This is a genomic window from Ruegeria sp. CE9 (genome assembly GCF_056537425.1).
In genome coordinates this window covers 1-57,671 of record NZ_JBQFRO010000017.1, presented here as the reverse complement: position 1 = coordinate 57,671, position 57,671 = coordinate 1, and the positions used below count along the sequence as shown (strand labels likewise).

51 protein-coding genes and 2 pseudogenes (1 of these 53 running past the window's edge) are annotated in these 57,671 nt (G+C 56.0%); 35 read left to right on the top strand and 18 right to left on the bottom strand.

Translation table 11 applies throughout. The features are described from left to right. The 3 genes from ACR0B3_RS22550 to ACR0B3_RS22540 form a co-directional block, all read left to right on the top strand. Window positions 1-505: the 3' portion of a PhzF family phenazine biosynthesis protein gene (locus ACR0B3_RS22550; protein ID WP_480811038.1), read on the top strand. The gene continues 335 nt to the left of window position 1, outside the view; 505 of the gene's 840 nt are visible here — the last part of the coding sequence; its start codon lies off the left edge, out of view; its stop codon occupies window positions 503-505. Continuing rightward, a complete protein-coding gene (locus tag ACR0B3_RS22545; RefSeq protein ID WP_480811037.1) occupies window positions 502-879 on the top strand; it encodes a nuclear transport factor 2 family protein in 378 nt (125 codons plus the stop codon). The genes ACR0B3_RS22550 and ACR0B3_RS22545 overlap by 4 nt, the downstream gene beginning before the upstream one ends. A gap of 108 nt (window positions 880-987) precedes the next feature. Further along, window positions 988-1,215, top strand: a complete 228-nt coding sequence (locus tag ACR0B3_RS22540; protein ID WP_480811036.1) for a RidA family protein — start codon at window positions 988-990, stop codon at window positions 1,213-1,215. 181 nt (window positions 1,216-1,396) lie between these two features. On the opposite strand, the gene gcvA (ACR0B3_RS22535) is transcribed toward ACR0B3_RS22540, so the two are convergent. From gcvA (ACR0B3_RS22535) to ACR0B3_RS22520, 4 genes are all read right to left on the bottom strand, one after another. Further along, a complete protein-coding gene (gcvA, locus tag ACR0B3_RS22535) occupies window positions 1,397-2,320 on the bottom strand; it encodes a transcriptional regulator GcvA (RefSeq protein ID WP_480811035.1) in 924 nt (307 codons plus the stop codon). A 37-nt stretch (window positions 2,321-2,357) separates the two neighbouring features. After that, the gene (locus ACR0B3_RS22530; protein ID WP_480811034.1) at window positions 2,358-3,134 is read right to left on the bottom strand and encodes an SDR family NAD(P)-dependent oxidoreductase; all 777 of its coding nucleotides are present in this window, start codon (window positions 3,132-3,134) and stop codon (window positions 2,358-2,360) included. A 67-nt stretch (window positions 3,135-3,201) separates the two neighbouring features. Beyond that, entirely contained in the window at window positions 3,202-3,780 is a 579-nt protein-coding gene (locus ACR0B3_RS22525; RefSeq protein WP_480811033.1) for a VOC family protein, read from the bottom strand. 21 nt (window positions 3,781-3,801) lie between these two features. Beyond that, window positions 3,802-4,266 carry an ester cyclase gene (locus tag ACR0B3_RS22520; protein ID WP_480811032.1) on the bottom strand — a complete coding sequence of 155 codons (465 nt, stop codon included), beginning with the start codon at window positions 4,264-4,266 and terminating at the stop codon, window positions 3,802-3,804. 248 nt (window positions 4,267-4,514) lie between these two features. Between ACR0B3_RS22520 and ACR0B3_RS22515 the strand changes: the two genes are divergently transcribed. From ACR0B3_RS22515 to ACR0B3_RS22415, 21 genes are all read left to right on the top strand, one after another. Continuing rightward, complete coding sequence (locus tag ACR0B3_RS22515) at window positions 4,515-5,204, top strand: DUF1989 domain-containing protein (protein ID WP_480811031.1); 690 nt, start codon at window positions 4,515-4,517, stop codon at window positions 5,202-5,204. 11 nt (window positions 5,205-5,215) lie between these two features. After that, window positions 5,216-6,754, top strand: coding sequence for an amidohydrolase family protein (locus tag ACR0B3_RS22510; RefSeq protein WP_480811030.1), 1,539 nt, complete (start codon window positions 5,216-5,218; stop codon window positions 6,752-6,754). A 16-nt stretch (window positions 6,755-6,770) separates the two neighbouring features. Continuing rightward, the gene (locus ACR0B3_RS22505) at window positions 6,771-7,658 is read left to right on the top strand and encodes a polysaccharide deacetylase family protein (RefSeq protein ID WP_480811029.1); all 888 of its coding nucleotides are present in this window, start codon (window positions 6,771-6,773) and stop codon (window positions 7,656-7,658) included. Further along, a complete protein-coding gene (locus tag ACR0B3_RS22500; protein WP_480811028.1) occupies window positions 7,658-8,947 on the top strand; it encodes an amidase family protein in 1,290 nt (429 codons plus the stop codon). Before ACR0B3_RS22505 ends, ACR0B3_RS22500 begins: the two co-directional genes overlap by 1 nt. Further along, window positions 8,944-9,411, top strand: coding sequence for a hypothetical protein (locus tag ACR0B3_RS22495; protein ID WP_480811027.1), 468 nt, complete (start codon window positions 8,944-8,946; stop codon window positions 9,409-9,411). Before ACR0B3_RS22500 ends, ACR0B3_RS22495 begins: the two co-directional genes overlap by 4 nt. Before the next feature lie 31 nt (window positions 9,412-9,442). Next, window positions 9,443-10,090, top strand: a complete 648-nt coding sequence (locus tag ACR0B3_RS22490; protein ID WP_480811026.1) for an FMN-dependent NADH-azoreductase — start codon at window positions 9,443-9,445, stop codon at window positions 10,088-10,090. A 184-nt stretch (window positions 10,091-10,274) separates the two neighbouring features. Beyond that, window positions 10,275-11,372: an ABC transporter substrate-binding protein gene (locus ACR0B3_RS22485; protein WP_480811025.1), complete on the top strand. Its 1,098-nt coding sequence runs from the start codon at window positions 10,275-10,277 to the stop codon at window positions 11,370-11,372. 20 nt (window positions 11,373-11,392) lie between these two features. Further along, window positions 11,393-12,445 carry an ABC transporter ATP-binding protein gene (locus tag ACR0B3_RS22480; RefSeq protein WP_480811024.1) on the top strand — a complete coding sequence of 351 codons (1,053 nt, stop codon included), beginning with the start codon at window positions 11,393-11,395 and terminating at the stop codon, window positions 12,443-12,445. A 4-nt stretch (window positions 12,446-12,449) separates the two neighbouring features. Beyond that, window positions 12,450-13,331 carry an ABC transporter permease gene (locus tag ACR0B3_RS22475; RefSeq protein ID WP_480811023.1) on the top strand — a complete coding sequence of 294 codons (882 nt, stop codon included), beginning with the start codon at window positions 12,450-12,452 and terminating at the stop codon, window positions 13,329-13,331. Window positions 13,332-13,334: 3 nt separating this feature from the next. Further along, window positions 13,335-14,132 (top strand): ABC transporter permease, encoded by a 798-nt coding sequence (locus ACR0B3_RS22470; RefSeq protein WP_480811022.1) that lies wholly within the window; start codon window positions 13,335-13,337, stop codon window positions 14,130-14,132. Window positions 14,133-14,168: 36 nt separating this feature from the next. Continuing rightward, window positions 14,169-14,720, top strand: coding sequence for a redoxin family protein (locus tag ACR0B3_RS22465; protein WP_480811021.1), 552 nt, complete (start codon window positions 14,169-14,171; stop codon window positions 14,718-14,720). Between the two features lie 124 nt (window positions 14,721-14,844). Next, window positions 14,845-15,864 carry a transcriptional regulator GcvA gene (gcvA, locus tag ACR0B3_RS22460; protein ID WP_480811020.1) on the top strand — a complete coding sequence of 340 codons (1,020 nt, stop codon included), beginning with the start codon at window positions 14,845-14,847 and terminating at the stop codon, window positions 15,862-15,864. Window positions 15,865-16,078: 214 nt separating this feature from the next. Continuing rightward, entirely contained in the window at window positions 16,079-16,897 is an 819-nt protein-coding gene (locus ACR0B3_RS22455) for a glycine betaine ABC transporter substrate-binding protein (RefSeq protein WP_480811019.1), read from the top strand. Between the two features lies 1 nt (window position 16,898). Then, window positions 16,899-18,026 carry an ABC transporter ATP-binding protein gene (locus ACR0B3_RS22450; protein ID WP_480811045.1) on the top strand — a complete coding sequence of 376 codons (1,128 nt, stop codon included), beginning with the start codon at window positions 16,899-16,901 and terminating at the stop codon, window positions 18,024-18,026. 38 nt (window positions 18,027-18,064) lie between these two features. Next, on the top strand, window positions 18,065-19,150 hold the full coding sequence (locus tag ACR0B3_RS22445) for an ABC transporter substrate-binding protein (RefSeq protein WP_480811044.1): 1,086 nt from the start codon (window positions 18,065-18,067) through the stop codon (window positions 19,148-19,150). A gap of 89 nt (window positions 19,151-19,239) precedes the next feature. Continuing rightward, entirely contained in the window at window positions 19,240-20,505 is a 1,266-nt protein-coding gene (locus ACR0B3_RS22440; RefSeq protein ID WP_480811018.1) for an ABC transporter permease, read from the top strand. 6 nt (window positions 20,506-20,511) lie between these two features. Continuing rightward, window positions 20,512-21,420 carry an ABC transporter permease gene (locus ACR0B3_RS22435; RefSeq protein WP_480811017.1) on the top strand — a complete coding sequence of 303 codons (909 nt, stop codon included), beginning with the start codon at window positions 20,512-20,514 and terminating at the stop codon, window positions 21,418-21,420. Window positions 21,421-21,447: 27 nt separating this feature from the next. Continuing rightward, on the top strand, window positions 21,448-22,263 hold the full coding sequence (locus tag ACR0B3_RS22430) for a glycine betaine ABC transporter substrate-binding protein (protein WP_480811016.1): 816 nt from the start codon (window positions 21,448-21,450) through the stop codon (window positions 22,261-22,263). A 175-nt stretch (window positions 22,264-22,438) separates the two neighbouring features. Further along, window positions 22,439-23,959 carry an ABC transporter ATP-binding protein gene (locus ACR0B3_RS22425; protein WP_480811015.1) on the top strand — a complete coding sequence of 507 codons (1,521 nt, stop codon included), beginning with the start codon at window positions 22,439-22,441 and terminating at the stop codon, window positions 23,957-23,959. Between the two features lies 1 nt (window position 23,960). Further along, the gene (locus ACR0B3_RS22420; protein ID WP_480811014.1) at window positions 23,961-25,031 is read left to right on the top strand and encodes an ABC transporter permease; all 1,071 of its coding nucleotides are present in this window, start codon (window positions 23,961-23,963) and stop codon (window positions 25,029-25,031) included. Beyond that, window positions 25,031-25,969, top strand: coding sequence for an ABC transporter permease (locus ACR0B3_RS22415; protein ID WP_480811013.1), 939 nt, complete (start codon window positions 25,031-25,033; stop codon window positions 25,967-25,969). The genes ACR0B3_RS22420 and ACR0B3_RS22415 overlap by 1 nt, the downstream gene beginning before the upstream one ends. Window positions 25,970-25,986: 17 nt before the next feature. Here the strand turns inward: ACR0B3_RS22415 and ACR0B3_RS22410 are convergent, their stop codons facing one another. Next, a complete protein-coding gene (locus tag ACR0B3_RS22410; RefSeq protein ID WP_480811012.1) occupies window positions 25,987-26,697 on the bottom strand; it encodes a hypothetical protein in 711 nt (236 codons plus the stop codon). Window positions 26,698-26,990: 293 nt separating this feature from the next. On the opposite strand from ACR0B3_RS22410, the gene ACR0B3_RS22405 reads away from it, so the two are divergent. The 4 genes from ACR0B3_RS22405 to ACR0B3_RS22390 all read left to right on the top strand — a co-directional run bounded on the left by ACR0B3_RS22405 (window position 26,991) and on the right by ACR0B3_RS22390 (window position 30,500). After that, window positions 26,991-27,947, top strand: coding sequence for a BMP family protein (locus ACR0B3_RS22405; protein ID WP_480811011.1), 957 nt, complete (start codon window positions 26,991-26,993; stop codon window positions 27,945-27,947). 197 nt (window positions 27,948-28,144) lie between these two features. Continuing rightward, a complete protein-coding gene (locus ACR0B3_RS22400) occupies window positions 28,145-29,158 on the top strand; it encodes a hypothetical protein (RefSeq protein ID WP_480811010.1) in 1,014 nt (337 codons plus the stop codon). A gap of 118 nt (window positions 29,159-29,276) precedes the next feature. After that, entirely contained in the window at window positions 29,277-29,675 is a 399-nt protein-coding gene (locus tag ACR0B3_RS22395) for a hypothetical protein (RefSeq protein ID WP_480811009.1), read from the top strand. Between the two features lie 285 nt (window positions 29,676-29,960). Then, window positions 29,961-30,500: an AraC-like ligand-binding domain-containing protein gene (locus ACR0B3_RS22390; RefSeq protein WP_480811043.1), complete on the top strand. Its 540-nt coding sequence runs from the start codon at window positions 29,961-29,963 to the stop codon at window positions 30,498-30,500. Between the two features lie 20 nt (window positions 30,501-30,520). Here ACR0B3_RS22390 and ACR0B3_RS22385 read toward each other — a convergent pair whose 3' ends face one another. From ACR0B3_RS22385 to ACR0B3_RS22375, 3 genes and pseudogenes are all read right to left on the bottom strand, one after another. Beyond that, window positions 30,521-31,120 carry a UvrD-helicase domain-containing protein gene (locus ACR0B3_RS22385; RefSeq protein ID WP_480811042.1) on the bottom strand — a complete coding sequence of 200 codons (600 nt, stop codon included), beginning with the start codon at window positions 31,118-31,120 and terminating at the stop codon, window positions 30,521-30,523. A gap of 25 nt (window positions 31,121-31,145) precedes the next feature. Then, window positions 31,146-31,829 (bottom strand): annotated as a pseudogene (locus tag ACR0B3_RS22380) (IS6 family transposase). Window positions 31,830-32,116: 287 nt separating this feature from the next. Beyond that, window positions 32,117-32,806 carry a mannitol dehydrogenase family protein gene (locus ACR0B3_RS22375; RefSeq protein ID WP_480811008.1) on the bottom strand — a complete coding sequence of 230 codons (690 nt, stop codon included), beginning with the start codon at window positions 32,804-32,806 and terminating at the stop codon, window positions 32,117-32,119. On the opposite strand from ACR0B3_RS22375, the gene ACR0B3_RS22370 reads away from it, so the two are divergent. The 4 genes from ACR0B3_RS22370 (at window position 32,697) to ACR0B3_RS22355 (ending at window position 36,276) form a co-directional block, all read left to right on the top strand. Beyond that, window positions 32,697-33,008 (top strand): TOBE domain-containing protein, encoded by a 312-nt coding sequence (locus ACR0B3_RS22370; RefSeq protein ID WP_480811007.1) that lies wholly within the window; start codon window positions 32,697-32,699, stop codon window positions 33,006-33,008. The genes ACR0B3_RS22375 and ACR0B3_RS22370 overlap by 110 nt on opposite strands. A gap of 9 nt (window positions 33,009-33,017) precedes the next feature. After that, the gene (locus ACR0B3_RS22365; RefSeq protein ID WP_480811006.1) at window positions 33,018-33,824 is read left to right on the top strand and encodes an inositol monophosphatase family protein; all 807 of its coding nucleotides are present in this window, start codon (window positions 33,018-33,020) and stop codon (window positions 33,822-33,824) included. A gap of 257 nt (window positions 33,825-34,081) precedes the next feature. Beyond that, window positions 34,082-35,329, top strand: a complete 1,248-nt coding sequence (locus tag ACR0B3_RS22360) for an MGH1-like glycoside hydrolase domain-containing protein (RefSeq protein ID WP_480811005.1) — start codon at window positions 34,082-34,084, stop codon at window positions 35,327-35,329. A gap of 119 nt (window positions 35,330-35,448) precedes the next feature. Beyond that, on the top strand, window positions 35,449-36,276 hold the full coding sequence (locus tag ACR0B3_RS22355; RefSeq protein WP_480811004.1) for an ROK family protein: 828 nt from the start codon (window positions 35,449-35,451) through the stop codon (window positions 36,274-36,276). Window positions 36,277-36,489: 213 nt separating this feature from the next. Here the strand turns inward: ACR0B3_RS22355 and sstT are convergent, their stop codons facing one another. Beyond that, window positions 36,490-37,719: a serine/threonine transporter SstT gene (gene sstT / locus ACR0B3_RS22350; RefSeq protein ID WP_480811003.1), complete on the bottom strand. Its 1,230-nt coding sequence runs from the start codon at window positions 37,717-37,719 to the stop codon at window positions 36,490-36,492. Window positions 37,720-38,305: 586 nt separating this feature from the next. On the opposite strand from sstT, the gene ACR0B3_RS22345 reads away from it, so the two are divergent. Both ACR0B3_RS22345 and ACR0B3_RS22340 read left to right on the top strand, forming a co-directional pair. After that, a complete protein-coding gene (locus ACR0B3_RS22345) occupies window positions 38,306-38,737 on the top strand; it encodes a VOC family protein (RefSeq protein ID WP_480811002.1) in 432 nt (143 codons plus the stop codon). 288 nt (window positions 38,738-39,025) lie between these two features. Continuing rightward, window positions 39,026-40,552 (top strand): DUF1963 domain-containing protein, encoded by a 1,527-nt coding sequence (locus ACR0B3_RS22340; RefSeq protein ID WP_480811001.1) that lies wholly within the window; start codon window positions 39,026-39,028, stop codon window positions 40,550-40,552. A 360-nt stretch (window positions 40,553-40,912) separates the two neighbouring features. Here the strand turns inward: ACR0B3_RS22340 and arsB are convergent, their stop codons facing one another. The 5 genes from arsB to ACR0B3_RS22315 form a co-directional block, all read right to left on the bottom strand. After that, window positions 40,913-41,926 (bottom strand): ACR3 family arsenite efflux transporter, encoded by a 1,014-nt coding sequence (gene arsB / locus ACR0B3_RS22335; protein WP_480811000.1) that lies wholly within the window; start codon window positions 41,924-41,926, stop codon window positions 40,913-40,915. Beyond that, entirely contained in the window at window positions 41,923-43,188 is a 1,266-nt protein-coding gene (gene arsJ, locus ACR0B3_RS22330; RefSeq protein WP_480810999.1) for an organoarsenical effux MFS transporter ArsJ, read from the bottom strand. The genes arsB and arsJ overlap by 4 nt, the downstream gene beginning before the upstream one ends. Next, window positions 43,185-44,183 carry an ArsJ-associated glyceraldehyde-3-phosphate dehydrogenase gene (locus ACR0B3_RS22325; protein WP_480810998.1) on the bottom strand — a complete coding sequence of 333 codons (999 nt, stop codon included), beginning with the start codon at window positions 44,181-44,183 and terminating at the stop codon, window positions 43,185-43,187. Before ACR0B3_RS22325 ends, arsJ begins: the two co-directional genes overlap by 4 nt. Further along, window positions 44,180-45,013 carry an arsenate reductase/protein-tyrosine-phosphatase family protein gene (locus tag ACR0B3_RS22320; RefSeq protein WP_480811041.1) on the bottom strand — a complete coding sequence of 278 codons (834 nt, stop codon included), beginning with the start codon at window positions 45,011-45,013 and terminating at the stop codon, window positions 44,180-44,182. Before ACR0B3_RS22320 ends, ACR0B3_RS22325 begins: the two co-directional genes overlap by 4 nt. Before the next feature lie 672 nt (window positions 45,014-45,685). Beyond that, the gene (locus ACR0B3_RS22315) at window positions 45,686-46,855 is read right to left on the bottom strand and encodes a helix-turn-helix transcriptional regulator (protein WP_480810997.1); all 1,170 of its coding nucleotides are present in this window, start codon (window positions 46,853-46,855) and stop codon (window positions 45,686-45,688) included. A gap of 129 nt (window positions 46,856-46,984) precedes the next feature. Between ACR0B3_RS22315 and ACR0B3_RS22310 the strand changes: the two genes are divergently transcribed. Beyond that, complete coding sequence (locus ACR0B3_RS22310; protein ID WP_480810996.1) at window positions 46,985-52,678, top strand: VWD domain-containing protein; 5,694 nt, start codon at window positions 46,985-46,987, stop codon at window positions 52,676-52,678. Window positions 52,679-52,785: 107 nt separating this feature from the next. Here ACR0B3_RS22310 and ACR0B3_RS22305 read toward each other — a convergent pair whose 3' ends face one another. The 4 genes and pseudogenes from ACR0B3_RS22305 to ACR0B3_RS22290 all read right to left on the bottom strand — a co-directional run. Then, on the bottom strand, window positions 52,786-54,171 hold the full coding sequence (locus tag ACR0B3_RS22305) for an aldehyde dehydrogenase family protein (RefSeq protein ID WP_480810995.1): 1,386 nt from the start codon (window positions 54,169-54,171) through the stop codon (window positions 52,786-52,788). Then, window positions 54,168-55,841 carry an acetolactate synthase large subunit gene (locus ACR0B3_RS22300; protein ID WP_170727982.1) on the bottom strand — a complete coding sequence of 558 codons (1,674 nt, stop codon included), beginning with the start codon at window positions 55,839-55,841 and terminating at the stop codon, window positions 54,168-54,170. Before ACR0B3_RS22300 ends, ACR0B3_RS22305 begins: the two co-directional genes overlap by 4 nt. 90 nt (window positions 55,842-55,931) lie before the next feature. After that, window positions 55,932-57,440 carry an FMN-binding glutamate synthase family protein gene (locus ACR0B3_RS22295; RefSeq protein WP_480810994.1) on the bottom strand — a complete coding sequence of 503 codons (1,509 nt, stop codon included), beginning with the start codon at window positions 57,438-57,440 and terminating at the stop codon, window positions 55,932-55,934. Between the two features lie 55 nt (window positions 57,441-57,495). After that, window positions 57,496-57,671 (bottom strand): annotated as a pseudogene (locus tag ACR0B3_RS22290) (5-aminolevulinate synthase); the annotation flags it as partial.

Below are 57,671 nucleotides of genomic sequence, written 5' to 3'. Positions count from 1 at the left end.
AGTTGCCACCCTGTCATCACCCCCAACCAAAAGCCGCGCACTGGCAGACGCAGAAACGAGCGATATCCTGACGCTCTTCAATCTGACGGTGGATGACCTCGATCCGCGCCTAGCCCCGGCTCATATCCATGGTGGTGCTGATCATGTCGTACTGCCGCTAAAGAGTCGAACCCGACTGGCTGGAATGACATATGATCTCGACAAGGGGCGGCAGGTGATGCGCGATCATAATTTGGTCACTGCGATGCTTGTCTTCATAGAAACCGATCAGACATTCATTGCGCGCAATGCATTCGCTTCGGGAGGTGTTCTGGAAGACCCGGCAACGGGCGCGGCAGCTGCAGCCTTTGCAGGGTATTTGCGTGATAGCAACTGGCCACACGGGGGTGAATTCACGATCCGCCAGGGTGAAGACATGGGCAGCCCATCCTTGATCCATGTGTCGTTGGATGATGTAAAAGGTAACTCGGTACGGGTATCCGGCGCTGCGCGAGACATAGTATGAGTGACCTTCCCGAAGTAATTGCAGCCTACATCGAGGCCTATAACAAGATGGATGTGGCCGGCATGATCACCTACCTTTATGATGACGTGGTGTTTCGAAACATCGTCGACGGAGACGTCACGGTTGAAACGTCAGGGAAACAAGCCTTTTCCGATTTGGCCGCTACCGGCGTGCAAGCGTTTAAAAGCCGTCAGCAAACGGTGACAAACATGATAACGGTCGAAGCTGTTACCTTGGTTGAGATCGACTATTCAGCGGTGGTTTCAGCTGATTTGCCAAATGGGTGGACAGCAGGGCAGCAGCTTCGATTCCGAGGTGCATCTGCCTTTCGTGTTGAAGCCGGTCGGATCGTCAGTATTACCGATCAGAGCTGAGCGAGCCAAAACAAACATTGATGCCTGGCCCTGATGTTTTGTTGTTGCTGATGTTCGATTTCGCCCAAGTTTTCGGCGGCAAATTTGCGAACACGCAAAGGAATTCAGATGATTAACCGTTTGGCTCTGGCCTCGCTGCGCGCTGTACCGGAACAGTATCAAGGTATCTATGCGCACGGCACCCAGATCACTGCTCCGCAGTCGTTTTTATTTTTGTCAGGGCAAATCGGCGTCTCTCCGGATGGCAAAACCCATACGGGATTCGAGCAGCAATGCCATCAGGCGATGGACAACGTTGAAGCACTTCTCAAAGACGGCGACCGGACGAGGTGCTGATCGCCATTGGCGTCGCCACCGGCGGGCGCCCGCATCACCGGATTGGCGACCGCTATTCCGACATGGAAGAGTTGCAGCACGACCAGTCGGTGCGCCCGGCGATGGCCTGATCCCAGGTTCCTCAGCATGTTCCGCGTGCCCTCATGAGGGCACGCACAGGGCGGCCCCCACCCCGGATGTTTCAGGAGAAATATTCCCTGCCAAATTCGCCTTCCCGGAACAGGTCCGCCTGATCCAGCAGCCAGTCCTGGAAGGCCTTGATTTTCGATTTCCGCGCGACCGAATGGGGGCAGACCAGGTAATAGCTCTTGTTCTTGATTTTGTGATTGTAAGGAACCACCAGCCTGCCGTCCCGGACATAGCGTTCGGCCGCGATAAGGCTGACCAGGCCAACCCCGTGCCCGTCACTTGCGGTCAGCAGGCACATGTGTTCCTCGGAGTAGGTGACAAAAGGGCGAAAGCTTTCGACCTGGGTGTCGTTTTCCTTGAGCCATTTGTCCCAGCTGGGGTCGGTTTCGGAAAAACCGGACCATTCGTACTGAATCAGCCGAGCGGTTGAAAGGTCTTCGGCGGTCTTGAGGTCGTTGGCCAACACCGGGTTACAGACCGGTGCGACGTAGTCGTCCAGGACCCAGGCGCAGTGCATGTCGGGATAGTCGCCATATCCATAGCGTATCGCGATGTCGATCGGTTCGGATTTGAAATCTGTCACCTCGTCACAGCCCAATATCCTGACGGACAGATTGGGGTAAAGCTCGGCAAACTGAGCAAGACGCGGGCTGAGCCAGTTAGAGGCAAAAGACGTGGTCGCCGTTATCGTGAGGTCTCCTGAAATTTCGTCCTTGGCCAGCGCGTCCGTGCCGGCGGTGAGATGTTCAAAGGCCTTTGAAACATGCTCAGCATAGATAATCCCATCGGGCGTCAGCGAAACAAAGCGGTTGGATCGGTTGAGAAGTTGAAGCCCCAGGTGCGTTTCCAGGGATTTCACCTGATGGGACACTGCCGTTGGCGTGACGCAGAGTTCATCGGCCGCATGTTTGAAGCTCAGGTGGCGGGCGACGGCCTCGAACGCCTGGATACTTTTGAGATTTGGCAGGCGGCTCATATTTCTTGCTTCCTTTGAACGGGAGGTCCGGGACAGTCTAGCCCTGAATCGAGCCCCGGTCTGCGTTAATCTTTTGCCCCGTGATGTTGCGTGCCAGCGGGGAGGCGAGGTACAGATAGCTGAGCGCCACATCCTCTGGCGACTGAATGCCGGGCAGGGATTGCCCTTCATTGATCTGTTCGGCCACCTGGTCCTCGGAAAGGTTCTTGTCCTGCGCCATCTGGCGAAGGGTTTCGCGGGCCGGGCCGGTCAGCACCCAGCCCGGGCAGACCGCATTGACGCGGATGCCGCGCGGCCCCAGCTCTTTCGCCAGAACCCGCATGAACCCGATATTCGCGTGTTTCGATGCGACATAGGCGTTCAGTTCCGCCGCGGCTGTCGTACCCCAGATAGACGAAGTGATGAAGATGTTTCCGCCCTCTTTCTTCAACGGCACGGCGGCGCGGGTGCTGAGGTAGGTGCCGATCACGTTGATGTCGATTATCTCGCGGAACCGGGCTTCGCCCTTGGCAGAGGTGTCGGTGATCGGGGTGACCAGTTCCAGGCCTGCGTTGGCGACGAATGTGTCCAGTTTCGGCAGCTGGGAAAACACGCTGTCGATGTTCTGGCTATCGGTAATGTCACAGACCCAGCCAGCCACCTTGCGACCTACCTGTTCAGACAGATGCGCGGCGGCGTCCAGCGTGTCCGGTCCCCGTGCCAGGATATGCACATCCGCCCCGCTTTCAGCAAACAGCCGGGCCACACCATGGCCGATCCCCTTGCTGGCGCCGGTGACAAGGACGGTCTGATCTGAAAAGTCTAATGTCCGCAAGCTGCGATCCTTGGAAAAAAGCGCGGCACCGGTCAGACCGGCGCCGCGTCAGTTCAGGGAGTGTGCCTTACCAGGTCACTTCTCCCGGGGGAGGTGACGGGAACCAGCTTTCCGGTTCCGGGTAATCCCAGTCCTCGGGAAAGTGGTATGTTTCGAATGTGGTGCCGGTGGCGTCTTCGGTTTCAAAGAAGGCAAATGCATTCTTGCCCTTCCATTTGCCCGATTGCACAATCTTGAACCCCCGCGCTTCGAGCTCGGCAAGGCGTTCCTCCCACGGGGCATCGTTGCAGTCATAGGCGACGTGGTGAAAGGCGGTGCCGTTCTTGTCCAGAAAATCCCGAAAGATCGACGGCCCCCATAGCGGCTCCATCAGTTCCCAGATCATGTTGCCGGATTTGGCGAAACAGACCTTGAGCGCGAAGTCGCAGGGTTCGCCGCGATAGGTCTGGTCGGTCACGTTTTCGGGCGAAAACGTATAGACCGCCCAGGGCCCGATGCCCAGCCGGCACAGGCCTGCCATGGTTTTTACGTGATCGTCGGTGACGATGGCTAGTTCGACCACGTTGCCAAGATAGGTGTTTGACAGGGTTTCGTCGCTGGTGACTCCGGGCAGTTTGTCCAGCAGGTCCTTGGGCAAGGCAGTCATGTTGTTCTCCAATGCTGGAAATTACTGTTTTTCGGCGCCGTCAACGCCGGCAATGTTCAGATGGGGCAGAGGCATCACGCCCAGCTGGAAAAACAGGCCCAGCGTGTCTTCGTGATAGAGGTAATCGGTGACCTTGCCGTTCTCGTTGAACTTGAAACACTCGGCGCCGTAGATGTCGACTTTGCGGCCCGTGCCCGGGATGCCGTAGAAATCTCCGGTATGGGTGCCGCGCAGGCGGAAACGGGACATGACGGTGTTGCCGTCTGCCACCAGGTCGATCGCGTCTTCGTGGATGTCAGGGAAGGCTTCGCGCCAGAAGGCCACCAGCTTTTTGAACCCATCACGACCCGACGGCCAGCCATCCAGCAAAAGGCCGTGACGAACGTTTTCGTCAAAGATCTCATCCACACGATGTATGTCATTCTTGTTCCAGCAGGTGGCGTAGATGTCGGCGACGGTCGCCTTGTTTCGTTCCTGGTTGCTCATTGGTGTCCTCCTGCACGCTTCTCGCAAGCTAAGCCGCAGGGAAAGCAACTTGTCACACGATGAATCGTCAGCCCGAAGTTGAGTGAAATTCATCTACCCATAGGCTCGAGTCCCGACGTCCCAAAGTTCAGTTCGATTTGGCCCTCAGCGCAATTAAACTTCAGCATGACCTGAGATTTCCTCAGTTTCCGCCGCCGTTGGGATGGTGTGTCATTAGGGGCAGCAAGTTATTTAGCAAGGATTGCTCCATGAAGGATTCCTCCTTTGACCCCGGACAGCCCGATGGCACCAATCAAAGTCTTGAAATCGGTTTGCCGGATGGCGGAACGCCCAAGTTGGGCAGGACCTATGAAATCCCCGCAAGATGCGGCAGGGCCGTGCGGGTTTCCAAGGGACAGAGCCTGACGGTAACCAACCCCGTTGGGTATCAGGTTTGCGACTTCTGGATATTCAATGCTGATGATCTGGACGAATACAGCTCGATGGAGCATTTGCATACCTCGATCCTGTCGATCATGCCAAAGGTTGGAGACGGAATAGTGTCGAACCTTCGCCGGTCGCTGATGACGATCACCGAGGATACTTCGCCCGGGGTTCATGATACGGTGATTGCGGCCTGTGACCACGCGCGCTACCGTCAACTCGGAGTCGGGGAATACCACGATAATTGCGCCGACAACCTGCGGCAGGCTCTGATTGCCATAGGGTTGCGTGCCCCGGCCATTCCGGCGCCCTTTAATCTTTGGATGAACGTCCCGATTCAGCCGGACGGGCGCACGTACTTTGCTCCGCCTGTCTCGAAACCCGGCGATTACATGCGCTTTCGGGCCGAAATGGATGTGATCGCGGTCATGTCGGCCTGTCCGCAGGATGTAACCCCGGTGAACGGCGAGGGTACGGTCCCTGATCGCCTTGAATTTCGGGTTGATCTAGTCTGAGGATTGGTGCCATGGCGGACATGCTCCTGACCGGTCGATGGGTCATCCCCGATCCGACCGAAGTGCTGCACCACCACGCGGTCGCCGTGTCAAAGGGGCGGGTGATCGAGGTTGGCCCTGTCGATGACATGCGCGCCCGCCATGTCGGTGTGCCTGAGTTCGGGGGCGACACCAGCGCGGTGATTCCGGGTCTGATCAACGCCCATCACCATTGCTACGGAGTCGAGCTGGCCAATCAGGGCATTGCGGATGACTTTCTGGAGTCCTGGATGTTTGCGGCCCCGTCCATGGTGGGGTTGTCACCCTATGTTTCAACAGCCCATGCCGCACAGCGTTTGATCAAAACCGGCGTAACGTCAGTGGTCGACATGTGTTCGGCTGGGACAAGCCTGTCGCAGAGTCTAGCCCGACTGGAGGAAAAGGCCCAGGCTTATCGCGATGTGGGTATCCGCGCCGCGATTGCACCAGGCGAACGCTGGCAGAACCGCATTGTCCACGGTGCAGGCGAAGAGGCAGCATTTTTGCAAAGCCTGCCGCAGGATGTCTTTGCCGCGCTCATGGAATGCGAGGCCGAGCGCAAGCGACTGTCCGAACAGGACTATCTGGAGCTGATGCAGGCGCTGGTGCCGTCAGGCGACGCTATGCAGCAGTTTTGGTTCGGACCGACCGGGCCGCAATGGACGCCCGAGTCGCTTCTGGCGCAGATCGCCAAAGAGGCCGAACGACTGGACACACGCATCCAGACCCACGCGCTGGAAAGCTACTACGAGGGGTTGGAAAGCCAGAAGATCCACGGCAAGCGACTGATGACGCGGTTTGCAGATATCGGGTTTTTGGGCGAACGGCTGTCGATGGCGCATGTGGTCTGGGCCGTTCAGGACGACATCGCGGAAATCGCGGCAAGCGGCGCGCAGGTCAGTCACAATCCCGGCTCGAACCTGCGTCTGCGCTCGGGGGTTGCGCCGGCGGCCGAGATGCAGGCCCGGGGCGTTGCATTGGCTCTGGGGATGGATGGTACCACGCTGGGCGGGGCCGAAGACATCTTTGCCGAAATGCGCCTAGGACTGGCACTCAACACGCCACCGCATTCCACGGCGGCGACCCTGTCGACACGAGATGTCTTTGCTATGGCGACGCTGGGCGGCGCGCGCCTGATGGGACGCGCGGATGATCTGGGCCAGCTGAGGCCTGGGTTCTGTGCCGACGCGGTTGTGATCGACATGGCGCGCCCGATGGCGCCATGGTGCGCGCCGGGTGTTGACCCGATTGAGCTGATTGTGGCGCGGGCGCGGGCCGAGGACGTGCGCACCGTGATTGTGGACGGGAAGCTTGCAGTCGCGGATGGCCGGCCTGCCCAGGTGGACGAAGAACTGGTGCTGGAGCGGCTTCGGCAGGAGCTGTCGGCAGCCCCTCCGGGTGGAAGCGCGCGGGCGCTGGCGGCCCAGCTGAGACCGCATCTTTTGCGATGGTACGCGCGCTGGGAAGGCGCTGCGATGCGGAGGCCTGCGACGCCCGCTCCCGTGCTGCGCTACAGCGCCGGCGGCAACTGACAGGAAAGGAAACATCATGATCCGCAATCCGATCAAATGGCCCAACGGCGCACGCTGCGCCTGTGCGATCAGCTTTGATATCGATGCTGACAGCCTGATTCATATCTCGCGCCCCATTGATGGGCATGATCGGCTGTACCCGATCTCGATGGGGCGTTACGGCCCAACCGTTGCGATCCCTCGTATTCTTGAGACCTATCGGAAGTTTGGCCTGAAACAATCGTTCTTTGTCCCTGGCTGGGTGGTCGAGCAATACCCGGACGCGATGGAAATGATCCTGAAGGATGGTCATGAAATTGGCCATCACGGCTATCTGCACGAAGACCCGACCAGCCATGGCCCAGCCGAGCAGCGCGAGTGGTTCGAGCGCACACTTGAGAGCCACAAACGTGTCATCGGCAACACGCCCAAGGGCTATCGAGCGCCGGTCTACAACGTAAACCAGATTGTGATCGATCTGATGATCGAGCATGGGTTCGAGTACGAAAGCTCGCTGATGGCGGACGACATCCCGTATCTGATGAAGACAGATCAGGGTTCATTGGTGGAACTGCCGGTGCATTGGGGCACGGATGACTGGCCGCCTTTCGCCCATTACGATGAAATCGGATACATGATGCCTGTTGCCGGACCCAGTCAGGGTTTGGAGGGGTTTTGGGAAGAATTCGAAGCGCAATATGAGGCGGGAGGTTTCTGGCTGGCCATTTGGCACCCCTTCCTGACCGGTCGTCTGGCGCGGTGGCGTCAGGTCGAGCAGTGGCTGGAAGCCATTCTGGAACGTGGCGACGTCTGGTTTGCGCCAATGCATGAGATTGCCGCGCATGTTCGTTCCGAAGCGGCAAAAGATCCAGCTGCAGTTCGAGTGGAAGACCTGCCCTATTATACCAAACCCGTCTTGTTCTGATGTCTGTTGTCACTGGCCTGGCACATGCGCTTGGATGCGCCGATCATCCGTCGGCTGCGCATGTTTTTTGTGCGCGCAATGATGCGTGGCTGCACAAGCTTGCCCACAGTTTTGACGCCCGTGTCAGCCAAGGCCAGGACATCGGTCCCTTGCAAGGAGCCGTGGTGGCTATCAAGGGTAATATCGACATAATCGGCATGCCAACAACGGCAGGTACACGGAGCTTCATACCTGAACCCGCAGCCCGGAACGCCCCTCTGGTTCAGCGGCTGGTCGATGCAGGCGGTTTGCCGATGGGCCATGCCAACATGTCTGAATTCGCCTTTAGCGGGCTTGGCTTGAACCCGCATTTCGGAACTCCGCTGAACGCATGGGATGCGTCGCTGGTTCCGGGTGGGTCCTCCAGCGGTTGCGCCACGGCGATTGCACTGGGAATTGCCGATCTGGGCGTTGGAACGGATACGTCAGGGTCAACCCGGGTTCCGGCAGCCTATCAGGGGATCTACGGGTTTCGCCCAACGATGGGGCGGTATGAGGATGATGGGATCCTGCCGCTGTCGCGCTCTTTGGATACGCCCGGGCCAATGGCGCGTGATCTGGCGGGACTACGGCTATTAGACACAGTGCTGCGTCGCAGCACAGACCAGAATGCCCGGCGGATTGACCGGATCGTCGTCCCTGACGCCGTAAGCCTCGGCCCCGTTGATCCCGAAATCAAGACCCTGATGGATGAGGCCAAATCTGCGCTGCGCTTGCAGGGCTGGCAGGTTGACGTCCGCCCCGTCGCGGCCCTGGCGAACGTCCGCGACCTGTTTGCGCGCTTGGGCACATTGGTGGCGTCCGAAGCCCCCGAAACCCTGTCGGCCTACACACGATTGGACAATCCGGCACTGGACCCGAACATCCGGCGTAGATTGCAACAGGGCCTGCTGTTGGACCCTGAAAGCCGCACAACGCTGAGGGCGGCGCGCAAAGACCTGATTGTGCAGATCGATGCCGAATTGGAGGGGGCGCTGATGATGTTGCCAACCGTGCCCGCGCTGCCTGTTCAATTGGCTATGGTTGCCACTGATGCAGATCGCTTTGCCAAGGAAAACGCGCGCGCGCTGAGTCTGACCATGATGGGGGCGTTTCTGGATATGCCGTCCTTGGCAATGCCCGCAAAGGGGCGCAGGCCGGGCCACTCGATAACACTGTGTGGTGTGCCAAAGGATGACGACACTGTTCTGGTCTGTGCAGAACGTATCGCTCCGGTTCTATTTTCATTGAAATCAAAGGTGTTCGCATGACCGCAGAAGATCACGTTACCCGCGACAAAGCGGAAATCGCCGCTTTGATCGCCCGCCAATTCCGCGCCCTGTGCTGGGATGAAACAACTCCACCGGACACCGAGGCGTTGGCGGCAGCCTATTTGCCGGACGCTCGACTGTTTGCATCCGCACGGCCGGCAAAAGCCCAATCCGCCGAGGATTTCGGGAACCGTATGGCAAGCCTGCGCGACAGCGGACGCATCCCGGTGTTCCAGGAAAAAGGCGTCGGTCTGCACATCTGGGTGACCGGGAATGTGGCCGTGGCGATGGCGGGGTGCGAGATGCACGAAAACCGCAGCGAAGTGACCGAAGATATCAGTGCCTTTCTGCTGGTCAAAAACCCCGATGGCTGGGCTATCGCGGCGCAGGCTTGGGATATTCTTCCATCTATCCCAGAAGCATTCGCCGCAACCGGCCTGAGCGCCGACCGATTTGAAATCTGACACCCCCTGACACCAATTGGAGACCCTTGACATGTCAAAAAAACTGCTAGTCGTGCATTCCAGTGCACGCGAAAATCGATCCCTCACACGTGAGCTGGCGCAGACCTTTGAGGAAAGCTGGACCACCTCAGGTGGCGGCACCGTGACCCATCGTGACGTGGGCCTGAACCCGCCCGCAATCATCAACGAAGACTGGATCGCGGCTGCCTTTACCGACCCGGGTGAGCTGACCGGGGCGCAAAAGCGGGCACTGGCCGAGTCCGACGCCATGATCGAAGAAATCAAGGCCGCCGACGTGATCGCGCTGTGCGCGCCTATGTACAACTATTCCATGCCCGCATCGCTCAAGGCATGGTTCGATCTGATCGCCCGTGTGGGAGTCACCTTCAGCTTTGATCTCGCGCGCGGCGACACCCCCATCGAACCGATCCTGACCGGCAAAAAGCTGGTGGTACTGTCCTCACGCGGGGAATTCGGCTTTGCCGAAGGCGGAGAGCGCGCGCATCTGAACGGGCTGGACCCCGCCATCCTTGCAAGCGCGCACTACCTTGGCGCTGACGCGAAAGAGATGGAAACCATTGCGATCGAATATCAGGAATTCGGAGACAAACGCTTTGAAGACTCAGTCGCGGCCGCACAGAAGCGCACAAAGCAGGCGGCCAGCGAATTGGTTGCGTAACGTACAGAAAAATATCAAATTTCAGGGGCACGCCAATCGGTGTGCCCCTTTTCTGTGGGAGATTATGACGGCGCAGCCCTCGGTTTTTAAGCGCAAGAATACCTCATCCCCGGACTGAGTTCTTATCAATTGAGCGTAAAGCCCCCCCTGTTTCATGCTTTGGGCAACGACAAGGGAGGAAAAAATGCCAAGCGGAAAAAACCGGTTCAATCGTCGTCAATTCCTGAAGACCTCGGCAGCGACAGGAGTGCTGGCTGGCGCGTCCGGCCTCTACGCGCCAGCTGTCCATGCCGCCGCCGAGCCGCTCAAGATCGGTTCCTGGGGCGGGTTTTTCGAAGAGGTTCTGGCCGACAAGCTGTACCCCGAATTCACTGCCGCCACGGGGATCGAGGTGCAATCCATCGGTACCCCCAATGGTGACGCGCAGGTGGTGCAGCTGGCGCAGGCGATCCGGGCGGGCAACGTACCGCTGGATGTCTCGGCCCTGATCCCGATCCCGATGGTGCGCGCCACCAATGCCGGCATCATCGAAGAGCTGGACATGTCCCGCATCCCCAACGCCAAATACCTGCCCGAAGTGCAGGGCCTGAGCCAAAGCAAGGATGGCAATCCCAATGGCGTGGCGTGGTTCTTCTACTTCAACATCCTGGTCACCCTGCAAGAGGATTTCCCCGAAGCCCCCACCAGCTGGACCGAGCTGTGGAACCCGGCCAATGCGGGTCTGGCGGGCGTGATGGCCCAGCCCGAGATATCGAACATCATCGACATCACCGCGGCGACCTATTTTGGCGGACCCGATATCCTGCAAACCAAGGAAGGCGTGCTGGAAGTGCTGGCCAAAGTGAGCGAGCTGAAAGACACCGTCGCCCTGTGGTATCGCGACGAGGCGCAGTTCCAGAACGGTCTGGAAACCGGCGAGCTGCCGATTGGCATCTATTACAACGACGTGGCCACCGTGGCCCAGGCCGAAGGGATCGAGATTGATCGCATCTTCCCCAAGGAAGGCGCCGTCAAGAACCCGGCCTATTGGGGCATTTCCAAAGGCACCGCCCTGCGCGATCAGGCGCATGAGTTCCTGAACTATACGCTGGATCCACCTGTACAGGCGCTGCTGGCGCGTAATCTGGGCGGTGGCCCGGTTGTGCCCAAGGACACCACCGACCTGACCGATGAGGAATGGGATCAGGTCTCGACCAGCAAGGACACGATTGCGCCTGCCTATCACCTCTATACCGATTGGGGCGATTGGACCGCGACCGAGTTTTCGCGCGCGATATCCTGATCTGACGAAGGCCCAAGACTATGACCACTCTGACCCTGGAAAATGTCTGGAAACGGTTTGGCAATTTCGAAGCGCTTAAAGACATCAACCTCAATCTGCCTTCGGGTAAGATGATCACCTTTCTTGGGCCCTCGGGCAGTGGCAAAAGCACTATGTTCAGGTTGGTGGCCGGCCTGGACGACACCACCGAAGGCACCGTTCGGTTCGACGGCGAGGATGTTACCAGACTGCCCGCCTATAAACGCAACGTGGGCATGGTGTTTCAGAATTATGCCCTGTTTCCGCATCTGAACGTGTGGGAAAACATCTCGTACGGTTTGAAATTGCAAAGACGACCCAAGGCCGAACGTCGCGCTCGCGCCGAAGAGCTGTTGGAACTGATCAAACTGCCCCATATCGCGAACCGGTCGATCAAACAGCTGTCGGGCGGGCAGCAACAACGCGTGTCCATCGCCCGCGCGCTGGCAATGGAGCCGCGTCTGTTTCTGCTGGACGAACCACTATCGGCACTGGATGCCAAGCTGCGCGAACATATGCAGACAGAACTGTGCGACCTGCAGCAGACCCTGGGCATCACCACCATCGTCGTCACCCATGATCAGCGCGAGGCGATGACTATGTCGGATGTGGTTGTGGTGATTGATCACGGTGAGATTCAGCAGGTGGGATCCCCACTGGAGATCTATCGCAAACCGGCCACGCCCTTTGTGGCGGATTTTGTCGGCAGTTCGACCCTGGTTGAGGGGATCGCCTGCAGTGATGGGACGTTTGAATTCAACGGCCAGAGCCTGAAGGTGACCGCGCCCGACTGGATCAGCCGGGATCTGACGCCGAGCCTGTTGTGCCTGCGTCCCGAACAGTTGCGACTGGCGACGCATTCGGACCAGACACCCAATGCGATTGACGTAGATGTCAGCCTGATCCGCGATCTGGGATCCGAGATCGAAGTGCAGGCAAGGGCAGGGGCCCATGAGTTTCTGGTCAAGGAGTCATCGGGCCAGCCGCTGGGCTATAGCGTCGGTGATAAGATGCGGCTGCATATCCCCGAAACCGCGCATCTGATCCGGGCTTAGGTTGATGGCAACGCAAGACGCCACCGTTCCCCGCCCCATGCCCTGGTTCCGCGGCGTGGATCACAAGACCCTGATCCTCATACCGCCGGGGATCATGCTGCTGGTCTTCTTCCTCTACCCGTTCCTGATCATGGGGGCGGTCAGCTTTTATTACCGGGTGCCGGACGGGTTTTATGAGCCCGATTTCGTGTTTACCAACTATGCCGCCTTTTTTGATCCGGTCTTCCTGACAGCGCTGGCGCGGTCGCTGACCTTATGTGCCGTGATTTCAGTGGTCTGCGTCAGCCTTGCGGTGCCGTTCACCTATCTGACGTCGCGGATGCGGCGGGGCATTCAGGTGCCTATCGTCATCCTGCTTTTGTGCATCCTGACCCTGTCCGAGGTCATTTTGGGCTTTAGCTGGACCATCCTTCTGTCGCGCACGGCAGGGGTGTCGAATGTGCTGGTGTGGCTGGGCGTTCTGGACCGGCCCATATCCTACTACCCCAGCCGCATCGCCATCATGATCGCCATGCTGCATTTCTGTTTCCCCTTTGCGGTACTGACAATCTACCCACCAATCTCGCGCTTTGACCGCAGCTTGCCCGAGGCTGCCGCGACTCTGGGCGCAGGCCCGATCCGCGCCTTTTTCACCGTAGTGATCCCGGCGCTGCGCGGCACGATCATTTCGGCGCTGGTTTTGGTCTTTGTGTTTGCGCTGGGAGCCTACCTGTTTCCGCAGATGTTGGGCCGACCAGCGGATTGGACCCTGTCGGTGCTGATCACCGATCAGGCGATTTACAAATCCAACATCCCCTTTGCCGCCGCCATGTCCGTGTTCCTGTGCATCATCTGCTTTGCCCTGATCATCGGCGTCGGCAAGCTGACCAAAAAGACCGAGGTCTGATCCATGCATACCCGACTTGGCAAACTCTATGTCTTTGTGATTGCGCTGTTTTTGATGCTGCCCTTCATCGTGGTCGCGGGCGTGTCGTTCAACGAAAAGAAACGGCTGTACTTCCCGCCACGCGGTCTCACGCTGGATTGGTACAAAGATGTCCTTGGCAGTTCTGAATGGCTCGACCCCATTGGCATCAGCCTGATGGTGGCCGCAATCGCCACAATCGTGGCGGTCGCCATTGCCCTGCCGATCAGCTTTATGCTGTGGCGGCATGGGGTGCTGTTTGCCAAGGCGTTGTTTGGCCTTGGGCTGGTGCCCTTTATGCTGCCGCCCGTGACGTCGGCGCTGGGGTTCCTGATCTTCTGGTCCGAGATCGGCGGCTATGGGTCGTTCTGGGCCACCACAATCTCACATTCGGTGTTTCTGGTGACCATCCCGCTGATGATGATCTCACTGGGGCTGGAAACCATCGACGATGCCTATCTGGACGCGGCCTCTTCCTTCGGGGCAAGCGAAGGCGCGATTTTCCGCACGGTGATCCTGCCACTGATCCTGCCGTTCCTCTTTGGCGCCTCGGCCTTTTGCTTTGTGCTCAGCATGAATGAATACATCATCGCCTTCATGGTGGCTGGGTTCACGGTCGAAACGCTGCCGATCAAAGTGGTGAACTCGCTACGCTATGGCTATTCGCCCGCGATGGCGGCGGTGTCGGTCTTTGCGGTTCTGGCAGCGGTGGGGCTGTTCCTGACCGTCGCCCGGTTCGGCGACCTTTTGAAAATGGTTGGCGCGCTCGACAAATCGGACTGAGCGGCCAGCAAACCCCTTTCCTACAGGAGCCCCAAGATGCGCGCAGATCTTCCACCCGCAACGTTTCAGACGCGGGTCCGCGTTGACAACCCCAGACTGGAAAACCCGTTTGAATGGCGCAATATCACGGCGCAGGAGCTGTGCGCGGGCCGCCGGATCGTGATCTTTGCTGTCCCGGCGGCGTTTTCGCCCATCTGTTCCGATGAACACCTGCCGGGGTTCGAGGCGCTTTATGATGACATCCGCGCACAAGGCATTGATGAAGTCTATTGCCTGTCAGTAAATGACGCCTTTGTCATGTTCCGATGGGGCAAGGCGCTGGGGATCGAAAAGGTTCAGTTCATCCCAGACGGCAACGCGGATTTCACCCGCAAGATGGGCATGTTGGTGGAATACACCGCCGACGGCATGGGATTGCGTAGCTGGCGGTATGCCATGGTTGTGAATGACGATCAGATCGAATGCCTTTTGCCCGAGCCCGGTTTCGACGACAATGCCCCGGACGCGCCCATGATGGCGTCGAACGCGGAGTCGCTGTTGGCTTGGCTTATGGGCAATGGGGACGGGACGGACGGGGTTGTTGGATAAAGTGTCTTTGTGTCGGAAAAAAGCAAAGGTAAGATTGTCGGGCAGGCGGTGTGATCTGGCGACCCCTGATCTCGGAAACCCGCAGAACTGCAATTTCTGAAGGATACAACTCAGGCTATTAACCGTGACCCGTCTTCCTCCGCTGAACAGCCTCAGGGCGTTTGACGCCGCAGCACGACACTTGAGCTTCAAGCTGGCCGCCGAAGAGCTTTGCGTGACGCCGACCGCGATCAGCCATCACGTCAAGGCGCTGGAGGACCAGTTTGGCGTCAAGCTGTTTCACCGGCTGACGCGGTCGCTGACGCTGACCGCCGAAGGTGCGGTCTATGCGCCGTTCGTGCACGAGGCCTTTGACAGGCTGACGGCGGGGTCCGTCGCGCTGGGGCTGGATGATCTGGAGGGCGAACTGGTGGTGTCGACCACCAGATCCTTTGCAAACACTTGGCTCAGCCCGCGACTGCCTGGGTTCAAAAAGGCAAACCCGAATCTGTCCGTTCGCCTCTACAGCTCGGATGATCCGGTGGATTTCCAGCGGTTGCAAATTGATGTGGCCATTCGCTATGGGTTCGGGGACTACCCGGATCTGCATTCGGCCTGGGTTCTCGACGATTTCGTGGCACCCGTTTGCGCGCCGGATTTCCCGCTGGCCCCCGGCGATCCGGGAGGCCTGATCGACCAGCCTCTGATCAGCTATGAATGGGGCGGTTTTTCCGAGATCGACCCCGACTGGAACGGATGGCTTGCGGGGGTTGGCGTCACATCCTCTCCTAACAACATTGTAGCGACCTACAGCGACGAACAGATGTGCCTGCAGGCTGCCCTTGACGGACACGGGGTTGCCCTGGTCAGCATGATTTCGGCGGCGCGCAACATCGAAGAAGGATCATTGGTGGTACCCTTCGGTAGCCCTATGAAAAACAAGAGCTACTATCTGGTCTGTCCGAAACTGAATGCCGAACGCAAGAAGGTGCAGGTGTTCCAGGACTGGTTGCTGGATGAGGTCGATGAGTTCCGCGAAAGCCCTGTTGGGCGGCGTTTTTCGAAGGCCCCCAGGACACGCCCGACATCCGGGATTGAGTGTGATTCCGACACGGCCCAATTGACTGTGCAAGGGACAGGCCCCCTACATTCGGTTTTACCGTGAGTTCCAATTAACACCCCCGGCTGGGTACCTGCCGAAATCTTGCCCACCCGCACCGTCACGCTGCTGGTTTGTCAAATAACCATTATGTGACAATGCCTTGCTGGCTACTTATCCATCAGGTGAGCGAAGCTAATTTGTCGATGCGGCAAGCCTCTCGATAGAGTTTCTCCAACGCGGCACGCCAGGAGCAGTGGGCCGGTTCGGAGGACATATTGTGAAAAAAACCAACGTCGTGATCGGTTCGCCGCCCCTTTCGTTCTATGCGGTGCAAGGCGCTGTTGTTGGGGCCATCTTGAAGCGGGCTGGCGCAGACATCTCATTCGTTCGCGAATTTCACGAGACAATTTATCCCAAGCTCGGCTCTGGCGAGATTGACGTGTTCGTTGCCAGCTGGCAGCCAAGCGGGCACGCCGAGTTCTGGGAGACCGTGCAGCACAGCGCGCGCCGGATGGGCGCTATCTTTGAGGGCGGTGCGTTCTTTCTGGCGGTGCCCGACTATGTGTCCGAGTATGAGGTGGCTGCGATCACCGACCTGCGCGATGCCGGGTTCGAACAGAAGATCGTCTCTGTCGGCCCCGGCGGTGCAGTCTTGACCAATCGCGCGCTTGCAGCGTTGGAGGCCTATGGCCTGAGTGAGGCCGGGTTCGAGATCGACGCGCGTGAGGAAGCGGATTGGGTGGCACATACGCTAAGCGCGTATGAGGCGCGTCGGAAGTTCGCGATTGCCATTTGGCAACCCTGTTTCCTGAACGATCAGGTCTCGCTTCGGCGGCTTGCCGATCCAAAACAAAGCATGGGTCCGAACGACACCGGCTGGATCACGGCCAATACCGATTTTCTGGACCACACCCCGATCTGGGCTCACCGGCTGCTGGGGCAGATCAACCTGGGCATTGCGACCATCACCAAACTTGACCGCCGCGTGGTCACGGATGGCCTGACCCCAGATCACGCCGCGCAGGAATGGGTCGATCAGAACGCCGCGCGGGTGAATGCGTGGATCGCTGCCGCGCTGGAAGAGGAGCATGCCTGAGATGTTGGAATCCCTCGCGCAAACCCGCTCCGTCGACCCCTCGGGGACCGAGCAGGGCTTTGTTCAGTTTGACCGGGTGCAAAAGACCTATGACGGCGAAACGCTGGTTGTGAAAAACCTGAACCTGGACATCGTCAGGGGTGAGTTCCTGACGATGCTGGGGCCGTCCGGCTCGGGCAAGACTACCAGCCTGATGATGCTGGCGGGGTTTGAATCAACGACCTCGGGCAACATCCTGATCGACGGCCGGTCGATCAACCTGATCCCGCCGCACAAACGCGGGATTGGCATGGTGTTCCAGAACTATGCGCTGTTTCCGCATATGACGATCTTTGAAAACCTGGCCTTTCCGCTGGCGGTGCGCAAATTCACCAAGGACGAGATCACGGCCAAGGTCCGCAGGGCGCTGGATCTGGTAGAACTCTCGGCATTCGGCGAACGGCGGCCCGCCCAGCTGTCGGGTGGCCAGCAACAGCGTGTCGCCGTGGCCCGGGCACTGGTGTTCGAACCTGAACTGGTGCTGATGGACGAACCCCTGGGCGCCCTGGACAAGCAGCTGCGAGAGCAGATGCAATACGAGATCAAACACATTCACGAACGGCTTGGCGTGATCATTGTTTATGTCACCCACGATCAGTCCGAAGCGTTGACCATGTCTGACCGAATTGCCGTGTTCAACAACGGCATCGTTCAGCAACTGTCCACCCCGACTGAACTGTACGAACGCCCGCAGACCAGCTTTGTCGCGCAGTTCATCGGGGAAAACAACAAGCTGTCCGGGACTCTGAGGGAAGTCGGCGATACGCAATGTGCTGTGGCGCTGGATGGCGGGGCAACGGTGCAGGCCGTGCCAGTCAATGTCGGGGTCAAAGGGTCCGGAACCTTGCTGTCGATCCGTCCCGAACGGGTTGTCGTGAACCCTCCGCATAATCCCGAATTCAACGTGGTCGCCGCCCGTGTGGAAGAGCTGATCTATCTCGGCGATCACCTGCGCTTGCGGCTGAGCACCTGCGGATCGGACGACTTCATCCTGAAGATCCCGAATGCCGAGGAACACCCGACTTTTGGCACCGGAACAACCATCGAAATCGGCTGGCGCGTAGGAGACTGCCACGCACTTGACGCCTGACTAAATCCAACAACCAAAAGGGAGAGAGAAACATGAAAATGAACCTGAAAAAATCGCTGCTGGCCAGCGCCGTGGGCGTTTTGCTATCGACCGGCGCGTCTGCAGAAGGCGAGTTGACTGTCGTGTCCTGGGGCGGGGCCTACACCAAAAGCCAGGTCGAAGCGCATCACAAGTCCTTTGCCGCCAAGACTGACGTCACGATCCGCTCGGAAGATTATGACGGCAACATCGGTGTCATCCGCTCGCAGGTGGAATCCGGCAAGGTGACCTGGGATCTGGTGGATACCGAACTGGCCGAAGCGCTGTTGCTGTGCGACGAGGGCCTGACCGAAATCATCGACCATTCGCAATTGCCCGCTGCGCCGGATGGCACCCCCGCAACCGAGGATTTTCTGCCAGGCACGTTACATGAATGCGCTGTCGCGTCAGTCATCTGGACCAATATCTATTCCTACGACCGGACCCGGTTCCCGCATCAGGCGCCTTCGACGGCCGAGGATTTCTTTGACCTCGAAAAATTCCCCGGTAAGCGTGGTCTGCGCAAGATCGCCAAGGCGACACTGGAATTCGCCCTGATCGCCGATGGTGTCGAGCCCGAGCAGGTTTACGAGGTGCTAGCCACGAAGGACGGGCAGGATCGTGCCTTTGCCAAGCTGGATACAATCAAGGATGATATCATCTGGTGGGAAACCGGCGCGCAACCGCTCCAGTTGCTGGCCGATGGTGAAGTTGTGATGTCGATGGCTTGGAACGGGCGCATTTTCAACGCTCAGGTAGTTGAAAACAAACCCTTCGAAATCGTTTGGGATGGTCAGATCTGGGATCTGGACCTCTGGGTCATTCCAAAAGGTGCACCTAACAAAGAGCTTGCGCTTGAGTTTCTGAAATATGCCACCAGCACCGAACAACTGGCCGAACAGGCGCGCTGGATTTCCTATGGCCCGGCCCGGAAATCGTCGAACCCGCTGATCACGACCCATGCGGAAACGGGAATCGCGATGGCGTCGCACATGCCGACAGCGCCGGATAACCTGACGCGCGCCCGTCAGACAGACGCAGCGTTCTGGGCCGATCATGTGGTGGAACTGACCGAGCGGTTCAACACCTGGCTCGCAGCACAATAAGCGCCACCACCACAACCAAATCATCAGACCGGACATCAGCCCGTTTCGGGCCCCCGGTCTGATGCCATCTTCTAACAAGACGTTGTGCAATGACGACACTCGCCCAGAACCAAGACACTATTGCGGTGCCAACTGAAGACTCCGAGACGTTAAAGGCCGGTCTGGCCAAAGCGATGCGGCGCAAGCGGATCAATGCGTTTTTATACGTCTTGCCCCTGTTTCTGTTCGTTTTCGTCGCCTTTGCTCTGCCGATGATGCAAATGGCGCGCCTGAGCGTTCAGAATGGAGACGGTGCCAACATCCTGCCCCGCTCAGCTCAGGCCATGGCCGATTGGAGCGGATCCGAGCTGCCCCCTGAAGAACTCGCAGCAGCGCTGGTTGCCGATATGGTCGAAGCGCGGGCGAACCGCACCATCGGCAAGGTTGCCACACGGGTGAACTACTCGCTGCCCGGATCGCGCAGCGTGATCACCGGAACAGCCCGCAAGGCCAAATCGTTTCAGGCACCGTATCTTGAGGCGCTGGCCGACGCCAATCCGGCCTGGCAGGACCCCGTGATCTGGGTCTCGATCCGCCGCGCTGTCGCACCTGTGACGCCTGATTTCTACCTTGCCGCACTGGATCTGGAACGGGACGTCGAAGGTAACATCGTGCCCGTCGAACCCGAACGACAGATCTATGTGACACTGTTTGTGCGAACGCTGATCCTGAGCGTGCTGATCACCTCACTATGCTTGCTGCTTGGGTTTCCGGTTGCTTATCTGCTGGCCTCGATCCCGGCGAAATACGCCAACCTTTTGATGATCCTGGTGCTGTTGCCCTTTTGGACGGCGCTGCTGGTGCGCACAACCGCGTGGCTGGCGCTGTTGCAAAGCCAAGGTGTGATCAATGACATCTTTGTCTTTCTTGGCCTGATCGGAAACGAACAACGATTGCAGCTGATCTACAACGCGACCGGCACGGTCATCGCGATGACTCACATACTGCTGCCGTTCTCGATCTTGCCGCTTTACAGCGTGATGAAGATGATTTCGCCAACCTATGTGCGGGCGGCTGAATCGCTTGGGGCATCACCTAGCATCGCATTCTTCAAGGTGTATCTGCCTCAAACCAAACCCGGTATAGCGGCGGGGTGCCTATTGGTGTTCATCCTGTCGATCGGTTTCTACATCACGCCAGCGTTGGTTGGCGGATCTGACGGGCAGTTGATTTCGAATTTCATCGCGCTGCATGTGCAACGTAGCCTGAACTGGGGGCTTGCCGCGGCGTTGTCGACGAACCTGCTGTCAATCATCCTGATCCTTTATTGGCTGTTCAACAAGCTTGTCGGTGTCGACAAGCTCAAACTGGGGTGATCTTTGATGGCGCTTCCTCCTTACAAAACACCTTTGCAACGGGCCTGGCATTATGGCTTTAGGGGCATCTGCGGGCTGATCTTTGTCTTTCTGATTGCCCCGCTGCTGATCGTCGCTCCGCTGTCGTTCAATGTTGAACCTTACTTCTCGTTCACTCCGGGAATGCTGGCGCTGGAGCCTGAGGCATTTTCCACGCGGTGGTACGAAAACATCGTGACCCTTGGCATGAGCGATCCAGAGGCCACTTATGCCGAAGGGTGGCTGTGGGACATGTGGAACAACGCCCAATGGATCCGCGCGATCAAGAACAGCTTTTACATCGGCATCGTCTCGGCCTTGATTGCGACGGCCCTGGGGACGCTGGCGGCACTAGGACTAAGCAAGCCCGAGATGCCGTTTCGTGCGGCCATCACAGGCTTTCTAATTTCGCCGATGATCGTACCGATCATTGTTACGGCGACGGGAATGTATTTCTTCTACGCCAGCATCGGGATCGCCAAATCCTACGTTGGCGTGATCGTGGCCCACGCCACCCTTGGCGTACCCTTTGTGGTCATCACTGTGACCGCGACGCTGTCTGGCTTCGATCACAACCTGACCCGTGCGGCGCTGAGCCTGGGGGCGACGCCGTGGACGGCATTTCGCAAGGTGATCATGCCGTTGATTATGCCGGGTATGATTTCCGGCGGGCTGTTCGCCTTTGTCACCTCCTTCGACGATGTGGTGGCCATGTTGTTCATCGGCGACATCGAGCAGCGCACTGTTCCGCGTCAGATGTGGTCGGGCATTCGTGAGCAGATCAGTCCGACAATTCTGGCCGTGGCCACAATCCTCGTACTGTTTTCAGTTGCGCTGTTGACTGTGGCCGAACTGCTGAGGCGGCGTTCGGAACGCCTGCAGGGCATCGCAAAGTAAAACACCAATTCAATACCGGAGTAGTCTATGAACTCGCAAAAACAAAAAATCACCCTGGGCCAGTTGAATCTCAGTTTTTACGCCGTGCAGGCGGCGCTAGTAAAAGAGGTGCTGGTGCGGAAAGGGCACGAGATCGAGTTGCGTCAGGGTGCACACCAGGATGTGTATCCTGAACTGGGAGCAGGCAAGATTGACGTATTCGTGGCAACATGGATTCCTTACTCGCACAGCGTCTTCTGGGAAAAATACAAAGACGTCATCACACCGCTGGGAACCGGGTTCGAAGGCGGTGAATCCTTCTGGGCGGTGCCTGATTACATCCCGCAGGATGTGGTTTCATCTGTCAAAGATCTGAAAAAACCAGAGGTGAAGGCCAAAATGCGACAGGTGGTCCGCGGCATTGGTGCGGCCACGGGCGTCACGCAGCGGTCGCAGAATGTGATTGCAGAATATGATCTGGACAAACATGGCTATCATGTCGAACCGGGAACGGATGCTGAATGGATCGCCAGCATCTCGGGCGCTTATGATGCGGGCGAGTGGTTTGTCTGCCCGTTGTGGCAGCCACAGTTCCTGAACAAGAAGTACAAATTACGCAAGATTGACGAACCCAGCCTGTGCATGGGTGGGATTGATACCGGTCGGATCACTGCACACAATGATTTCGTGGCGCGCGCGCCGGCTGATACCATCGAGACGATCGAGCGCATTTCCATCGGCGTCGATGCGATCACCGAGATGGATTACTTTGTCAATGTGGACGGGATGAGCGCCGACGAGGCGGCCCGGCATTGGCTGGCACAGAATTCAGCCAAGCTGAACCACTGGCTGAATGGCGGCTGAGGCCCAATGCCCCTGTCCGCGAACATGGCTCTCTCGTCCCGCAGTCGCCCGAGGCGGAAGGCCTGTGTCGGACTGAACCTGCCCGGACCGACAGCTCATCTTTAGCCTGAGGTTATCTCATTTGATTGAGAGAAACCGCCGCTGCATTTTGCCGCAAAACAGAAGGGAGGGTGTTTTGGCTTCTGTACTGAGTGTCACGGACGTCTCGAAGTCATTCGGGGCCGTGCAGGCATTGAACAAGGTTACGTTCGAGGCCAGCCGGGGCGAATGCATTGCGATCCTGGGTGAAAACGGTGCAGGCAAGACTAGCCTCGCCAGCGTTCTGATGGGGCTTTATCAACCCGATCAAGGTGGCGTCGCGTTGAACGGGGTGCCTTGCGAGTTGACGAACCCATCGATCGCCCTGGACAACGGCATTGGCATGATCCATCAGCATTTCAGTCTGGTGGAAAACATGACGGCGCTGGAAAACATCCAGATCGGGCTGCCTGCCGCGAAACGCACCGAGCAGGCGCTGCGCGACGTGCGGGCCATCTGCGACGATTTCGGGTTCGAGGTCGATTTCCGCGCCCACGTCGAGGACATGCCCGTGGGCATGAAGCAGCGGGTCGAGATCATCAAGGCGTTATATCGCAATGTCTCGATCCTGATCTTGGACGAACCCACCAGTGTCTTGGCCCCGACCGAGGTGCAGCCCTTTCTGGATGAGATCAGGGTCATGGTGTCAAAAGGTCTGACGGTGCTTTTGATTACGCACAAGCTGGAAGAGATCGTGCAGGCCGCCGACCGGGTTCTGATCATGCGTCATGGGCGGATCGAGGGTGATCTGCTGGTGGCCGAAACCGATATCGGTGAAATGTCCGCATTGATGATGGGTGAAGGTGAGGGTGGAGCGGATTTGTCGCAAAAAGTGGTCCGGAAACAGGCCAGAGAGTTGGGCAACTCGGTGGCCCTGTCGCTGACCAATGTGTCAGTGGTGACAGAGGATGACGTGCGCATCCTGGACGACATTAGTCTCGATATCACAAAGGGCGAGGTATTGGGTGTGGCTGGGATCGACGGCAACGGGCAACGCGAGTTGTCCGAAGTGGTCGCTGGCCTTTTGCAAACATCCAGTGGCGCAATTGTTCTGGATGGGGTGAACATCACCGGCCAGTCTATTTCCGAACGTATTGAAACCGGTATTGGTTTTGTCCCCGAAGATCGCCATGCCGAAGGTCTGGTTCTGTCGCTCAGCGTAGCCGAGAACACAGCCATTCGTACCATTCAGGACGCCAGGTTCCGCAATGGTGGTTTCGTGGACCGGCGCGCTATCCAGGCACATGCGGATGCCCTAGTCCGGGAATATGACATCCGCCCGGATGACCCGGCGCTCGCGGCTTCGGCGCTGTCGGGCGGGAACCAGCAAAAGGTGGTTCTGGGCCGTGAGATCGAAACAGCCTCGCGTCTTTTGGTGGTCGTTCAGCCCACCAAAGGGTTGGACGTGGGCGCGACCCGCTTTGTGCAGGAGAAGATCCTAGAAGCCGCCGGGCGCGGAGTTGCCGTTCTGTATATCTCGACCGAGCTGGAACATGTGCTTGAGGTGTCGGACCGCGTTGCGGTGATCGCCTTTGGTCGGATTTCCGGAGTCGTGGACCCGACTACGACCACTTCTCAGGAAATTGGGATGTTGATGACCGCGAGCAAGGGAGCGTGACATGAACGCCAGACAAATTCAGTTTCGTGTCTTTGTGGCGATTGCGATTGCGCTGTGTCTTGGGGCAGTGCTGATCTTGATCGATGGTCACAACCCCCTAGCGGCCTACAGCGCGCTGCTAAATGAATCCTTCCTTGATTACTGGGGGCTGTCCAACACGCTGGTCAAGGCTTCGCCGATGCTGCTGGCCGGGCTGGCGGTGATCCTGCCGCTGCGGGCAGGTGTGTTCAACATAGGCGGCGAGGGCCAGATCTACATGGGTGGTCTGTTCGGCGCGTTGATTGGGTTGAACATTCCCGACACTCCCGGCGTGCTTGGCTTTCTCGCGATATTTGGCGCGGCGGCGGTGGGGGGCGGTCTGTGGGCGGCCTTTCCAGCCTATCTGCGCGCCTACAGGGGCACGAACGAGGTAATCGTTACCCTGCTGATGAACTTTGTCGCGATCCATATTGTCAGCTACGCAGTGTCCGGCCCTCTGATGGCCGAAGGCGCGCCTTATCCCTATTCCGAGGAAATTGCGGATCAGTTCAAACTGCCGATCCTGATGCCGCGGTCCGATGCGCATCTGGGGGTGCTGATTGGTGTGACGGCCTCGATCCTGCTGTATTTCTGGATCCGCTCGACGCCGTCGGGCTTTCGACTTGACCTAGTTGGGCGTAATGCGCGCGCGGCGACCTATGCGGGTGTGAACGCGAAACGCAACATCATGATGTCAATGATTGTGGGCGGCGCATTGGCCGGTCTCGCTGGCGCGATCGAGGTTGTCGGGCTGAAGTACCGGTTATTCCACCTGTTCAGCGATGGCTACGGCTATGACGGGATCGTGGTCGCCTTTCTCGCAGCGCTGAACCCGATTGTGGCCCCGGCGGCGGCGTTCTTCCTGGCGGGATTATCAGCAGGCGCGGGGACCATGCAACGGTCTATTGGTGTCGAGGGATCGGTGGTCGAGGCGATAGAAGGGATCATCGTCATCTGCGTTGCCGCTGCCCTGGTCGTGCGCAAGCCTTCAACGGACGGGGGCTGGCTGAAGCGCCTGCTGCCACATAAAAACAACCCCGCAGGAGGCGTGTGATGATTGGTCTTGATGCAGCTTTGATCTCGGATGTTCTGGCCTCAAGCGTCAGATTGGGAACGCCGATTGCATTTGCCGCCCTAGGTGGCGTGTTTGCGGAACGCAGCGGCACCTACAACGTCGCGCTTGAAGGCGGGATGCTGTCGGGCGCGCTGGGCGCGGCGTCGGGGGTCTTTGTCACGGGCAGTGTGGCGGTTGGCTTGCTCTGCGGTTTGGTCTGCGGGATACTAACCGGCCTGTTGCTGGGCGGACTGGTCATCCGGTTGCGTGTCAACCAACTGGTCGCAGGGCTGGCCATCAACATCCTGGTGGCCGGTCTGACCGCCTTTGGCGCGCGTCTGGTGTTTGGCGACATGGCTGGCGGTGCTCGGGTTGCGGGTTTCTCGACGGTTGAAATCCCAGGGTTGAGCAGCCTACCGATCATTGGCAGCGCGTTCTTCGCGCAGGATCCGCTGTTCTATCTGTTGATCATCGTCGGTGGGTTCAGCTGGTGGTGGCTGTTCCGGTCCAACGTCGGGCTGGATTTCCGCGCCGTGGGGGAAAATCCGCGCGCCGCCGATGTCGCTGGCGTGCCGGTGTTCAGGTTCAAATACTTGGCGTTGGCGATAAGTGGGGCAATGGCCGCTCTGGGAGGTATGCACCTCGTACTGTCGCAGGTCTATGTCTTCACCGAAGGCATGAGCGCGGGCAAAGGCTTCATCGCACTGGCTGCGATCATCCTGGGGCGCTGGTCCCCTGCCGGAGCGATTGCCGCAGCGCTTCTGTTCGGGTTCTTTGATGCGGTGCAGTTCAAGTTGCAGTTCAGCAATCCCGACGTGCCCTATCAGCTGTTCCTGATCCTGCCCTATGTCGCCTCGCTAGCTGCGCTGATCTTCCTTGTCGGGAAAACGCGGCCCCCGGCTTCGGTCGGCTTGCCATATGTGCGGGAGCAACGGTAGATTGCTACTGAAAGCCGTTATCGAAGCAATGCTTGCAGCTTAGCACGGCTTGCTTCGATACAACGCCCTAACCTCAGACCCGCATCCAAAACAATTAGGTCTGCAAGCTCGTATACTCCGGCCCGGCGCAAAGGGTCCTGCTTGGCTTCAGCTATTGAAGGACCAAGACGGATCTGTACTTTGGTTCCATCTTCGTTCACCTCTAATCCAAATACTTCACGAAGGCGCATGTTTGTGGGATCACGTTGAACAGCGCCGGGATCAAAATGAGCGCCCCCTAACTTGTTCGCATGGAAATTGATGACCTCTTTGCGTGTGAAGGTTTTTCCTAAGATTCGGCAAACCGGCTGTTTAGTGAATTCATGGACAGATCTAATTACAACCTTTGTCCCTCCGCCTTTGCGTATATTCTCCTCCAATTCCGGCGGCGTTCCTGTGCGTTGAGAAACTGCCACGTCACCAAATGAAAAATTGCCCACCCAACTCGGAAGTTTTCGCTGGTTCGCTAGCTTCGATGCGGTGTCATCTGACAAAAATTCTACCTTCAACACGTCAGGCCGAAGCATCTTTTCAATCGACTTTAGGTTCCCTTGAACCAGCCAGCGACGCACAATGGGACCGACAGAGGATCTGATCAGCGAGGTTTTCGGACGCTCAGCATTTCCGATTTCCGTCAAGGTTTCTGCATCTTCAAGGAGCGTGCAGAGGAGCTCGTTTTCTTTAGTCACTTCAGTGTTATCCAAGTTAGTTAATAAATTTTGCGTAATTACTAAATGGGCAAAATTTTTGAGAAATTTAGAAGTTCTTGGAAGTGATCAGAAAATTACCAGCGGGTGATCAGGTCGCCTCAGAGAGTTCTCCCTATACCTAGTGCGCAGTTACATTGCGATCAGGCCTCACTAGAGGGCTGGGCCGGCAACATGACAACAATCTCCTCATCTTAGCCCTGAGGAAACATCATTTTTCCACGCGCGCGCATGCACGCAATGTTGGCTACGTGATCGAATGGGAGGATACACTCATGAAATTCCAAAACACCGTCGCCGCTGGTTTGGCGGCGCTGTGTCTGTCGACCTTCGGGGCCAACGCAGAAGGCATCAAAAGCGCGGCCATCGTGATGCCGGGATCCGTTTCTGACAATGGTTGGAACCAGGCCGGATTCGACGGGCTGACAAATGCAGGCAAGGATCTCGGTTTTGACACGGCCTATAGTGAAAGCGTCCATCAGCCTGAACAGATCGAGGTTCTGAGCGACTACGCCAGACGCGGCTACAGCCTGGTCATCGGCCATGGCGGTGAGTTCCAGGATGCGGTGGAACGTGTCGCAGCGCGCTTTCCCGACACAATGTTCATGATTAACAACGGTCTGGGCACTTCTGACAACATCGCGAATGCTGATTTCTACTTCAGCCAGATTGCCTATTTGATGGGCTATGTGGCGGGCTCTATGACAGAAACCGACACCATCGGCATCATTGCGGCGCAGAAATTCAAGTTCACCAATGACACAGTCGCGGGCTATGAAAGCGGTGCTAAGGCCGCAAATCCAGATGTCAACGTGCTGGTGACCTGGACAGGTGACTGGGATGATGTCGCCAAGGGTAAAGAGGCAGCGCTGAACCAGATTTCGCAAGGAGCAGATGTGGTCTGGCCGACCATGGACAGCGCGACGCTGGGATCCATGCAGGCGGTGCAGGAAAAAGGCGTTTACGGCATTGGTATTTATCGCGACGCAATCAACGAATGGCCCGAGATTCTTCAATCCGCAATCTTGGACGTGCGCGGCAATATGCGCAGCTATCTTGAACTTGCCGCCGCGGGCAAATTGGACGGCAACCTCTATCGCGGTGACATGTCCAACAGTCAGGCGATGCGCATCGGGACGTTCCACCCGGACATCCCCGAAGATGTTGTAGCCGAAGTGAATACCTTGATCGAACAGATGAACTCGGGTGAATTGGTCATCGAACCGCGCTGAACGGCGTGCCTTAGAAACAACTGGGCCTCGGGAACACTGAGGCCTTTTCCATGTCCGCAAGGTTTGTGCCGCTGCTTGCGACCAAAATAACGTCAAACCCTGAGCAGAAGTTGATCGTTGGCTGAGCAATGATCATGCCTGCTCGAGCCTGTGGGGCTCTATTTGTTGAGAGCACTATGACAAACAAGGGGAACACGATGAAAACCACAGTACTCAAAACCCTACTCGTATCGTCTTTCATTTCTCTCAGTGGCATGGCGTTCGCCGAGGGATCGGTCGAGTTCTGGGGCGACGCTGACAAGACGGTCACCGTTCCCGCGCCTGCGCTCTATCCCGAGGGGATCGAGTTGCATCCCAATACCGGCGAGTTCCTGTTAGGTTCCATTCGTCAGGGCAAAGTGATCGCGTTGTCCGAGGATGGCAGCACCCGCGTCTTAGTCGAGGACGAACGGCTGCGCTCGGTTGTAGGCATTCGCGTGGACGCAGCGCGCAACCGCCTGCTGGTTAACAGCTCGGACTATGGGGTAGCGGAACGCAGCGCACCCGAAGACAAGTTCGCAACCATGAACCTGGGTGTCTATGACCTGGACAGCGGCAAGCCTGTGCTTTTTGTGAATCTGGCCGGGCTGCGGGCAGGCGAGCCGCACTTTGCGAATGATCTGGCAGTAGATAGCGATGGCAACGCCTATATCACCGACAGTTTGGCCGCCGCGATATACAAGGTGACACCGGCAGGTGACGCAAGCGTGTTCCTGACGCACGAAGATTTCCGCGGCAAAGGGTTCAATTTGAACGGTATTCAGGTGCACCCTGACGGATATCTGCTGGTCGCCAAGAAAAGCGACGGGTCCCTGTTCAAAGTTCCGTTGGATCGGCCAGCGGATTTTAGCCGGGTCGAGCTGCCCAAACCATTGGTAGGCACTGACGGCTTGCTGTTGGTTGATGGAGGCACATTGGTTGTCATCACCAATCTGGCATCGGGCGTTGAATCCAACACTGTGTTCTCACTTTCTTCGTCGGATAGCTGGGACAGCGCCCAGATTGAAAGGCAATTTGAAACCGGCGATGTCTATCCGACCACGGGTACGGTCAAGGATGGCAAGGTCTTTGTGAACTATGGCCGTTTGAACACGTTGGGCGCAACGTTGGAAAACAACGGCGCGCTTCTGGATAGCTTTACGATCCAGGAAGTCGGACAGCTCAAGAAGTAAAAAAACGCGCTGCTCTGCCAGCCGAACCAAGCTGGCTGGGCGCTGTCATCAGATCGCGCATCAATGAGTGTGCTTGGAACGTTTTTGGGTAATTCCCATTGAACAAGGAGATATACAGATGAACAGACGGATGTTCTGCGCTGCGTCATTGGCGGCGCTTGCTGTTGGAACAGCAGGTCAGGCGAACGCCGGCAAAGACGTGACTTTCCATTTCTATGGGGCGTTGGATTGTCCGCCATGTATGGCGTTCAAACGCAACCATCTGTCTGTTGTGCAGGCCGAAGGCCAAGCCCTTGGGTTTGTCGTCGAAGACAACATCATTGCAAAGACCCGCGACGTCCCCAATCCGGGCGTCTATGGGGATCGTGATGCGATCCTGCGCAAGGCCGCGCCGCAGTTGGATTATGTCTACCCGCCAATATTCTTTATATCACAAGGCGGCGAAATCGCGTCCGTCCATGGGCATGATTGGCAGGAGGCGCTGGAAGCCGCACGAAAACTGGTGGGTGCTGCCTGATAACTGGCCGTCCGGCTTGGGTGGCCTTTCGTTGCTGCACAATGCCCGGCAGCCGCCTGACATGGGTTGTTCAGACCGAGCGCAGGGCCTGGGCAGGGATGCGGTGAAATCGGGCCTTTTTATTCCCCGGACATGCTTCATAATACGGGAATGCGAACGTGGCGGATAAACAGTGCGGGGTCGGGACTGCGGAAATGGCAGGATGGCCTGGCATCTGCTTTTGTGCGACCGGATGCCGAGGCCGTGGGAAACGGAGATTTCGTCGGCAGGATCTAACAAGCACCCATCCCGCCTGGGCAGGTCAGTCGGGTGTGCGCCGCGCCCCATCGGGTGCTGCGACGGTCCGAGCATGTGGCGTGCAGGCGGCGGGATCTGGTCTTTGCCAATCTCCAGCTGTCCGGGCGAGGCCTGGTTGAGACGCCACAGGGGCACTATGAGACCGCCCGAATGGACCTGTCGCTGGTTTCAACCTCCGAGCCCTATTCGATCACCCACACCGCGCCGCTTGACCTGATCTCGATCGCGATCTTGCAAGATGGTCTCCCGGCACAGCTGTCGCCCGGCCTCGTGCAATTGTCGCACAGTGCCGCCGGACGTGAGCTGGCCAATGTTCTGGGTGGGCTGGGTGCATTGGCCCTGAAGCTGCCAGCTGTCAATGAGGCGCTGAAGGGTAGGGGGCTGAAATACGACATGAACGGCGGGATGTGGTCGTTCGCTGCGAGCGCGAAAGCTTGGGGGCATCGACAAGAAAGCGGCCCTTTGTGCCGGGCGTGCCGGATACGCTGTTCAAGCACCGCCGTACCCCACCTTATGATGCCAAGCTGACTACCTTGATTTGACCATCTTTAAAATGACTTTTGGAAAGAAGCTCTTGCTTCAGGCACTTCAGCCTCAACCAGAACCATCTCAACACTTCCTGCCAAGTGTGCGGCGGCCCCGGATGAAACCTGTTCAACATCGTCTCGGAAGGAGTTGAGAAGTTCGACGACTTGTGGACAACAACGAAAATTCTCAGTCTTGGTGATGGCAAAACCTTCATCCAGGGGCGAGAGAGCTCCAGCTCGATCATCATAAATCTGTTGCCATGGATCACCGAAATAACCGACCAAGGGCAGCCCCACGCCCGCACCTAGCTCATTCAAGCCTTCGACGATGGAAACAAAGGTATCTTGGGCTTCGTCCACAAAGATGAACGGGTAGCGCGAACCGAGGATTCGCCGAAAAACACTCTTTTCTTTGAGGAGATATCCGGCCACGGTGATTATGTCATCGTGACCTAGCAAGCCTTCGCCAAAATTGCCGAAGTTGGAGTCATCGTAGACCCATGCTAGCACTTCAGCTAAGGCTTCAAGCTCTTCTTCTAGTTTGTCAACTTTCTGACGAGCGGCAATCGCTGTCTTGGATTCACCGCCATTGGTTTCTGTCGCAAACTTATTGAATTGCAGAGCATCATTGGGATTGGTGGGCAGTTTAGCCTGCCAGTTGGACGAACTGCTGAAACGGTCGGAGTCCGGGCGTGAATTGATCTTTGCGGGCCATATTGACCAATTCTATACCTGCCAGGACAGATGCAGCTGAAGCGAAGGATTTGAAGCCGGGCATGGGCCTGATCCGCCGTTTGATGAATCGGTGGTCTTGTTCAATGATATTATTGAGTTACTTTCGCCTCACCATCTCAATCGGTATTGGGCATCCAAAGCCTTTCAGCATCTTGATTATAGCTTTGATGCCGGCCGTGTTGGCCCCGCTCTTATCGATGACGATCTTACACGGCAGCCCGTTTGCTTCGAGCGCGCGGGCAAAAAACTTCGTTGCTGCAGCTTTGTTTCTGCGTTTGGACAGCATGAAATCAAGCGTTTTGCCGAACTTGTCGATCGCGCGATAGAGATACACCCACTCACCTTTCACTTTCACATACGTCTCATCCATACGCCAAGAACGATCCACAGCGCGCTTTCGATATCGCGCTGCTTCCGCTACGAGCCCGGCATATTTTCCTACCCATCGGTTCAGCGTCGCATGATCCAGATCGACGCCTCGTTCGGCCATGATTTCTTCAAGATCCCGGTATGAAACACCGTAGCGCAGGTAGAAGAATACCGCGTGCAGGATTACATCCTTTGGAAAATGTGCACCTTTGAATGAAATCGTCACGGTTTGCTCCTGTCTTATCCGAGCGCGCGTTACCAAAACCGCGGTCGGAATGACAGTTGGGAGTAGATTTTGCGACAGAACCTGCGACACATTCCGTTTGAGAGGTAGTGTCTGAAGCGCTGCCGCCTGATTGAAATAAGTCTGTGCGGCAGTCGCGCAGACCCGTGAGTTTCGACTTTTGCAACCCAGGATTACATCATTAGGATATTGCGCACCTTTGAAAGAAGCCATGAACTGACTTCGGCTAAATTACACCGGCCGCTATTCGCTCTCCGCTTTCTTGAGCGTCAACGGTCAAAAGTCCGCAACAGATCATCCAATGCCGCTTCTACCCCGCGATCTTCGATATAGGCTAGATGCTCTGACAGGTGATTTTGCGCAGCCGCAAGGGTTTTATCGTCGACGCCCGCCGTTTCTGTCAGAATGAGGCTGAGAATACCGCGCACTCTCTCCGAGGCGGACCTTTCGGCGCGGGCGACGGGCACAATACTGTCGCGCAGCGGATCTATTGGATCCTCTTTCCCCAAGTAGAACACCCACGCGGCGAATACGAAAGCGAGGCCGTCACACCGGCGCCCGGCTTCAATGTTCTCCAGCAAGGGCGCAAGAATACGCTGCGGCAACTTCTGTGACCCGTCTTGCGCAATTTGCGCTGTCAGATGTCGGATGTTTCCGTTTCGGTATCGCTCCAACAGTCGGTGCGTATAGACGTCCAGGTCTTCGCCCTGTGGCTGGGCCAGCGTCGGCACGATTTCGGCCGTCCAAAGATGCTGGCAAAGGGTTTCGATACGCCGATCCGAAATGGCGTCCTTTACGGTTTCAAAATCCGACAGGCATCCCAGATAGGCCATGGTCGAATGCGTTCCATTGAGGCAACGCAGCTTCATATGCTCGTGCGCCTCAACCGAAGTAACAAACTGTGCGCCACCCGCTTCCCAATTGGGGCGGCAACCGTCGGCAAAGCTATCTTCGATCACCCACTGCCGGAAGGGTTCGTGCAGGACACAGGCTTCTGTTACGTACGCCGCGTATCTGGGAAATCAGGTTCAATACACACTTGAGACTCAATATGGTCGCATGTTCGGCATCACGCATGAACTGGCAAGTTCGGTGCACCAACCCGGTGAAGACGTCTCGGTGCAACTAAAACCGGAACATCTGGCCTTCATTAACGCATAGAAAAAGCAAATGAACGAAATCGATCTGAAAGAGCGTCGGGCCTTCGGCGAGGCGCTCGCACGGGCAGCGGGTGAATTCGCACTGTCCAAACAAAAGAACATCCAAGAGCTGGCCATCGACATGAAGGGCACGCAAGATTGGGTGACAAATGCTGACCGCGAAACCGAGCAGCTTGTGCGCGCAAAAATTGCCGAGGCCTTCCCGCAGGATAATATCCTGGGCGAAGAAGAAGGCGGCACGATCGAAGGCATCAGTTGGATCGTCGATCCAATCGATGGCACAGTGAATTTCGCCCATGGCACACCCTATTGGTGCGTGTCGATTGCCCTGGTCCAGGACGGTCAGGCCATGCTTGGGTTTGTCTATGCGCCTGCGCTGGACGAGCTGTTTGTGGCGCAACGCGATGCAGGCGCGTGGCTGAACACGCTGGCGCTGGATTGTCGTCGAGATGTGCCTGCGACGCGTTCTGTGATCGAACTGAGTTGGCTCAGAGGGGATGGTTTTCGGGCCTACAAAGATCAAGTCGAACAGCTTCTCGATGCCGGCTATGAGTTCTGCCGCAGCGGGGCAGGGGCGTTGTCGCTTGCCTGGATCGGAGCCCGACGGCAGGAAGGATATGGCGAGGTCGATATGAACGCCTGGGACGGTATGGCGGGCTGGTTGATCGCGCGCGAAGCGGGTGCTTCGGTCAACGCCTATGATCTGGCCTGTTTGGAAGGCAAGAAAGCCGACATTGCCGTAGGTGCAACCGATCAGATCCGGGATGATCTGCTAGGTGCTTTAGGGGATGCACGTCAAAGGCTGCTTGCGGCATAACGGTCCTGATCCGAAGACGGTTCGAGTTCCGCTGTAACAATCAATGTCCTGCCACGACGTTGGTGTTGGCAGGGCATTCGTCATTCATCTGCTGCACCTTTATCGCGAAAATACTCCGGCAATAATCGGCAGCGGTTTCCTGAATTGCGCTTGCCGAAACCGATTTCGGAGCTTCTGACTGTCAAGGAAGATTCGAACAGCGCGATGTTACCTCTTAGATGGGAAAACGCGCGCACGGCAATTGGAGACAGCCAGAAATGATCGATGTTGATGCCGTCACTCAGCGTGCCATTGATGTCCTGAAAACAAATGATCGAGGCGGATATACCATCCCGACAGATGGGCTCTATCCTTATCAGTGGAATTGGGACAGTGCGATTTCTGCGCTGGGGATAGCCGAATTTGACCTCGACCGTGCCTGGCAGGAGATCGAGACGCTGATGTCCGGGCAATGGGACAGCGGAATGGTCCCACAGATCCTGTTTCATACCAAAGCAGACGGATACTTCCCGGGGCCCGACTTCTGGAACTGTCAGGGGCCAGTGCCGTCTTCGGGCATCAGTCAGCCGCCTGTTGCCGTTACGGCCGCCCGCCTAATCTGGGAAAAGGACAAGGCGTTTGGCACGAGCAGATTAGAGGGCTTGCTTCCCAAGCTGCATGGTTGGATTGACTGGTTCATGCGGTGGCGCTTGGACGACAAGGGCGCGGTGTTCACCAGGCACCCTTGGGAGGCGGGCCGTGACAACGCTCCAGACTGGGACAAGTCCGCCGCCCGCATCGATACCTCGGGCGTGCAGAGCTACACACGCGAAGACACCAAACATGTAAACAGCGATCATCGGCCGACCCAGAAAGACTATGATCTTTATGTCTGGCTCTTGCAGATCGGTCGCGACGCCAACTGGGATGACGGCGTAATTGCCGAAAACACACCTTTCAAAGTGTCTGACCCGCTGATGACCTTCATCACCTTGCGCGCCGCGCGGGACCTACATGCCATGCATGAGGCCTTCGGCCAAGACACGACGCAACTTGCCGAATACATTTCGGTGCTCGAAGCTGGTGCAGAAAGCCTGTGGAACCCGGACATCCAGGCCTATGATGCGCGCGATGTCGAAACTGGAGAATTCGCAGGCTCACTGAGTTGCGGGTCATATCTGTGTTGGTATGCGGGCGTGGATAGCCCGGAAATGCGCGACCAATTACAAAAGGCGCTGTCCGGCACAAAATACCCTGTTGCCAGCTATGATATCCACGGTGCCGTATTCGACTCACATCGCTATTGGCGCGGTCCGACATGGCCATGCATGAATCTGTTGATCGGCATCGGTCTTTCAGACATGAAAGCACCGGAAGAACCAAAGCTCCGGGCCCGTATCCGAGAGCTTGTGGCAGAGCAAGGGTTTTCAGAATATTTCGACCCCAGAACCGGGGCACCGGCAGGCGGTAAGTCATTCTCGTGGACGGCAGCGGCCTGGCTGCGATGGGCACGGTATGATGCGTGATCTGGGTTTATGCATGCCACTAAAGGGTTGAGTAATAGCCTGCTCTTTTGAATGCTCAGAACCCTTGTATCTGCGCTAGACTGGTACGAGGGTGCAGAAACTGGCCATTGGGGCATCAAATGACGACGATTGGTATTGATATTGGTGGCACAAAAATGTGCATTTGTGCGGGTCCACCTGAGCATAGAGTGTTCTTAAGAATCCCGACCGGACCCGAGATAACCCCGCAAGAACTTGAACACATGATTTGCGGTTATGTCGCGAAACTCGCCGATCCCCCAAGCGCGATTGGAATTGCAGTGCCGGGTTTGGTTTCGGATCAAAGAGTCATCGCCTGTGACGTCTTGCCCAACCTCGTTGGATGGGAGCCAGCTCGAATAGATGTTTCCAACGCCTCCATAAGTGTCATGAACGACGCAGACGCTCTGGCAAACGAGGTAATCAAAACGTCCAACCCGACCGATCTGTCTGTTGTTGTCGCTGTGGGAACTGGCATTGGCGGCGCAATTATCAATAAAGGCGTACTTATTCGTGGTGCAAGCGGTTGGGCAGGAGAGATTGGCTGGTTTCCTATAATTGCTGACGGAGCCATGCTGCGACTGGATGATGTTGCTGGTGGCGCAGCATTGCTCAGAAAAATCGGGGGCAATGCGGATGAAATAGGGCGCCGACTTGAATCAGGCGATAGGTTGGCCACCAACGCAGTTGCAGATGCGGGCCGTGCATTGGGCGTGGCGATTGGCAGTCTCATCTGCTTGCTGAACCCAAACCGCATAGTGATAGTTGGTGGTACCTTACGCTACCCTGGGTATCTTGAAGCCGTGATGACCGCGGCGAAAGAGGGGGCGCTTCCTGACTCGTGGAAAGGATGTGAAATTCACGTACCTGAAGAGGGCGAAACCTGGCCCGCGCGCGGCGCTGCCACAGCGGCGGAATTAGTGCTATGAAGAGTCTGAGCAAGCATTTCTTTGATTAGCTTCAGTATGCTAGTCGCTTCGGTAACCACAACAAACTTTGTATTGGTGCTCATTCTCGATACGTAACCAGAGCTTTACAATGACGGCGGGTGGGATCACTAACGATAGCTCTATTGCACTTGCGCCGACAATCGCTCGACTGTTGGCTTTCGCCAACGGTCGAGCGAAGTTTTTATGTATAGCCTAAACAGCAACCTGCGCCACGGATAGTTTGCTTGGGTAGGGATCGCCTTGCTTATACGAACCTGCTGCCGTGAACAGAACGTCTGTTGATGAATTCAGACCTGTTTCTGCTGAATCTTGCAATACACCGATGATGAAACCGATACTCACCACCTGCATAGCCGTAGCGTTGTCGATGCCAAACAAGCTGGCGGCCATCGGGATTAGCAAGAGCGATCCACCTGCGACACCTGAGGCTCCTGTGGCAGCAATCGCGGCAATGATGCTCAAGAACAAGGCTGAGAGGAAATCGACCTGAATGCCCATTGTGTGAACGGTTGCCAGCGTCATGATTGTGATGGTGATAGCGGCACCAGCCATGTTGATCGTCGCACCAATAGGGATCGTGAGCGAATAGGTCTCTTCATCCAGGTTCATACGGCGGCACAGTTCCATATTCACTGGAATATTGGCGGCCGAGCTGCGCATGAAAAACGCTGTCATCCCGGATTCTTTCAGGCATGTGAAGACCAGGGGATAAGGGTTTTTGCGAATACGCAGGAACACGATCAAGGGGTTCACAACTAGAGCCATGAATGCCATGCAACCGAACAGCAACGCCAGCAGCTGGCCATAACTTGCAAGTGTTTCAAACCCGGTCTCAGCGATCGTCGATGCCACGATACCGAAGATACCGATTGGTGCCAATCGGATTATTGCGGCTACGATCTTGGTGATTGCACTGTCCAAATCCGACATCAGAGTCTTGGTCGAGTCACTGACGTGACGAAAAACCAATCCGAGACCGACTGCCCAGGCGAGTATGCCGATATAGTTAGCGGTCGCCAGCGCATTTATCGGGTTGTCCACGATTTTCAAAAGGATGTTCTTGACCACCTCGGCCAGACCGTCCGGTGCATCCAATAGCTCGGGCGTGCCTGTCAGATGCAATGTGACCGGAAACACATAGCTGGCTGCAACGGCTACGAGTGCAGCAGCGAATGTTCCGAAGATATATAGAAGCACCACGGGACCTATGCGCGCTTGGCTGTCCTTTTTATGGTTGGTGATGGCAGCGCATATCAAAATCAGCACCAGAACTGGCGCTACGGCTTTCAACGCGTCGACGAAGAAGTCACCAAGCAGACCAACTGCAGAACCGGCAGCGGGCCAAAGAGTTGCGAGAAGAGTACCGGCCACAAGGCCAATGATGATTTGAGTAACCAGGCTACCACGTAGAACAAAACTCATGGGGACCATCCTGTTCGAATAAGGGCCTTGCAGATGAAACGCACACCCACGAAAGCACGATTAAAATTGAGAAGCTGCGGGCAATTTGGGCGCTTTGGAATTGATTTAAACATCTTAGAAAGAATGGACATATTTCGATCAAAGCTGAACTCGTTGTGTTTTGCATCTGATTGTGAAGTTTGTGACATCAATACAGATGCTTACCCTACGTCAATACAATTACCCGCTCACTGAAATCTGAAGAAAAATTAATAACTTTCGCAAAATGATTGTTCCATGAACCAGTGATCAGCTGGCCACTGCAATCCATTGAAGAACCGAGAGCAGTTTCGGCAACGCTGGTCGAAAAACCCATGTCGAAAACTGCATTGACCGCGGCCAGTTCTTAGTCAACTTTCTTGAAACCACAGACCCTGTAACGACACATACGGTCTGCTCTGCCCTGTCCAGATTTCCCCTGAGGCAGCTCTGACAGCGGTTTACTTGCACCGTAGAAACTCAATTATCCGGAACGACAACAGCTATCCCAATACTCAGTTCGAGATGCTATAAGCCCAGTTACAATAGTTGTAGTGGACGACCGCAAATGAAGTTAGAATTTCACCACATAAACTACGTGGCCGATGACGTCGATCGCATGCACGATTTTTACACGAACGTCCTAGGTTTAGACGATATCCCTCAACAGAATTTTCCACGTACAGATGCCAACACAGAAAAAGGCTATGATGGTAAAATTCGATTTGCGACAGAAGGCAGCATGCAGATGCATCTGGCTGAACGCGCCTTTGATGTCGCATTCAAGAATGGTCGGGTAATCAACCCGGTTGAGCGCGGTCATATAGCTTTTCGCACAGACGATCTTGAGGCATTTCTCAAGATACTCGACGAAAACAGTATTCCATACTCCGACTACGGTACAACTTTTGCAAAGGAATGGCATCAGGTATTCTTCCATGATCCGGAGGGCAATGTGATTGAGGTTCATGAGCAAGTATTTGCTTTGGGCGAAACCTGAACCCACAGCATTTGGCCCATTGCAGACCTTGCGCGCCGTCTTTGAATTCTACAATTGCAGCCCACATTGCTGCCGTTTGCCACATGAGCCAATCCAGAAGCCTCTCGTACTCATTTTGCGCGGACCAATGCACTGGATCGTTGCATAATGAGCAGCGAAGCATCGGGCAAGATCCGATCCCATTTGGCATATGTACAACAGGCACCCTTAAAGGATTGGTTGATCTCTGTATTTCACCCTTTGGTTGAAATTAGGGTGCCGTATCGTATCAGCAATCGGGTATGGAAAATGCAGCGTCTTTATCAGCTCATTCAATATATTGCACCAATCGTTGGGCTTGCGGGCATCACAATGATTATCATCGGTGTTCAAGGGACACCGCGGAACTGGACGCTGGTCCAGCAAAGCCTACCACTCATGATTTTAGCACTTGTTTTCCGGCCACAGCATGGCCATCCGATGTACGATCTAATGGGCATGACGGGCAGCTCTCGCAGGCCAGCAGCAGGGCCTGAGGACACTCCCGAAGCAAAAGAAGCCAAGGCCTTTCTCGCCTGGGTTATAGAACAAAATCTGGCCGTTCTGGAGCACGAGCCAGGTGATTTGGCGCACCATGCTGCGCCTGCTAAATTGGTTCCGCTGCTGCCTGGAGCTAAAGAGCGAAGCCGAAGCTGGATTGGGGGTGCCCCTATGCTTCCTGAAGATATGGAATGGCCCCAGGTTAACGGCCTACCGATGCTGTTTGTTGCACAGATTGCACTTGATGAGCTGCCTGTGGGCATCTGGGGCGGATTGGGCCCACGCGATGGCTGGCTGGCATTCTTCATGCCGTCAGAAGGGCGTGTTGACGATGACTCGCGCGTCTTTCACCTAACCGGGCCCGTCGCGTCACGTGACTGGCCGGACGTGCCCCACTCTTTCTATTTTGGTACAAGCGGTGACAAAGCGCGGGAGGCGCTGGCAACGGTGGGCTTCTCTGTTGCCCCGCATCCTCCTCGCTTTCCAGTGGCCGTCCAGCGTCATGAGGAGTCGACGGAGACAAGACGCTCGGTCGAAGCCGATAACAATCAGCGCTTTGCTATCCAGGAAGACTATGATCCTCGGTCTTTGGTTTATCGCCCGTTCGATACCAACAGCGCGCGTGGCTTTGTTGCCAGCCTGCTGGCGGGTCAGCATCAAGCATTGAAGATTCTGGCCGGAGACATCGAACGCACAGAGCGCAATCTGCAAAAGAGTGAAAACGCAGAGGACCAGGCGAGAATGCAGTTAAGCCTTGCGAACGATCAGCAGGAACGTGCAACGCGCGACACGGCCGTCGCCGCTCTTGAGGACGTCTATAGCAGGCTTGTGGCAGGACCGGACAGTTTGCTGGACACGGGCGCGACGGACGCTTTGATTGCAGAACTCGACCAGATTGAAATTCACCGCCCCCAAAGAACCGATGACGGGATCAAATGGATATCACACTCTGTAATCGACGAGTTTTGGGCGCGTTCTATCAGCCGAGATGTCTTCGAAATACAGCTGCAAGAGGCCATGCGCGCACATCCCGAGCGCGTATCCGATTCAACCAGAGCACGCTATGAAAGGCTCTGGCGTTTTGACCAAGAACACCAATACGCCACGATGGGAGGTCCGGTGCATAGCGGCTTTATCTACTCGCGCGCTCGCGATCCCGCCTTTCTTCTGGAGGTTCCGTCAAGTGATCTTGTGGGCTGGATGTTTGGCGATGTCGCAAGCTTTGGTATGTTCATTGATCCAAAAGACATGAAGGCTGGACGCTGGGACAAAGCCTGGGGTGATATTCTCAACTGAGAAAAACCAAGTGAAGTTTGTCTGAATTGCGTTGCATTGATCGGGTTTCGAAAGACTTGCTGTTGTTAGTCATTCAGCGTTCGTCAATATCAACTAATGGCGAGTTGGAGCCAATGCGGAATTTCCCCATCCGATTTCGCTTACCCGTTGAGGGCGGCCCAAACCGGATATTCCGCCCATTATCAGTTTTCTGCCATACAGCCCACCTTCCCGGACATTCGCTGCAAGCGCAATGGCTAGGTGTCAGTTAGACTGTGTCCATTACGTTTTATTGCGGGACTTGCTGAGCATTACGCAGATACCGCTTGGCTTCTTCAGCCATCAAGAACTTCGCAATAGAAACTTATGTAGTTACAGAACTTAGGCCGCTTGGAAGCGATCACGCGTTCGGTTTGCGAAGGCAACCAGAGACAGCATGACCGGGACTTCGACGAGAACGCCGACAACAGTTGCCAACGCTGCACCCGAGTTCAATCCGAAGAGGCTTATCGCTACAGCAACGGCGAGTTCAAAGAAATTGGATGTACCAATCATTGCACAAGGTGCCGCGATGCGGTGCGGGACTTTCAGCGCATAGGCGGCTCCGTAGGCCAGGGCAAAGATTCCATAGCTTTGAATCAGTATAGGGACAGCGATCAGGACGATGACCATTGGTTTGGACAAGATCGTCTGGCCCTGAAGGCCAAACAAGATCACAACCGTCGCAATCAGCCCCATGATAGACCAAGGTTTGACGCGGGCCGAAAAGGTATCGATGGCCTCTTGTGTTCCAAGCCGGCTACGAGTGAGTAAACCGGCGATCAGCGGTAGAACGACGTACAAAACCGTGGCCAGAACCAACGTCTGCCACGGGACCGATATATCAGTCACGCCAAGCAGAAACGCGACGATAGGCGCAAAGGCCACGACCATGATCAAGTCGTTGACCGAGACCTGCACCAGCGTATAGGTCGCATCGCCTTTGGTCAGTTGCGACCAGACAAAGACCATCGCAGTACAAGGCGCGGCACCCAGCAGGATTAGACCGGCGGTGTATTGCGCGGCATCTTCGGGCTCAATCCACGGTGCAAAGACATAATCGAAGAACAGAACCGCCAATAGGGCCATGGTAAAGGGCTTGATCAGCCAGTTGACCGCAAGCGTGACAATCAGGCCTTTCGGCTGGCGTGCGACCCCTGCGACCGCTCCGAAATCGACACCAACCATCATGGGATAGACCATGGCCCAGATTAGAACGGCCACGATAAGGTGAACGCTGGCAACCTCAGCCGAAGCCACGAGACCGACCAAACCGGGTGCCGCCAAACCGATCAGCACGCCTGCCACCATGGCGAGGGCGACCCAGATAGTGAGGTAACGTTCAAAAATGCTCATGAATATGCCTCAGAAGTCTGATCGGTCAATTTGCGGGAGGTGAGTGCGGCCAATGCAACCATCGCGGCTGCTGTGCCCAGCACAAGGGGCAGCCCACCGATCTGGTAAGTGAGGCCGGACAGAACGGTTCCCAAAAGGCGGCCCGTCGCGTTGGCCATATAATAAAAACCCACGTCCATTGTGACTCGCTCGGACTTGGTGAAAGCCAGGATCAGGTAGGAATGCAGCGAAGAATTGACAGCGAAGATCGCTCCGAAAACCAATAGACCCACGACCAGCGTGATCGTCAGCCATGGTTCCGGACCGGAAGACAGCAAAACTGCCAGTGTCAGAGCCGCCGGAATGCAGAACAGCATCGCAGCCCAGCTGCGGGCGGCGCGAATCAATTCGCCCTCGGAACGGTTCGTAGCACGCAGAATTCTAGGCGCGTTGGCCTGAATAGCCCCGTAGAGGATAATCCAGAAGGCCATGAATGTGCCAATCATGAAAAATGCTGCGCGGTTGCCCTCTTCCGTGCCATTCGAAAGAACGGCGTAGAAATAGATCGGAATTCCAACGACGAACCACACATCCCGCGCCCCAAATAGAAAGACGCGAGCTGCTGACAACCAGTTTACGTTGGGGGATTTGGAAAACACCTCAGAAAACTTGGCGCTCTTGCGGCCTTTGGGCAGGCCAGATGGCATAAAGCGGATAACGGCGATCAGGATCGCTGCAAGCACGGTCGCCATGATGATGATGGCGGCCTGAAAGCCCAGCGTTGCCAGCATGACAGCGCCCAGTAGAAAACCCAGGCCCTTGACCGCGTTCTTGGACCCGGTCAGTACAGCCACCCAGCGAAACAGCCCGTCGCCTTCAGTGGGGGCCAGCAATTTCACAGCGGATTTTGATGACATCTTAGCCAGATCTTTGGCCACTCCACTTGCACCTTGCACGATCATGACAAAAGCTACGGATGCGCCAATCGCCCAGTTCGGATCAAGCTGAGTCAGCGTCAGCAGCGCCACGACCTGTAAGCCAAGCCCGGCATAGAGCGTCGAGGTCAAGCCAAACCGCGCCGCGATCCAGCCCGCGGCAAGATTTGTCGCCATCCCGGCAATTTCATACAAAACAAAAAGATAAGCCAGTTGTACGGGAGAGAAGCCCAGCGTATGAAAGTGCAAAAGCACCAGCATGCGCAAAGCCCCATCCGTCAGCATAAAGGCCCAATAGGCCGCCGTAACCGCGATATAGGCCGACAATCCCTCGGGCCGTTCAGTCACAGTGAAGATCCAACCATCAGTGCAACATCGACCAGACGATGAGCATAACCCATCTCGTTGTCGTACCACGCATATATTTTCACCTGGGTACCGTTCACTACCATGGTCGACGGCGCATCTACGATCGAAGACCGTTCGTCATTGGTGTAATCGGTCGACACTAAAGGTCTGGTTTCATAGCCCAGTATGCCCTTCAGCTCGCCGTCGGCCGAGGATTTGAAGAAGCCATTGACCTCTTCGGCGGTGGTTTCGCGCTCAACTTCGAACACACAGTCGGTCAGCGAAGCATTCAGCAACGGCACCCGAACTGCATGTCCATTTAGGCGGCCCTTGAGCTCGGGATAGATAAGCGTGATTGACGTGGCCGAGCCCGTGCTTGTCGGGATCAGCGAGTTCAGTGCTGATCGCGCACGGCGCAAATCCTTTGCGGGTCGATCCACGATGGTTTGCGTGTTCGTGACGTCGTGGATTGTCGTCATCGAACCGTGGCGGATGCCGAGGTTTTCGTGGATCACCTTGACGACGGGTGCAAGACAATTGGTCGTGCAGGACGCGGCCGTCACGATGTGATGTCTGGAGGGGTCATATGCTTCTTCGTTGACTCCCATGACGATGTTCGCGGTTGGTCCATCCTTGACCGGGGCTGATACGACAGCCTTTTTCACACCCGCTTCGAAATAAGGTGCCAGCTTTGCTTCGGTTTTAAAGACGCCAGTACAGTCGATAACAACATCGACACCATCCAGCGGTAAGTCAGACAAGTTCTTTGTTCCGATGAATGGCAGGCGCACACCATTGATAGAAACGCTATCTGCATCATGCGCAAATTCGGCATCCCACCGACCATGTACCGTATCGAACTCCAAAAGATGCGCATGCATTTCGGGGTCACCGACGCCATCATTGATCCAGGCAATGTCTGCGCCTTTTTCAAGCAACGGTTTCAAGGCCAGTTTACCCATCCGGCCCAGACCGTTCACGGCATAAGTCGTCATTTCGTATCCTCAAACAACGTCCTGCCGATATCGTCGACAGCAGACTGTAATGCGATGCGGTCAAGGCTTTCGACCGGTAGCGAAGTAAAGGCTTCTATACGCCGCTTAAGCGCACCGTATGCGTTCTGAAACACCAGGCTTTTTTCAGCATCAGTGCCTTCAGCTTTCACTGGATCTTCCATGCCCCAGTGGCCGCTGATCGGTTGCCCTTCCCAGGCCGGGCATTCTTCGTTCGCAGCCTTGTTGCAAACCGTAAAGACGAAATCCAACTCGGGCGCATCGGGTCCGGAAAACTCAGCCACATTCTTCGACCGCAGAACGTCTGTATCGAGTCCTTTGTCTTTCAGAACCTGTACCGCAAACGGATTCAGCTCCGAAAAAGGGCGCGTTCCAGCGGAGTAGACGTTGAATCTGTCTCCGGCGATGTCACGTAACAGCGACTCGGCAAAAATAGAGCGCGCCGAATTGCCGACGCATATGAATAATACGTTGAATTTTCGATCCGTCATTGCGCCAATTCCTCGCTCCGGGGGCATACAAATATCAGGGCGTCCACGGCAGCAATCGTTCAGCAAGAACCCGAGCATGTGCTGCACATTCTTCATATCAATCGAATAGAGTAGAGAAGTGCCGACCCGCTCCTGAGCCACCAATCCGGCCCTGAGAAGCACGTTGAGATAGCTCGACAGGGTGCTGGCTTTGATGTCGAGCTCAGACGCCAACTCACCTGCGGGAACTTTGTCAGGAAAACGTCGCACTAACATACGAAACACTGACAATCGCTGAGCGTGTCCAAGCGCGGAGAGCTGATTCGAGACTTGTTCTACCATATTTCGCGAAATACAGAAATATAATTCATTCGTCAACCGGTTCTGGTGTAAGTTTCTTCGTGTCTCAAATCGGTGCACTATCGTTTCAGAGCAACAAGGCCACCGTGAAGAGGTGCTTCGTCCGTGTTCTTGAGGTGGACGCGCTGCCGCATAAGTTCGTCGACGACAAATGCGGGGCCAACACGACCGGCATCATCTCAAAGTCGGTTGTATGTGCAAGCAGAACCGGTTCGAAAGGGTTGTCGATCTCGGAATTGTCATAGTCCACGACGTAGTCCGCATAGATTAACAACACATATCGAGGTTCGAAGGGCTGTACATGCCTGGGCTCTACCCTTTTCGCCATTTCACCAAACTGGCTTTTTAATCCGCCAGTCCAGTGTGACCTCCTCGTTCAGAAACAAATTTCGCAACAAAGCCATTTCTGCAAACAACTGAAAAGATGGTATTTCTACGCAATATCGTTGAGGATCTTCCTCATAACTATATCGATTGATTTTTGGGATGGACGCGAGGTTTTAGTTTTGATCCGAGATACGAAGAAATAGGCTATTTTCATAAACATATAGAAAAACTCATAGTTCAACGGGCCTTTGATCAAACAAATATACCGCATTGAATCTGCCTTCAAAACAATTGGATAGAGCTAAGCCTAGAGCTTTCCGAAATGCGCTAAGTTGTTTTTGAAATCAAATTTGAAAAAGAGGCGATTGTCAGTACCAGCTCTGCTTGCCGTGAAACCCCCACTTTGGACATGATCGCTTTCATTTGCCGACGAACTGTTTCATTTGACACACCGCGCGATGCGGATATTTCTGGAATTGAGGACGCTGATAAAAAGCTTGATAAGACCTCAGTTTCTGCAAGGGTTAGTCCATAAGCCTTCGCTACACTTTCTATCGAAAACTCCGAAGCCGTGCTCGAATTGACCAACACGAGAATTTGGTGACGTGCCGAATAGAGGAAATGCCTTCGTGCCGTCAGCGGCAGCGCACGTACGCTCATTTTGAAAGGAAATTGTGGAATCTCAAACACGAGACAGGAAGCCATTTCACTCGGTTTGCCGAGCGCCACCTGCCTGTTGCAGTCTGCAATCAAACGCTTGAAGGCCAGACGCGGGGCTTTCAGCGCTGGTACAAGAATGCTGTTCTCCAGCGACAATCCCCAATCGCTTGAAAGTTGATATTGGGCGACTGTGTTCGCACTGATCAATTTACCATGTTCATCCAAAACCATCGCTGGGCAGGAAAAGCCTTCCAACAGTTGCTCGGATTCCGAACTTTCGAGCTCGGTATGATATCGGGCATCGCATACATAGGCCGAGGTCCGTAAGGCTTCTTGAATATGGCTTAGACGTTCAAGATGCTTGGTTTGCGGATGGCCGTGTTCTTTAGGCCAAGCCCACAGCATAACTTCGGACCTGTCAGGCGTATCCAACAAGCGCAAAGCCAATCTATATCGGATGTCAAATTTATCATTGAACGCATAGAACGGGCTTCGCGCCATACCCGCTTCGTCGATATAATTGTAATCTACGATATGCTGCCAGTTCCGATGAGCGGCGGCATAGGCCACGATTTCGGACTGAGGTGCCCAATCGGGAAGAGCCTGATCCAATTCAGGAAGGTTCAGTGTATGGCTCTTGAATTTCCTGTCACCTGTATGTTCTGCGACAGCAATTTGCGAGATCGGCGCATCTAAATATGTCGCCGTTTCGGACTGCACTTTTGTCCAAAGCTCGGGCTCCAATGCGGCTCTTCGAATTGTACTCAGAACTTGTTCAAGTTCAATTTTTGCACTCATGACATTAACAAACAAAACAAAAAAACTTCCGAGAAACATAACCCATTTGGGTGATGACTCGCAATACTGCAGTGTTTCAAAGTCTTGGAGGGGCTTTTCTTAAGGTTTGTTTTCTCATGCGGAATTTAAAGGGAAAGCAAATGAAGTCATAATTTAGGGGGGTATGTTATGCCAATTATCAATGGAACACCTGGGGACGATCAAGAAGGTCTTACGCTAAATGGGACAGCAGCGGACGATCAGTATTTTGGTTTTGCTGGCAACGACTGGCTAACCGCAAGCTCAGGTAATGACTTGTTGGATGGTGGCGCCGACAACGACACCGTCTTCTATGATATCGAATTCTTTCCGAACGGGGTCTTCATAAACAACACGGATACCGCAATCGGTAGCGTGCTCGCTTTCACGGTCAACAAGGGGCCGAGCGGTGTTGACACATTGGTTGACATCGAAAATTTCCACGGCAGCAATAATGATGACACAATTTATGTCGGCGGTCAGGGCGGGACTTACTCATTTGACCGCGCAGGCGACGATACTGTTATCGCTTCGCAAGATCCTAATGCGACAGGTTCCCATCTTTTTGCCGCGGGCAGTGGGAACGACACCTATGTCGGAACCGTCAATCAAGACATTGTCGATTACTTCAGTGATGGTTTCGATGGGAATGGGGCGACTACGCAAGGAGCTCAAGTTGATCTGGCCGCTGGCACGGCTATCGATGGCTGGGGGGATACCGACACGCTTACATCGATCGAAGAGGTCAGTGGCACCCGGTTTGGCGATATAATCCTGGGCGATGACGGGGAAAACAGCCTATTTGGCAATGATGGCGACGACACGATTGATGGCCGAGGAGGTGACGATTTTCTGCTTGGTGGTGCCGGCAACGATACAATCGACGGAGGAGACGGGAACGACTACCTCGAAGGTGACGATTTCGGAATTGCGGGAAATGACACTCTGCGTGGTGGGGCTGGTGATGATGGTTTTGCCACTGGTTACGGCGATGACAGCGTAGATGGCGGAGATGGCTTGGATGCCGTTTTCTACGATTTCTGGGGCTTTACCTCTGGTGTCACGATCAACAACACCGACATAGCCAGAGACGGAGTTGCCGCATTCACGACTGACAAGCGTGGCTTTGGAACCGATACGCTCGTCAGCGTCGAAGCGTTTCACGGTTCAGAATGGGATGATACCATTTACGTTGGTGGATTGGGTGGTGGCTATACGTTCGACCGGGCTGGGGACGACACTGTCATTGCCTCGCAAGATCCAAATGCGACAGAGGCTCACTATTTCGGTGCAGGTAGTGGTAATGACACATATGTTGGCACGGTTGTCGACAGTGACGTTGTCGATTATGCCGACGATGGATTTGATGGGGGTGGAGCAATTACGCAGGGCGTCAACGTCGATCTGGCTGCAGGGACAGCTATCGATGGATGGGGCGACACAGACTCGTTGACGTCGATCGAAGACATCAATGGAACCCGCTTTGACGATACCATCTTAGGTGATGATGCGGACAACCGCCTAAGGGGCATGGATGGCGACGACACCCTTGAGGGGCGCGGAGGCGATGACAATATTGACGGCAATGCTGGCAATGACGACATCTCTGGTGGCGATGGCAATGATGACCTATCCGGCGGCGATGGGGACGACATAATTGACGGCGGCGTGGGTGGAGATTTCCTTCAGCCGGGCACTGGAAACGACACCGTCATCGGAGGAGAAGACGGTCCGCTGGGTGATTTCGACGAGCTGTCCTATATCTTCAATAGTATTGAGAGCGAAACGACGGGTGGTATCACCGCGACATTCACAGGGGAATTTGAAGGTACCGTAATCGATTATGAAGGTGGCACCGATACGTTCTCCGGTATCGAACGCATCAGAGGAACCAACAATGATGACACTTTCATTGGCGCCGAAGGACGGCAAAGGTTCCGTGGTTTTGGTGGCGATGATGAATTCGATGGGGGTGCGGGTGACAACGACGAAGTCGATTATCGCCGCGACGCGGCGGATCTCGGCTCGTTGGAGCTGGGAATTGATGTCAGCCTCGCCGCTGGTTTCGGAACGGATACTTACGGCGATACCGACACCTATTCAAATATCGAACGGATTCGCGGATCGCGATTTGACGACACAATTGTCGGGGATAGCAACCGCAACAGCCTAAGCGGTTTCGATGGCAACGATACGATTGACAGTTTTGGTGGCGCAGACAACTTCCTCAACGGTGATCGCGGCAACGACATCATTTTGGCGCGCGGCGACGATGATTTTGTTCTGGGTGGAGAAGGCAACGACGAAATCACGTTCTTCGGAGTTGGCGGCGGGGTGAATCCTGGCCTCGGCTCCGACACCATTATCGGTGGAACCGAGGGTTTTTTCAGTATCGATTATTCTGGAGTCGGAGAGTCACTGACCATCGATACCGCACTGGGAACAACCGAACTGGCCGGTGGTGACGTCGATACGTTCACCAATATTCGTAATGTCGGCGGCGGAGACGGCGATGATACTTTGCTGGGTGATGACGCAGACGAGCGGCAGGAGTTTTTCACGTCGCTTGGCGATGACTTCATTGATGGTCGTGGCGGCGATCGCGACTGGCTGATCTACGACACCCGCGACGAAACTTCGATCACCGTTGATTTCTCTGCCGGAACCGCGACAGGCGATTTTGCCGGGACCGATACGTTTGTGAATATCGAAGCTGTTCGGGGAACGAGTGGCGACGATACATTCATCGGTAGCGATCAGGAAATCACCATCTATCAAGGCCTCGATGGCGTCGATAGTTATACTGGCGGATCGGGTCAGGATAGGCTTAGCTTTACTTTCGACGACAATCGCGGGGGGCTGGACGGTGTCACAGTTGACCTTGCTGCCGGGACTGCAACGGATGGGTTCGGCAACGACGAGACATTCACAAGCATCGAGCAAGTGATATCGACTGATCAGGACGATACGCTTGATGGCAGCGACGAAGCCAATGTTCTGATCGGCCTCGACGGGGCTGACAGCATCGATGGGCGCGGTGGTGATGATGACATTTTCGCAGGCTTCGGTGCGGACATTATCACCGGCGGAGCAGGGTCTGACCTTATCGGTGGACGCGTTGGAGAGCTTGACGGGGACACGATTACTGACCTTGCTTTCGAAGATCGCATCGCTGTCTACGACGATGACTTCAATTTGCTCGGTGCCGACTTGACGATAGTGGGTGACGAACTGCGTATTGATGTCGACGGGGACGGTTCAGCCGATGCCACCGTGACCCTGAGCAATGGTTATTCCGGTCCTGTAAACTCTGAGGGCGGACCAGTAGGCGGACCACAGCCAGCGGTAATTTCAGTCGACAACGCAGGCAGCTTTGGACTGGCGATAACCGAAGGCGACGCCGGTGCAAGCGAAGGAACCGTAACACTGCGTCGCAGTGGCGACATTTTTTCGACCGCGACGGTGGATGTGACACTAGCGGGCAGTGGGTTGGATCCGGCCGACGCGTCGGATGTCATCACTCCACTCGGAGTGCCGCAAACTGTCACGTTCTTGCCTGGTCAGAGCGAGGCTACATTCACGATTCAAGTCGCCGGGGACACGGCGATTGAAGGGGACGAGGCGCTGTCTCTGACCCTTTCCAATCCTGGTTCGGACGGCGCGGTTCCGGCCGAGCTTGCCAGCAGCCAGACTTTTGTGCGCGTCCTGAACGATGATGAGCCTGCGACGGTCAGCATCACGGGTGAGAATGCGCAAGAAGACAGCGGTATTCTGACGTTCACCGTCTCGCGTACGGGTGACACGACAAACGAGATCGAGGTCCCTTATACCATTCGGAGCGCCGAAGGGTTGTTGGGTGCCGAGACAGATGATCTGGTGGGCGGACTTCCGCAATCAGGGACGGTGACGATCCCGGCAGGGGCTAGCAGCGCCACCTTTGACGTTGAAATCGTCGCCGATGACGCTGCCGAGTTGCATGACAATGTCATCGCAGCGATCCAGAGCGATGCCAGCTGGCCTGACGGTCTTGATATCGGTGTGCGTGAAGCCATTGGCAGCATTCGGAATGACGATGGCGTACCCAGCGAAATCCCAGTGGGCGCAAGTGCAGCATCCTATGGCGACCCGCATATCGTAACGCTTGATGGTCTGGGGTATGACTTCCAGGCCGTAGGCGAATTTACTTTGATCGAGGCGACATCAGGCGCTGATCTGCTTGTGCAAGTTCGCTATCAGCCAGTCCCAGGCAGCGACATCGCCAGCCAGACCGAGGCCGTCGCAACGCGTCTGGGTGGTGTTGCGGTAATGATCGAAGCCGGCACACCAGCATCGCTGACAATTGACGGAGTCTCCGTCGATCCCAATGACGCGGTCGGGGGCCTTTCGGTCGGAGATGGCGAAGTCTACTTTGATGGCGAGGCGATCACTGTTGTCTATGCCACTGGTGAGCAATTGCGTGTGGATTTGTTCGATGGCTTCCTGAATGCTTCTGTGTTCCTTGCGGAAGGTCGCGAGGTTCGAGGGTTGCTAGGCAATGGTGATGGCGATAGCTCGAACGATCTGGCCTTGCCAGATGGCACTGTGCTGCCTCAGCCAATCAGCTTTGATGATCTATACGGTGTATATGCTGACGCATGGCGGATCAGCGATGCTACTTCTCTGTTCACCTACGCACCCGGAGAAGGTACCGACGATTTTACCGATCTCAGCTTCCCGATTGGTGAATTGTCCATGGACGCAATACCGGACGAGTTGCGCACAATTATTGAAGAGGCAGTCGCTGGAATTGACGACCCAATATTGCGTGAAGCCGCGATTTTTGACGCAATCGCAACAGGCGACATAGAGTCTGCCATTGCTTCGGCAGAAACGGCTACGGCGCCAAGCACAATGGCCGAGGTCACCGACGCGCCCGAGATCGCTTCTGCGCTTGGTGTTCTCGCCTCGGAAACCGAAATTGTCGAGGGGCAGGATGGCGTTCAAAGTCTGGTGTTTACAGTCTATCGCACCGGAGATCTGAGCGAAGAGATTGAGATTGCCTATAGCTTCGGCGGCAGTGCCGATGCGCAGGACCTAACCGGCGCGATACCCGGACAATTAACCTTGGCTGCCGGTCAATCTGCGGGCATCGTCGAGATCGGGGTTCTTGGAGATACGGATTTCGAATCCAATGAGGATGTCACCTTCAGTTTTGACGTACTATCCGGAGACGCCGCGATAATTAACGGATCGACCACCGTAGACATTCTGGATGATGACGTGATGGGCGGCCCGGCAATTGAAACTGTCGAAACGCGTTACGAGATCGTCGAAGGACGCTGGCGTGACAAGATTGTCTACTCGGTGGATGGTGAGAAACAGTCTTCGCAGCGCCTGGGTTATTTTCAGGATGACATCACTGTGAAGGGTGGGGGTCTTACCATTTCATCAGATGACGGAGAGAAATGGGGCTTTGATTTCATCACCACTGCTGGTGTTGGGATAGGTGTCTTTTCGCTCTTCGGAGATCGCTTCTGGCGCCCCGAAGCTCGCCGTGTAGACGACGACGAATCGCTGAGGTTCGCGCTTGATCAGAGCGGCGGGTTTGGAGATGCATTAGACGTTGAATTCGAGTTTGCAAAAGTCCGCCATGGGGATCAGGTGAAGCTGCAGTTCTTCGATGACGGTGAATTGGTCGATTTCACAGTAGCGACAATCGTCGACGGTGAGGTTTCCTATGATCTTGCTGATGATCTAACTTTTGACGAGGTCACAATTTCAGCCGTAGACGATGTGGAGTTTAGTGTGGAAGCTATCGAGTTTACACGATTGCAAGTCGATGAATTCGAATTTGCAATCGTCTGACCTCGCGGGTCCAGCCTGACTGCGCACCAGTTGCAACTTCGGTCAGAGCTGGACCCGAACATTCAATGGGGCAGTTGGGTTCGCCCCAATGCGATAGTCCGCATTCATCACAGCCGGATCACAGCCATCTTGTCCTGTGTCATGTCATGCATCGTGTACCCGATGCCGCCCGTATTGTAGCCAGATTGGCGACGGCCCGCGAAGGGCATCCAGTCGACCCGAAAGGCGGTGTGATCGTTTACCATGACAGCTGTTGCATCCAGGCGCTGCACGGACTGCATCGCGGTGCTGAGCGTATTGGTGAACACCGCCGCCTGAAAGGCGAATGACAAGCTGTTCGCAGTCTCATAGGCCTGCTCGATCCGGTCATAGCTGTAAACGCATATAACAGGCCCGAATATCTCGGCTGTTGAAACACGCGCTTCTGCGGGTGGGTCCAACAGGACGGTTGGCGCATAAGTTGTCGGGCCCAAACGTTTACCACCTGTCACCAGCTTTGCGCCACCTTCGATTGCCTCGTTCACCCATTCCTCGACCCGGTCCACTTCACCCGGTCGGATCAAAGGGCCGCACTCGACACTTGGATCACGAGCGTCTCCAACCTTTAACGCCGCTGCGGCGTCCGCCAGTTGCTGTGCAATCTCGGCTGCTTTATTCGACGGCGCGAAAACCCGCTGAACTGAAACGCAGACCTGACCGGAATGATAAAAACCACCCTTGGCCAACAAGGTTATCATCGCGTCGATATCAGCGGTTTCATCCACAATCACGGGCGCAGCGCCACCATGTTCCAGCGCGCATCGCGTACCCGGTGCCAGCTTCGATCGCAACATCCAGCCGACACGAGCCGAGCCAATGAAAGAAAAGAAGCCAACCCGAGGATCGGTAATCATCTGTTCAGCCACATCATTCTGGCAGGCAACAAACTGGCACCAATCGTTGGGCAGACCCGCCTGATGCAGGATGTCGACAAAAGTTTTGCACGACAAAGGTGTATCCATCGCCGGTTTGATAATCACCGGGCAGCCGGTCGCCACAGCAGGAGCCACCTGATGCACAATCAGGTTCAGCGGGTGGTTAAAGGCGCTTGCTGCGACCACTACGCCAATGGGCTCGCGTTGCGTGAACGCGAGCCGGCCTGATCCTGCAGCGGTCAGATCCATCGGGATTTCCTTGCCCGACATTTGGCCGATTTCGTGGATGCACAGCTCGACCCCATCAATGGCGCGGGTCACTTCGACACGCGCATCAATCAAGGGTTTGCCCCCTTCGCTGGCGATCAGCATTGCCAGCTCTTCAGCGCGATCCGACATAAGCCGCGCTGTTTCTTTCAGGATCGCGATCCGCTGATAGGCCGGCAGCCATCTGCCGCGATCGCGATGAAGATCGTGCGCCACGCCCAGCATGGCATCCACATCTTCCCAAATGTTGATCACGACACTGCCGATTTTCTCAAGATTGAATGGGTTCAGTACGTCCACGGTATCGCTCATATCAAGCACACCTTTTCGGCCAGTTCATCGATCAGCACGCGCTGATTTTCGCTATAGTCCACCGGCAGGTCGATCAGATGAACGCCACCTGCCTGAAACGCCTTTTCAAAGGTTGGAACCAGATCTTCGGTGCGCTCAACCCGATGCCCGGTCGCGCCATAGCTGTTGGCATATTGCACAAAGTCGGGATTTTTGAACTCCAGCCCCCAATCATCGAAACCAGCATGCGACTGCTTCCACCGGATCATCCCATACGAGCTGTCATTGAGTACCGTAACAACCAGATTGAGCCCGAGACGAACGGCCGTCTCGATCTCTTGACTGTTCATCATGAACCCTCCGTCGCCGCAGATCGCCATAACACGGCGCTCTGGATACAGCTTGGCGGCCATCATGGCCGAGGGCAGCCCGGCCCCCATTGTAGCCAGCGCATTGTCCAGCAGAACGGTATTGGGCTGATAGGCCTGATAGTTGCGCGCGTACCAGATTTTATAGATGCCATTGTCCAAGGCGATGATATCGCAATCCCGCATGACTTTGCGGGTGTCGGCCACAAATCGCTGCGGGATTACCGGGAAACGAGGATCGTCTGCACCTTCCGAAGTATGCAAATCTGTTTCTTGTTTAACGCGCTGGAAATAGCCGCGATCAAACTCCAGCGACCCACCCAGAATGTCACCCAATCGGGCAATGGACTTCGCCAGATCGCCAACCACCTCGACCTGCGGGAAATAGACTTGATCGACCTGTGCGGCTTTGTAGTTCACGTGGATCACCTTGGTGCCGCCTTCCTCCATAAAGAAGGGTGGTTTTTCGACCACGTCATGGCCTACATTGATGATCAGGTCCGCGCGTTCGATAGCGCAATGCAGATAGTCGCCATCAGACAACGCAGCGGTGCCCAGAAACAGGTCAGAGCGTTCGTCAATCACGCCCTTGCCCATCTGGGTATTGAAGAATGGGATCTGCGTTACATCCACAAATTGGCTGAGCGCACTGCGGGCATCTTTCCGGTTTGCCCCAGCTCCCAGCAGAAGCAGCGGCATCTTGGCCGCGCGGATCATTTCAGCCGCCTCGTTCAACACGGTGTCGCCAGCCACAGCGTAATAACGCGGATGGGGCTGCAGAACGGGTTCGCTGGTCTCTTCGGCGGCAATATCCTCGGGCAGTTCCAGCAGCACCGCGCCCGGGCGTTCTTCCTGCGCCACGCGGAAGGCCTCGCGGATCAGTGAGGGTATGGTGTTGCCGTGAACGATCTGTTTGGACATCTTGCAGATCGGATCGAACAGGCCCACCACATCAATGATCTGGAATTGACCCTGTTTCGATTTCTTGATCGGCTTTTGTCCGGTGATCATGATCAAGGGCATGCCGCCCAGATGCGCATAGGCTGCAGGCGTCGCGAAGTTGGTGGCCCCCGGACCAAGCGTTGCCATGCAGACGCCCGCCTTACCGGTTAGTCGGCCATAGGTGGCCGCCATGAAGGCCGCGCCCTGTTCATGACGGGTCAGAACCAATTCTATCTTTGAAGTCCTGAGCGATTCCAGAACATCCAAATTCTCCTCACCGGGAACAGCGAAGATGTATTCGACACCTTCGGCCTCAAGCGCTGCGACCAGCAGATCCGAGGCTTTCATGACGGGTGAGGCGGTATGGGTTGAGGCAGACATGTGATCTCCTGACATGTTGCGGGACCGGTGCGGAAAGACCGGCCCGCGGAATTAAACTAGCATTCTGTCTATCGAATTAGAAAGGTGCGGTTATTCAGCAGCGTGCAGTTGCTGGGGTTCCGGATACAACTCGTCCATCGATGCCGAGCGGCCATTATCCAGCACGATCCGCGCGTGAAAACGCTTTAGCAGTCGCGGCTCGGCGACACCGCAACTATGTGCGATGATACCAACCTCTTTCTTCATGTTTCGTGCATAGCTGGCAACGCGTTCCGCCTTGCTAGTCGGATCGAGGCCAAATTGCAGTTTGGTATTATGCGTTGTGATCCCTGTGGGGCAGGTGTTTTTGTTACATTGAAGCGCCTGAATACAACCAAGCGCAAACATGAACCCACGGGCCGAGTTCACAAAGTCCGCACCCGCGCAGAGGGCCCAAGCAACCTCGGACGGGTTGATCATCTTGCCGCTGGCGCAGACCTTGATCCGATCCCGAAGCCCGTGTTTCTTCAACATGTCGACGGTCAGAGGTAGGCTTTCGCGCAGGGGCATGCCCATATTGTCGATTAGACTCATCGGCGCGGCCCCAGTGCCGCCATCGGCACTGTCGATGGTGACGAAATCCGGTGCGCTTTCGAACCCGCGCTTGTTGATTTCTTTGCAAAGCTCTTCAAAGAAACCATAAGCCCCAATCACCGCTTTGAAGCCAACGGGCTTACCCGTCACATCGCGCACGTATTGGATCATATCCAACAGGTCGCCGACACTGTCGATTTCAGGGTGGCGATTGGGGCTGATCGCGTCCTGACCGACTTTCAGGCCACGAATTGCCGCGATATCTTCAGTCACCTTGGCACCGGGCAGGATGCCGCCCTTACCGGGCTTTGCACCTTGGCTGAGCTTGATTTCGAACATTTTCACCGCGTCATGGGCCGCGACACTACGCAATTTATCTTCGTCAAACCCGCCTTCTGGTTTGCGAACACCGAATTTGCCGGTGCCGATCTGAAAGACAACGTCCGCGCCGCTTTCCAAGTGATAAGGCGACAGCCCGCCTTCACCTGTATTGATCCACATACCCGCCTTTTTGGCCCCTTGCGACAGGGCGCGGACAGCTGGGATTGAGATCGCGCCATAGCTCATGCCCGAGATGTTAAACAGTGAATCCGTAGTATAGGGATGCCGCGCAAATGGACCGACCGTCACAGCTGAAGGGCCCATGGCGTCCTCTTCCAGCGTTGGAAATGGGCAGTTCACGAAATAGACTGTTCCTGTTGGGCGCAGATCGCGCGAAGATCCAAAGGCAACGGTTGAATCCACATTCTTCGCGGCGCGATAAACCCAGGATCGCTCGGCACGATTGAACGGCATCTCTTCGCGATCCTGCGCAAAGAAATACTGGCGAAAGAACTCGCCCATATGTTCAAAGAAGTACCGAAACCGCGCAATCACCGGATAGTTCCGCCGCAAGGTGCTGTGGGTTTGGGTCTTGTCCCTGAAATAGGTGACAACCACCCACAGGACCGCAATACCAACGGCAAAAATGAACGCATAAGATAAGACTTGCAGGAGGGTCAGGATCACATTCGATAGCTGCGACATCGGTCAATCACTCCGGATTCTTGTTATTGGCAGTTTAGGTAGGGCGGTAGAAAGTCTAGCCGACAAGCTCGCCACGATTCAGATCACATCGGGACCACAGGTCACTTAAACCAGTCACGAGACGATCAATTTCTGTTGAGCCATGCACCGGCGACGGTGTAAATCGCAGGCGTTCGGTGCCGCGGGGGACGGTTGGGAAATTGATCGGCTGCACGTAGATGCCATAGTCAT

Bases quoted from the DNA above. Each gene is read 5' to 3' on its own strand.
- ACR0B3_RS22545 (WP_480811037.1), top strand. From the start codon at position 502: ATGAGTGACCTTCCCGAAGTAATTGCAGCCTACATCGAGGCCTATAAC.
- ACR0B3_RS22540 (WP_480811036.1), top strand. From the start codon at position 988: ATGATTAACCGTTTGGCTCTGGCCTCGCTGCGCGCTGTACCGGAACAG.
- gcvA (WP_480811035.1), bottom strand. From the start codon at position 2,320: ATGAGCCGCCTGCCAAATCTCAAAAGTATCCAGGCGTTCGAGGCCGTC.
- ACR0B3_RS22525 (WP_480811033.1), bottom strand. From the start codon at position 3,780: ATGACTGCCTTGCCCAAGGACCTGCTGGACAAACTGCCCGGAGTCACC.
- ACR0B3_RS22520 (WP_480811032.1), bottom strand. From the start codon at position 4,266: ATGAGCAACCAGGAACGAAACAAGGCGACCGTCGCCGACATCTACGCC.
- ACR0B3_RS22515 (WP_480811031.1), top strand. From the start codon at position 4,515: ATGAAGGATTCCTCCTTTGACCCCGGACAGCCCGATGGCACCAATCAA.
- ACR0B3_RS22510 (WP_480811030.1), top strand. From the start codon at position 5,216: ATGGCGGACATGCTCCTGACCGGTCGATGGGTCATCCCCGATCCGACC.
- ACR0B3_RS22505 (WP_480811029.1), top strand. From the start codon at position 6,771: ATGATCCGCAATCCGATCAAATGGCCCAACGGCGCACGCTGCGCCTGT.
- ACR0B3_RS22500 (WP_480811028.1), top strand. From the start codon at position 7,658: ATGTCTGTTGTCACTGGCCTGGCACATGCGCTTGGATGCGCCGATCAT.
- ACR0B3_RS22495 (WP_480811027.1), top strand. From the start codon at position 8,944: ATGACCGCAGAAGATCACGTTACCCGCGACAAAGCGGAAATCGCCGCT.
- ACR0B3_RS22490 (WP_480811026.1), top strand. From the start codon at position 9,443: ATGTCAAAAAAACTGCTAGTCGTGCATTCCAGTGCACGCGAAAATCGA.
- ACR0B3_RS22485 (WP_480811025.1), top strand. From the start codon at position 10,275: ATGCCAAGCGGAAAAAACCGGTTCAATCGTCGTCAATTCCTGAAGACC.
- ACR0B3_RS22480 (WP_480811024.1), top strand. From the start codon at position 11,393: ATGACCACTCTGACCCTGGAAAATGTCTGGAAACGGTTTGGCAATTTC.
- ACR0B3_RS22475 (WP_480811023.1), top strand. From the start codon at position 12,450: ATGGCAACGCAAGACGCCACCGTTCCCCGCCCCATGCCCTGGTTCCGC.
- ACR0B3_RS22470 (WP_480811022.1), top strand. From the start codon at position 13,335: ATGCATACCCGACTTGGCAAACTCTATGTCTTTGTGATTGCGCTGTTT.
- ACR0B3_RS22465 (WP_480811021.1), top strand. From the start codon at position 14,169: ATGCGCGCAGATCTTCCACCCGCAACGTTTCAGACGCGGGTCCGCGTT.
- ACR0B3_RS22450 (WP_480811045.1), top strand. From the start codon at position 16,899: ATGTTGGAATCCCTCGCGCAAACCCGCTCCGTCGACCCCTCGGGGACC.
- ACR0B3_RS22445 (WP_480811044.1), top strand. From the start codon at position 18,065: ATGAACCTGAAAAAATCGCTGCTGGCCAGCGCCGTGGGCGTTTTGCTA.
- ACR0B3_RS22440 (WP_480811018.1), top strand. From the start codon at position 19,240: ATGACGACACTCGCCCAGAACCAAGACACTATTGCGGTGCCAACTGAA.
- ACR0B3_RS22435 (WP_480811017.1), top strand. From the start codon at position 20,512: ATGGCGCTTCCTCCTTACAAAACACCTTTGCAACGGGCCTGGCATTAT.
- ACR0B3_RS22430 (WP_480811016.1), top strand. From the start codon at position 21,448: ATGAACTCGCAAAAACAAAAAATCACCCTGGGCCAGTTGAATCTCAGT.
- ACR0B3_RS22420 (WP_480811014.1), top strand. From the start codon at position 23,961: ATGAACGCCAGACAAATTCAGTTTCGTGTCTTTGTGGCGATTGCGATT.
- ACR0B3_RS22415 (WP_480811013.1), top strand. From the start codon at position 25,031: ATGATTGGTCTTGATGCAGCTTTGATCTCGGATGTTCTGGCCTCAAGC.
- ACR0B3_RS22405 (WP_480811011.1), top strand. From the start codon at position 26,991: ATGAAATTCCAAAACACCGTCGCCGCTGGTTTGGCGGCGCTGTGTCTG.
- ACR0B3_RS22400 (WP_480811010.1), top strand. From the start codon at position 28,145: ATGAAAACCACAGTACTCAAAACCCTACTCGTATCGTCTTTCATTTCT.
- ACR0B3_RS22395 (WP_480811009.1), top strand. From the start codon at position 29,277: ATGAACAGACGGATGTTCTGCGCTGCGTCATTGGCGGCGCTTGCTGTT.
- ACR0B3_RS22365 (WP_480811006.1), top strand. From the start codon at position 33,018: ATGAACGAAATCGATCTGAAAGAGCGTCGGGCCTTCGGCGAGGCGCTC.
- ACR0B3_RS22360 (WP_480811005.1), top strand. From the start codon at position 34,082: ATGATCGATGTTGATGCCGTCACTCAGCGTGCCATTGATGTCCTGAAA.
- ACR0B3_RS22355 (WP_480811004.1), top strand. From the start codon at position 35,449: ATGACGACGATTGGTATTGATATTGGTGGCACAAAAATGTGCATTTGT.
- sstT (WP_480811003.1), bottom strand. From the start codon at position 37,719: ATGAGTTTTGTTCTACGTGGTAGCCTGGTTACTCAAATCATCATTGGC.
- ACR0B3_RS22345 (WP_480811002.1), top strand. From the start codon at position 38,306: ATGAAGTTAGAATTTCACCACATAAACTACGTGGCCGATGACGTCGAT.
- ACR0B3_RS22340 (WP_480811001.1), top strand. From the start codon at position 39,026: ATGCAGCGTCTTTATCAGCTCATTCAATATATTGCACCAATCGTTGGG.
- arsB (WP_480811000.1), bottom strand. From the start codon at position 41,926: ATGAGCATTTTTGAACGTTACCTCACTATCTGGGTCGCCCTCGCCATG.
- ACR0B3_RS22325 (WP_480810998.1), bottom strand. From the start codon at position 44,183: ATGACGACTTATGCCGTGAACGGTCTGGGCCGGATGGGTAAACTGGCC.
- ACR0B3_RS22320 (WP_480811041.1), bottom strand. From the start codon at position 45,013: ATGGTAGAACAAGTCTCGAATCAGCTCTCCGCGCTTGGACACGCTCAG.
- ACR0B3_RS22315 (WP_480810997.1), bottom strand. From the start codon at position 46,855: ATGTTTCTCGGAAGTTTTTTTGTTTTGTTTGTTAATGTCATGAGTGCA.
- ACR0B3_RS22310 (WP_480810996.1), top strand. From the start codon at position 46,985: ATGCCAATTATCAATGGAACACCTGGGGACGATCAAGAAGGTCTTACG.
- ACR0B3_RS22305 (WP_480810995.1), bottom strand. From the start codon at position 54,171: ATGAGCGATACCGTGGACGTACTGAACCCATTCAATCTTGAGAAAATC.
- ACR0B3_RS22300 (WP_170727982.1), bottom strand. From the start codon at position 55,841: ATGTCTGCCTCAACCCATACCGCCTCACCCGTCATGAAAGCCTCGGAT.
- ACR0B3_RS22295 (WP_480810994.1), bottom strand. From the start codon at position 57,440: ATGTCGCAGCTATCGAATGTGATCCTGACCCTCCTGCAAGTCTTATCT.